Source organism: Brevundimonas sp. BAL450 (genome assembly GCF_015767455.1).
Classification (GTDB): domain Bacteria; phylum Pseudomonadota; class Alphaproteobacteria; order Caulobacterales; family Caulobacteraceae; genus Brevundimonas; species Brevundimonas abyssalis.
This window is the reverse complement of record NZ_JADWOW010000045.1, coordinates 1-54,577: the sequence shown is the minus strand read 5'-3', so window position 1 is coordinate 54,577 and position 54,577 is coordinate 1. Positions and strand designations below refer to the sequence as shown.

Genomic DNA, 54,577 nt, shown 5'->3' with positions numbered 1-54,577 from the left:
CCCACAACGCCCACACCCTGGCGGCCGTGAACCGCATGGCGCGGGAACGGGAGGTGCGTATCGAGTTCCAGCGCCTGCACGGCATGGGCGAGGCGCTCTACGACGCCGCCCGCCACACCTGGAACGAGGGCGCCGAGCCGGTGGTGCGCGCCTACGCCCCCGTCGGCGGCCATGAAGAACTGCTGCCCTATCTGGTGCGCCGTCTGCTGGAGAACGGCGCCAACTCCTCCTTCGTCCACGCTCTGCTGGACGAACGGGTTCCCGCCGGCGACGTGGCCGCCGACCCCATCTCCGCCGTCGAGGCCCAGCCCGACCGTCACCCCAAGCTCCCGGTGCCCAGAGACATGTACGGAAATCGTCTGAACTCCCTCGGCCGCGATTATTCCCAGGCGGAAGACCGCGAAATCCACGCCCAGGCGCTGGAGGCGCTGGACCGTGAGAAGCTGAACGCGGGCCCCTTCATCGGCGGCGCCCTGAAGGCCGGCGAAAGCCCCCGGGATGTGACCAGCCCCTGTGACCGCGCGCGCATCCTCGGGCACGCCTCGGAGGCCACCGCCGAGGACGTGGACGAGGCCATCCAGCGCGCGGCCAACGCCCAGGTGGCGTGGGACCGCGCCGGCGGCGCCGCCCGCGCGGTAGTGCTGCGCGCCATGGGCGACGCGCTGGAGGCGGACATGGACCGCCTGATCGCCCTGCTGTGCCGCGAGGCGGGCAAGACCCTGGACGACGGCGTGGCCGAGGTGCGCGAGGCCGCCGACTTCTGCCGCTACTACGCCATGCTGGCCGAACAGCAGTTCGGCGGGCCCGAGGATCTGATCGGTCCGGCTGGAGAGACCAACCGTCTGGTCCTGCACGGTCGCGGCGTGTTCGCCTGCATCAGCCCGTGGAACTTCCCGTTGGCCATCTTCACCGGTCAGGTGGCCGCGGCCCTGGCCGCCGGAAACGCCGTGCTGGCCAAGCCCGCTGAACAGACGCCGCTGGTGGCCTGCGAAGCGGTGCGCCAGTTCCACAAGGCAGGTCTGGACCCCGATCTTCTGGCGCTGGTCCCGGGCCGGGGCGAGACTGTCGGCGCGGCTCTGGTCAATCATCCGGGCATCGACGGCGTGGCCTTCACCGGCGGCACTGAAACCGCCTTCGCCATCAACCGCTCCATCGCCGCCCGCGAAGGGGCGATCATTCCCTTCATCGCCGAAACGGGCGGGCTGAACGGCATGTTCGTGGACACCACGGCCCTGCGCGAACAGGTCATCGACGACGTGATCACCTCGGCCTTCGGTTCGGCCGGTCAGCGCTGCTCGGCCCTGCGCATCCTGTTCATTCCCAAGGCCAACGCCGATGACTTCATCCAGCGTCTGGCCGGGGCGCTGAAGACGCGCGTGATCGGCGACCCCGCTGATCCCTCCACGGACATCGGCCCCGTGATCGACGCAGAATCCCGCGAGATTCTCGAAAAACATGTCCAGCGGCTGGAAAAGGAGGCGAAGGTCGTCGCACGCGCCGACCTGCCCGAGGGCGCCGAGCGGGGCGACCTGTTCGCGCCGGTCATCGCCGAGATCCCCACGCCCGACTTCCTTGAAAAGGAGGTCTTCGGCCCGATCCTGCACATCTACCGCTACGACCCTGACAACCTGGAGGAGGTCGCCCGCAAGCTGGCCGCGCGCGGCTACGGGCTGACCTTGGGCGTGCACAGCCGCATCGACGCCTTCGCCGCCGACGTCATGGCCCTGGTCCCTGCCGGAAACGTCTATGTCAACCGCTCCATCACCGGGGCTGTGGTGGGCGTCCAGCCCTTCGGCGGCGAGGGGCTGTCCGGCACTGGCCCCAAGGCGGGCGGCCCCAACAGTCTGATCCGCTATGCCTCGGAAAAGGCCATCAGCGTCAATATCGCGGCCCAGGGCGGCGACCCGGCCCTGCTCAATCTCTAGACCTGATTCACGGCACATCCGGCTGGCGTTGACTCTGCGTTAGGGCAAGCTGGGGCAGGATACGCGCCAACCGCCGCCGAAAGGCGCGCAGACGGGCGCATCCATGGCTCACGACGCCGCCATTCATGACGAGGCCTTCGCCGACGCCGTGCGGCGTCGGCGCAAGAATTTGCTCATCCGCATGGGGGTGGGCGTCGTCGGCGTGCTGGTCTTCTCGCCTGTGATTGGCCCCCAGATAGCCCTGGCGTGGATCGCGACCTATTTCCTGGTCCAACTGGTGGACGCTCTGGCCTGTTCGCCCATTTCCTCGGGCAAGGCGGAAACCCTGCCGCCGTGGCGCAAACTGATCGCGGGAATCGCCATCGCCGCCAGCACGGCGGTCTATGGCTTTTTCGCTTTGCCGCTGTGGCAACTGGGGGGTCTGGCGGGCGGCATCTGCGCGGTTCTGATCCTGACCGGCGGCATGATGAACGCCCTGGTGGTGTCGGGCCGGTCGACCTTCATGCTGGGCCTGAATCTGACCCCGCTGGTCTTGTATCTGGCGGCCACCCCCCTGCTGATGATGGCCGAAGGCGCCGGACGGGCCGCAGCCACGGCGGCGGCTGTCATTTGCGTGACCATCCTCGCCTTTACCTTGGCCGCCTACGCCAGCAACGCGCGCCTGGCCGAATCCGAACGGCAGGCCCAACGCGATTCGGACCGCCGCCGTCGTGAGGCGGAGAGCGCTGTCGCGGGCAAGTCCGCCTTCGTCGCCACCGTCAGCCACGATCTCAGAACACCCCTGTCGGCTATCCTGACGGGCGCCCATGAACTGGAGGTCCGCGCCCAGGACGCCGCCTCCCGGGAGAACGCGGCCCTGATCGGAGAAGCGGGCCGGATGATGAAGACCCTGCTGGATCATCTGCTGGACCACGCCAAGCTCGAGGCGGGGCGCATGGAGGTGGAGACTGAGACCTTCAACCTGCGCCAGGTGCTGGCCCGCACCCTGCGCCTGTGGCAGCGCGAGGCCGTGGACCAGGGCCTGCGCCTGCGTCTGGAGGGGGCGGCCCATGCGCCGGCCTGGGTCGTGGGTGACGCCACCCGCATCCGTCAGGTGCTGAACAACCTGATCTCCAACGCCCTCAAATTCACCCAGGACGGCGCGGTGACCATCCGCATCCGCGCCTGGGACCAGGACCCGGACGCGACGGCCCTGATCATCGAGGTGATCGACACCGGGCCCGGCATGAACGCCCAACAGCTGTCACGCCTGTTCACGCCCTTCGACCAGACTGAAAGCGGCGTCAGCGCCCGCCATGGCGGCACGGGCCTGGGCCTGAGCATCAGCCGGGAGCTGGCCCAGTTGATGGGCGGCTGGCTGACCGCGCGCAGCACCAAGGGGGAGGGGGCGACGTTCACCCTGGCCCTCACCCTGCCGAGGGCCCCAGCGCCGGACGCGCCGCCCGTGGAGGCCCCCGAATCCCGCGACCGCAGCGCCCACAGCCGTCCATTGTCGAGCGCGCGATCCCTTGAGCCCGCGCCCACGCCGTCCAGACCCGAGCCCCTCCCCGTCACCACCCCGCAGACCGTGGAGCCTCCAGTCACGGCTGGGACGACCGCCGCCGACGAAGCCCCGTGCATTGACGACGAACCTGAAACGGCGGCGGAGGAGTCCGCAGAGCGGCCCCTGCGTGTGCTGGTGGTGGATGACCACGAGATCAATCGCCGCGCCGTCCAGCTGATCCTGACGCCGCTGGGCGTCGAGATCGCTACGGCGGTGGACGGCCTGGCCGCCCTGACCGCCGCGGAGGTCCAGACCTACGACGTGATCTTCATGGACGTCCGCATGCCCGAACTGGATGGCCGAGAGACCACGCGGCGGCTGCGCGCGGGCGACGGCCCGAACCGCGCCACGCCGGTGATCGCCGTGACCGCCGACACGGCCCAGGACGACATCGACGCCTGCATGGCGGCTGGCATGGACTATTTCGTGTCGAAGCCCCTCACCCCGGCGGCTCTGCTGGGCGCCCTCAACCACGTCCTGGCCGAAGCGGCGACGCGCGAAACCGAGGCCGCCTAAAGGCCGAGGAAGGACCGCAGGTGCGCATTCAGCGCGTCTGGGTTCTTCAGGTCGCATTCCCACACCGTGAGCACCCGCCAGCCATCGGCGATCAGCGCCTGTTCTGACGCCCGGTCGCGCTCCCGGTTGCGCCCGATTTTGGCGCGCCAGTAGTCGCCGTTGGCCTTGGGCTCCCGGGCGCCTCGCGCGCAGTCATGGCCATGCCAGAAGCAGCCATGGACGAAGATCACGGCCCGTCGTCCCTTCATCACCACGTCCGGCCGCCCCGGCAGGTCCGCACCCCCAAGACGATACCCGACGCCCAGCGCCTTCAGCGCCCGCCGCACGGTCATCTCCGGACCGGTGTCGCGCCCCTTTATCAGCCGCATCACGGCGCTGCGTTTTTCGGGCGTGAAGACGTCTGTGGTCATGAACTGCGACGCCGGGGCCTTCCTGCGGTCTCTGGATCCCACCAGAGGGCCAGCCATGCCCTTCAAGCAGCGAGCCTCCGTGCGGCGAGCGATAGGGCGCTTAAGAAAGCTGCGTCAGGAGATGCTCGGCTGAGGACACCTTGAACTCGCCGCCCTGCTCCACGTTCAGCTCGGTCACTACGCCGTCCTTGATCAGCATGGAGTAGCGCTGCGACCGGTGGCCCATGCCGAAGCCCGTGGCGTCCAGCTCCAGGCCCAGCTTCTTGGTGAAGTCGCCGTTGCCGTCGGCCACCAGCAGGACGTCTTCGCCGGTCAGGCCCTGCTGCTCGGCCCAGGCGCCCATGACGAAGGGGTCGTTGACCGACACGCCCACGATCCGGTCCACGCCCTTGGCCTTCAGTTCGTCGTGCTTGTCCTTGAAGCCCGGCAGGTGGCGGGCCGAGCAGGTGGGGGTGAAGGCGCCGGGCACCGCGAAAAGGGCCGTGGTTCCCTTGCCGAACAGTTCGCCGGTGGACAGAGGTTTGGGCCCCTCGGGCGTCATGGTGGCGAGGGTGGCGTCGGGCAGGCGGTCGCCGGGCTTGATGGTCATGGATGGCTCCTTCGGGGTTGTCTGCGACAGATAGAGACCCGCGATGGCCATTCCAAGCGCCGCAAAGCAAAAGGGCCGGCGTTTCCGCCGGCCCTTCAGAATGCTCGTTCGTCGCCCGATCAGGCGGCGGCTTGTTCCGCCAGCTTGGCGCGGACCTGACGCTTGATGCGTTGGGCCTTGACCGACAGCTGCTCGTCACGGGCCTTGACGATGAACACGTCCAGGCCGCCCTTGTAGTCCAGGGTGCGCAGCGCAGCGTTGGAGATGCGCAGGGAGAAGGTCTGGCCCAGCGATTCCGAAGCCAGCTTGACCGTCTTCAGCGACGGCAGGAACCGGCGCTTGGTCTTGACATTGGAGTGGCTGACGCTGTGGCCGACCATCGGGCCGATCCCGGTGAGTTCGCAACGACGCGACATCGTCAAAATCCTTGGCAGGCGGGCGGACCAAACGGCCGCGCGGCGCATGAAACAGTTGCGCGCGGGGGCAGGGGCTCCCGCGCGAGAGGGGGCCGTATAGGCGCACAGGCCCCTTTGCGTCAAGGCCTTCGGACTCTTTCGCCCAGTGAGGGAACAGCCATTGTTCAGCCCCCGTTCAAGCGCCATCTGTAGGATCGACTGTCAACATCGCCGCATGAAAGAGCGACCATGAAGACCATGACTCCCAAGCGACGCGTCCTGACGCTCGGCTCCGGCCTCGCCGCCGTGGCCGCCCTGTCGGTCGCGACGGGCCCGCACGCCCAGACTCCCGCGCCCGATCAGCCCCAGCCCGGCTACTGGGAATACACCACCAGCGTCATGGGCGTCCGTGACACTGAACAGAAATGCGTTCGCCCCAGCGAGATCCACCGCTTCTTCAACGGGCTGTCCACGCGCCGCTGGCAGTGCACATATCCGGTGCGCGAAGTCGGCGGAGGCAACTCCCGTTTCGAGGGCACTTGTCAGGACAGACGCGGTCGGACCGTCAATGTGCGCCTGAACGGCCCGTACGCCAGCGAGAGCTTCCGCTTTAACGGCGGCGCTCAGTTGGCCCGCGGCACGCCCTACATCCCCGCCAGCATCACTGCGCGCCGCATCTCGGCCCAGTGCCCTGCGGACGCCGAGTACTTCTGAGCGTGCAGGCCGCTGGAGGTCAGGACTGACCTTCGGCGGCCCCTGCCGCCGATCTGGCCGCCTCGATCCGCCGCAGCAGTTGTATGAACGTCTCGTCCGTCGGGATCAGGTTCACGGCCGCCACGGCTGCGTCGTGGGCCTGATCCAGCCGCTCCAGCAGGAACAGGGCGCGCGCCTTCAGCCAGTGTGCCTGGCCCAGGTCAGGCTGGACAGCGATCGCCCGCTCGGCGACAGCCAACGCGGCCTCCGCACCTGAGGCCCGTTCCTGGGTCAGCAGCTTGCGCCCAAGAAACGTCAGCGCGGCCGCCGGAACGCCATCCATTTCGGACATCCGGCGCAGGACCTTCAGGCCGTCCTCGTTACGGCCCAGCCGATACAGCTGGCGGGCATGGGCGAACAGGTCGTTGGGTCCTGCGTCAGGCAGTTCGGCCAGGCGGCCGGTAACCACTCCGGCGCCGACTTCATCTCTGGCCTTTAAGCGGTGCGACAGACAGCGCGTCAGGAACGACCGATCCGACATCCGCCGGATGATCAGGTCGGGCCGCACATCCAGCCGATAGGATCGCAGCAGCAAGATCTCGATCTCGCTTCGGTCTGCCTCGGTCGCCATGTCATGCAGCCGCAGCATGTGATCGACCATGTCGTGGGCGCGTCTCTCCATGGCCAGCAGGCCGGAGCGTTTTCGATCCTCGTCCTGGCGGCCCGCAATCTCCAGCCCCTGATCCGCCCGCCATGCTTCCACGTGGCTACGCACGCGATGGAACACGGCCTCTTCGTCGCTGGTATTCACCCAGTATTCGTTGAGCAGGAAGCCCAGCTGGCGACGGATGCGTTCTGGCGGGGGGCCTGCTGACACATCGAACGCCGCGTCGAGCTCATCCAGCGTCGAGAGCGGCGTGGTCATGTGCGCATACTCGCTCGCCGCCAGGGTGAAAACCGGCTTGCCGTGCACCAGCGCCTGAACGCCGACGCCCGAGTTGGCCGCCAGGACCGCCGCGCTTGATGCGATCAGATCGTGAATGGAGGCGTCCGACACCGTTACGAACTCCGAGCGGGCGGCCGCTTCCAGCGCCTGGACGATATGGTCTGATCCACACAACGGATGTCGCTTCACCACGACGGGCCGTCGCAGCCGTTCAGCCGTCTGCACCAGGGCCTCCAGCACCTCGAACTGGGCGAAACGGCTCAGTTTGAGCACTTCGTCATTATTGACCTGCAAGGGGTAGAAGACCGCGAACCGTTCCCCGGACGTCGCCGCGCGACGACCGGGCTGGGCGTAACGAGACAGATTCTCGGTTCGAAAGCGGTGCTGGTAGCTGGCGATCACCGCGTCCGCCGCCGCCAGATCGTATTGCGCGCTCCGGGCCTGCAGCGCCGGATCCTGGGCCAGGGCGCACCAGCCGCTATAGCCCCGTGGGTCCAGGTACCAGAGGTCCGGCAGGGCCGCGCCCTTGATGCAATAGGCGCCCGGCCCGGGTTCCCGGGCATGGTAGGCGTAATGCAGACCCTCGGCGGGGTCCGGCCGGTGCAGGGTGTCCGAATAGGGCCGGAACGGCCGCGCGACGATCTCGCAGCCCAGACGCGACAGGGCGGCGAACAGGCTGACATAGGTCGTCCGCACGTCGGCCCGGTCCGGATCATCCGACTTCCAGAAATAATTCGGAATGTCGACAAAGACCTTCACCGCGTCCCCCGTCTCCCCTGCAGGCCGATCCATCGACACCCGGCCTGGCCATCCAAAGTGGACCCGGCGGCCACAAACAGGAACGCCCGACCTTTACGGCCGGGCGTTCTGAAATCAATCAGGAAGCGACGGATCAGGCTGCTTCGGCTGCGGGCGGCGTGATGGCCTTCTTGGCGCTCAGCGACTTGGCCAGCAGGGCCACGGCTTCATCCTTCTCGATGCGGTTGGCGGCCGCCACCTCGCGGGCCATGCGGTCCAGCGCCGATTCATAGAGCTGACGCTCCGAATAGGACTGTTCCGGCTGGCTGTCGGCGCGGTGCAGGTCGCGAACCACCTCGGCGATGGAGATCAGATCGCCCGAGTTGATCTTGGCTTCGTATTCCTGGGCCCGGCGCGACCACATGGTGCGCTTGACGCGGGCGCGGCCCTTGAGGGTCGTCAGCGCCTTGGTCACCACGTCCTCGGCGGCCAGCGAACGCAGGCCGGCGGTCTTGGCCTTGGCGGTGGGGACGCGCAGGGTCATCTTCTCGTGGTCGAAGGTCACCACATAGACCTCCAGCGACATGCCTGCGACCTCCTGGGTCTCCACGGCCGCCACCTTGCCGACGCCGTGCGCCGGATAGACCACGCTGTCGCCCACCTTGAATTCAAGACCGCTCTTGCTCGTCATATCAAATCCTTTCAGCGGCGAAGACGGGGCGCTCGTTCAGGGCATGCAAGGTCATCGACGGCGATGCGGGGTCGCCGACAATCAGCATGCAAAAACTAGAAACGAGAACGGGACACCCAACCTCTGGCCGATCCCGCCTTCCAGGGCGGGATTCTTTAACGAACGCGGGCGGCGCGCTGTAAAGCGGCGACCGCCCGACCCAATGAGCGATAATCTATCACAAAACCGCACAATTTCAAAATGTCCGCGTTGCGCGGTCGGGCATTCGCCGCCGGAGGCGACCGTGGCGGAATTGAGGCGCAAAAAGCCCGCTCAGGAACCCTTGCCGGGGGCCGTGGAGAAATACTTCTCGAACTTGCCCGTCTCGCGCTCGAACTGTTCCTTGTCGGCCGGGGGTTCGCCCTTGACGGTGATGTTGGGCCAGACCTTGGCGTACTCGGCATTGATCTGCAGCCACTTGCCGTCCGGCTCGTCCTCGGTGTCGGGCTTGATGGCGTCCACCGGGCACTCCGGCTCGCACACGCCGCAGTCGATGCACTCGTCCGGGCTGATGACCAGGAAGTTCTCACCCTCGTAGAAGCAGTCCACCGGACAGACCTCCACGCAGTCCATGAACTTGCATCTCACACAGGCGTCGGTGACGATGTAGGTCATCGAGGGTCGCGGGTCCGGGCGCGGTTTCAGGAACGGGTCGCGGAAATGGCCCTCGCGCGCGATCAAGTCAACCGCAGTTCCTCTGGCGCGGAGCGAGAGAGCCCCTATCTGTAACTCTGGCGATTGCCAATCCGGCGCGCCGCATGCTCACAAGGAGGACCCGTTCCATGCCGTCATTCAGACCCGCCGCCTTCGCCGCCATCCTCGCCGCCGCCGCGACTGCGGGCGCCGTCACCGCCCAGGATCCGTTCGTCACCGACCCGGCCCAGGTGCGCGCCGGCGTCTATGATCTGGACGCGAGCCACGGCAAGATCACCTGGTCGGTCAGCCACCTGGGCTTCTCCACCTATGTGGGCCAGTTCGTGAACGTCTCGGGCGAACTGACCCTGGACCCCGCCAATCCGGTCAACAGCGCCCTCAGCGCCACCATCCCGCTGGCCGATGTGGCCTCCAATGACGACGCCCTGGACGGCCACCTGCGCACGGCTGACTTCTTCGACGTTGAAAACCATCCGACGGCGACCTTCGTCGCCACCTCCATCGTGGTGGATGACGACGATGCGGACGAGGCCACCGTCACCGGCGACCTGACCCTTCGCGGCGTCACACGCCCGGTGGTCATGGAGGTTGAGTTCAACCAGGCGGGCGTGAACCCCGTGAACCAGCGCTACACCGTCGGCTTCGACGGCGAGGCCACCATTCAGCGTTCGGAATTCGGCATCGCCTACGGCCTGCCCCTGCTGGGCGACGAGGTCGAGCTGCACATCGAAGGCGAGTTCATCCTTCGGGACTAGGGGTGGAGTACAGGGCGCGGGCCTCCTCGGGCGGTCCGCGCCGCACGCCCAGGGCGGTGATGCGCACCGCAGTCACGCGGCCGCCGATGGCGAAAACCAGTTCGTCGCCGATCCGCACCGTGCGGCCGGGCCGGTCCACGCGCTGCTGAACGCCCCCACGGGTGACGCGCACCCGGCCCGCCTCCACAAAAGCCGCCGCAAGCGCCCGGGTCCGCATGAACCGCGCCCGGTGCAGCCACACGTCCAACCGGCAGGCCTCGTCGCTCATTCAGGGCGGCCCGCGCCCTTGCGACGCCGCCGCCGCCGGACGGGCGCCAGCGCGGGTGCGTTCAGAACCGCGAGGGCCGCAAAGGGCGAATCCTTGACCGGCCCGGTCTTCGCGGGCTTGCGGTCCGGCGCGCGCCTCAGGGCGTTCAGGATCGCGCGGCCCTGATCCGCGCTCCAGCCCAGTTCGGTCAGGGCTGCGTCGGACAGGACGGGCCGCCCCCTGTCAGCTTTTTCGGCCCTCGCCAGCTCCGCCATGCGCTCCAGCGCCTCCACCGGGACCAGCCACGGCCCGACGGCGCGCAGGCCGAATGCTGACAGCGCGCGGGGCCCGGGCAGGGGATCCGGGGCGGCGACGAGCGCGCCCGGTATGGGGCGGAACGGCTGGTCCGCCACATGGGCCTGCATCAAGCCTTGGGCGCGTGGCTTCAACAGGGCCGGCATCCACACCGAATGGGCGCCCACGCGCACGGCCATGGCCTTCAGGGTCCGCCGCTCCACCTGGCTCAAGGCCGCCAGATCGGCCTGCACCATGTGCCTGTCGATCAGGCCTCCGGCCTCGATCAGGCGGAAGGCCAGTCCCTGCGGCAGGCCTTTCAGGCTGCCGCTGGCCGTCAGGTCGCGTAGCCGCTTCAACGGCCGCAGGGCCCGACCCGCCTCGGCCGCCAGCCAGGCCTCGATGCGCCGCACCCCGCGCTCGCGGGCGGGCGCGGGGCCGAGGTCGCCGAGCAGGCTCACGCGCGGATTGAACGGATCTCCGCCCGTGATGCGCGCCGCGATCTCACCGCGCCACAGCACCGCCCCGTCGGGCAAAACCGAAAAGACCGTGTCCTCGTCCGCGGCCAGCCGCCCCAGCCGCCGCGCGATCTCAGGGCCGACCGCGTGCCGCGCCGCAGCGCGCAGGGCGCGGTCCTCAAGGCCGGTGGCGCCCCGCTCCGGCGCAAAGGCCACCCCGGTCAGACGGCCCACGGCCTGGCCCTCGACCACGACCTGTCCGTCCCCCTCGATCTCGGTGGCCATGTCCTCGCGCACGTTCAGCGCCCGCATCAGGGCGGTGGTCCGCCGGTCCACGAAGCGGGCGGTCAGCCGCTCGTGCAGCACATCGGACAGCCGTTCCTCGAGCACCCGCGCCCGCTCGCGCCAGTGCTTGGGATTGTGCAGCCAGTCGGGACGATTGGCGATGTAGGTCAGGGTCCGCACCGCCGCCAGACGCGCCGACAGTTGGTCGATCTGGCCGTCGTCCCGGTCCGCTTGGTCGAAGCGCGCGGCGAACCAGTCCTCCGTCAGGCGTCCGCCCTTTCCAGTCAGCGCCTTGAACACCGTCAGTGACAGCCGCGCGTGCTCGTCCAGGGTGGTCTTCTGGAAGTCGGGCAGCTGGCACGCCTCCCACAGGCGCATCACCGCCCCGCGCGATCCCGCCACCCGGGTGATCGCTTCGTCCTGCATCAGCCGGCGCAGCACGGTCTCGTCCAGCGACTCGCCGGACAGGGTCAGGCCGTCGCGCCCGGGCGCCACCGTCAGCGAGCGCAACAGGTCCGGCAGGGTGTCGAAGTCCAGCCGGGCGTTGCGCCACTCCGCAGCCAGCACGGGGTCGAAATGGTGCTCCACCACCTGTTCGACGATGTCCTCGTCGATCTCGTCGCACTCGCCCGTGACTCCGAAGGTGCCGTCGCGCAGGTGCCGCCCCGCGCGCCCGGCGATCTGGCCGATCTCGTGGGCGTGCAGCCAGCGGGTGCGCCGCCCGTCGAATTTCCTCAGGCCCGCGAAGGCCACATGGTCCACGTCCATGTTCAGGCCCATGCCGATGGCGTCGGTGGCCACCAGAAAGTCCACCTCGCCCGACTGGAACAGTTCGACCTGGGCGTTGCGGGTGCGGGGGCTCAGGGCGCCCATGACCACCGCCGCCCCGCCCCTCTGACGGCGGATCAGCTCGGCGATGGCGTAGACCTGATCCGCCGAGAAGGCGACGATGGCCGAGCGCGGCGGCAGGCGGGTCAGCTTTTTGGACCCGGCATAGCTCAGGGTCGACAGCCGGTCGCGCGACACGATCTCCGCGTCCGGGACCAGCCGCCGCACCAGCGGCGCCATGGTCCCCGCGCCCAGGAACATGGTCTCCAGCTGGCCGCGCGCATGCAGAAGTCGCTGGGTGAACAGGTGGCCGCGCTCGGGATCGGCGCACAGCTGGATCTCGTCCACGGCCAGGAACTCGACCGTCTTCTCCAGCGGCATGGCCTCGACCGTGCACACCCACCAGTGAGGCCGGGGCGGGATGATCTTCTCCTCGCCGGTGACCAGCGCCACCGACCGGGCCCCCATGCGCGCGACGATGCGGTCGTAGATCTCGCGCGCCAGCAACCGCAGCGGCAGGCCGATCATCCCCGAGGCGTGGCCAAGCATCCGCTCGACCGCCAGATGGGTCTTGCCGGTGTTGGTGGGGCCCAGCACCGCGGTGACGCGGGACGGGGCCAGGCCGGTGGGGCGGTCGTTCATGACGGCTCCAAGGTGGCGACGTCCGGGCCAGGACTCAAGCGCGGCGGCGCGCAGGTAAACGGCGCGCGGGGATTCAGGGAACAGGGGCGAAACGAATCAGGACCGAATCACCGACTTCCCCCGATTCAGGATTTGTTCCCTACAAGATATTGTATCTTAATGGGGTTTAACCACTAGAGAGTTCTGGGGCGGCGCGGCGTTGTGGCGCGGCCCAGGGTCCTGTCAGAAGCCGGGCAGAGGCCTATATTAATCACATGGCCCAAACACCTCCGTCTTCAGAAGCTGTTCTTGACGAATGGCCCGCGCTGTCGCCGCTCAGGACGGGCATCGCCTGCCGCTGTCCGCGTTGCGGCGAGGGGGCGCTGTTCCAGGGCTATCTGAACCTGCGGCCGTCTTGCTCCAACTGCGGTCTGGACTACGGCTTCGCCGACCCGGCCGACGGCCCCGCCTTCTTCGTCATGTCGGGCGTCGGCATCGCGGTCACCCTGCTGTTCCTGTGGATGGAGATCGCTTTCCGGCCGCCCATGTGGCTGCACGTGGTCTTCACCCTGCCGTTGTTCGTGGTCGGCTGTCTGGCCACGCTCAGGCCGGTGAAGGCCTGGCTGATCAATGAGCAGTTCGTCCGCAAGGCGTCCGAAGCCCGATTCTCGTTTCTGGGACGGTCAGGCGGCCCGAAAGCGGAATAGGCGCTTGTGCAGCGGGGCCTGGGCCTCGTAACGCGCCAACTCTTCCTCCATCCACGGGAAATAGGTCCGCACGATCCGCGCCGCCTCGCGGTCGGTGGCGATTTCCACCATCTCCGAAATGGGCGGCGGCGACGGCTTCACGCCCAGCTTGTTGGAGGCGGAATTGGAGTTCTCCAGCTTGTCGATGTCGCGCCGGAAACCTTCAGGGCTCAGGCCCAGGGGAGCGAGCAGGTTGGGTTCGACCCAGCCCAGCAAGTCAGGAGCCCGGACCATCTCATCCAGGTTGAAGAGATGAACCCGGCCGGGGGCTTCCTTGATCATGCGTTCGTAGGTTTTGACTGACCTGATCCACGCCTCCAGGAACGCGCCTACGGTCTTGAACTTGTTCCAGGGCATGATCCGATAGGATCGCCAGACGTGGAACGGGTTCCGCAGGCAGTACACGTAATGCGGCTCGAGCGCCGGGTCGTTGAAGATCGCCTCGTACCGGGCGAAGTGTCTCTCATGTCGCGGCGTCTTGTGGCCGAACCACCGCGCCCGAGGACGAACCATGGGTCTCGATGGCGTGCTGTCTCGAAAGGCCGATCGCGCCAGGCCATACATCCGGTTCGGCTCCGGCGCCTGCTTCTGCGTCGCGACACTCACCAGCCACGCCATCATCTTGGAGCCGACGGCGCCGCCGATCTCGCCCTGCAGTTCAACATCCCTCGAGTTGTTCAGGATGTTCGCGCACATGCGGGTGCCGGAACGACCCATGCCGAACACAATCAGAGGCTTGGCCAGAGCGGCGGGTTTCTGAACGCTTGCGTCCGTAATGCGAGACCCATCCTTCTGCACGCTTTTCACGCTTTCAAACTCCGTTCGCTTTTCAGCCGCCATGGTTGTCGCTAGGAACGCCCTCTAAGGCCCCGTAGCTCAGCTGCATAGAGCAAGGCTTTCCTAAAGCCGAGGTCGGAGGTTGGAGTCCTCCCGGGGTCGCCATGGTCTTTCTCTCAGACCACATGAAGGCCGTTCATGTCGATACGCGCCCTGAGCCTTGTGCGGAACAGGCGTCAGACCCCGAGGGCGTTCTTCAGGGTCTCCAGCATCCGCCTGGCGTCGACCGGCTTGGGCACCCAGCCGTCCATGCCGGCGGCCAGATAGCCGTCGGTTTCGTGGGCCAGGGTGCTGGCGGTCACGGCGATGATGGGGGTGCGCGGCCGATCTTCAGCCTGTTCCCGTTCGCGGATACCCGCCGTGGCTTCCATGCCGTCCATCCTGGGCATGTGAATATCCATGAGGATGGCGTCCCAGTCGCCTGACGCCCAGGCCTCGACCGCCGCCTCGCCATCCTCCACCGCCTCGCTCTGGATGGCGAACTGGCTGAGCAGGGTCGTCAGGACAAGGCGATTGGCGGGGTTGTCCTCGGCGATCAGGACCCGCACCGGCCGGTCCGGCGCCGGATTGCCGGCCTCCTCGCGGGGCGCGGGCTCGCTGGCAGGCAAGGCGATCTCGAGGGCGAAGGTGGAGCCCTCGCCAGGCGTGCTTTCCACCGTCACGGTCCCGCCCATGAGGGCGGCCAGATCGCGGCAGATGGCCAGGCCCAGCCCGGCGCCGCCGTGGCGGCGGGTGCTGGAGCCGTCGCCCTGAACGAAGCGGTCGAACAGGCGGGCGCGATCCTGGGGGGCGATGCCGGGGCCGGTGTCGGTGACGCTGAGGCGCAGGACGTCGTCCGCGCGGTCGATGCGGCCTTCGATCCGTCCGGTCTCGGTGAACTTCAGGGCGTTGGAGAACAGGTTCCCCATGACCTGACGAAGACGCACGGCGTCGCCCATGAACCAGCCCTCGGCCCCGGGCGCCACCGTCATGGCGAAAGCCAGCCCCTTGTCCGCTGCGAGGGGCGCATAGAGCGCCGCAAGGTCGTCGGCCAGGGTCTTCATGTTGAACGGCGCGGGCTCCAGCGACAGCCGTCCGGCCTCGATTCGGGAGATGTCCAGGATGTCGTTGATGATGCGCAGCAGGGCGGCGCCGGATTCGTTGATGGTGCCGAGCCTCTGGCGCTGGGCGGGCGACAGCTCGTCGTGGGCCATGATCTGGGCCATGCCCAGCACGCCGTTCAGGGGCGTGCGCAGTTCATGGGTCATGGTGGCCAGGAACTCGGACTTGGCGCGGTTGGCGGCCTGGGCCTCGATCATCAGGGCTTCGGTGTGGCGGCAATGCTCCTCGGCTTCGGCTTCGAGGCGCGCCTTGATCACGGCGGCGCGGCGGAAGGTGTCGACCGCCCGGGCCATGTCGCCGATCTCGTCGCGGCGGCCCACGCCGGGCGCGACAAAGTCGGTCTCTCCCTTGGCGAGGCGCCGCATGAGTCCCGTCAGGGCCGAGACGGGCGAGCCCATGTCCCGCACCAGAACGGCGCCCATCAGCGCCGCGATCAGCGTTGCGATGATGATGCCGATGACCAGCGCGAGCTCCATGACCAGAAGCGCCTGGCCGCTGGCGCCGCTGTGTTCTGTCAGGGCGAGTCGGGCGTCGTCGCGAATGGCGTCCAGGGCGTCTTCGGCCGGCGTGATCAGGCGATCTGCCAGCCCGGCCTCGCCCACCATGGCGGCGGCCTCGGCCCGGCGGGCGGGGTCGGCGGCCAGGGCCACGGCGGGGGCGAAGGCCTCGACTTCCCAGCGGGCATGGGCCGCATTCATCATCGCGACCCGTTCCGCCATGACGGGATCATCGGCCGCCAGGCGAGCCAGTTCGGCGGCGTGCTCCATGTAGCTGGGGCGGTGCAGGGTCTCGATACGGCGCAGATAGTAGGACTCGCCCGTCAGCATGTAGCCGCGCAGCGAGTTTTCCTGCCGAGCCAGGTCGAAGCGCGCGGCGGCGGATGTGCTCAGGGTTTCAAGGGCGACGGCGACGGCGGCCTCGGACCGCTTGACCGTCTGCATGTGTGCGAACAGCACCCCGCCCATCACGACGATGGCGGCCAGGACGACGGAGAAGACCACGACCATCTTCAGGGGGATGCGCAGATGCCACAGGCCCGCGCCCCGGCTCAGGGCGGCTGTCAGCCCGTGTGCGTCTCCATGCCCCGGCATAGCCCCCCTCGGACCAGCTGATCTTGTTCAGATAGATTAAACGCCACCGACGGTTGCGGCCGCGTTAATGTCCGGGACGTCGGGGTCAGACCGCCAGGTCGAGCGCCACGGGGGCATGGTCGCTGGGCCGCTCCCAGGCGCGGACGTCCTCGTGGATGCGGGCCGAGCCGGGTACGACAGCGGGGGTCAGGCCGGGCGAGGTCCACAGGTGATCCAGCCGCAGGCCGCGGTTGGACTGGCGGAAGTCAGCGGCGCGGTAGCTCCACCAGCTGGCCAGCTTCTGGTCTTCGGGATGGGCGTCGCGGACCACGTCGGCGAAGCCCAGGGACGCCTGCAAGGCGCGCATGGCCTCCACCTCGATCGGGGTGTGGCTGACGATCTTCGACATGTAGCGGTGGTTCCACACGTCGTTCTCGCCCGGGGCGATGTTCAGGTCCCCGGCCACCAGCAGGGGCGCCCTGGGATCGCGGGCGGCGAACTGGCGGGTCAGACGGGCGTAGAAGTCCAGCTTGTGATCGAATTTGGGGTTCAGGACCCGGTCCGGGATGTCGCCGCCGGCCGGGATGTAGAAGTTCTGGATCTCCACGCCCTGGATGACGCCGGAGACGCAGCGGGCGTGGCCTTCGCGGCAGGCGGCCAGGTCGGGGGCTTCGGCGATCGGGTGGCGGGAGGCGATGGCCACCCCGTGCCAGCCCTTCTGGCCCGCGACCTTCAGGTGCGGCAGGCCCATGTCCCTGAAGGCGGCCTCCGGAAACTGGTCCGGGAGGCATTTGATCTCCTGCAGGCACAGCACATCCGGGGCCTGTTCGGCCACGAAGCGGGCGACCTGTTCGGCGCGCAGGCGGACGGAGTTGACGTTCCAGGTGACGATGCGAAGGGACATGGGCTCACCTAGAGCATGGGGCGGGCCTGCGTCCATGAGGGCTCAAAAATACGCCCGGCCTTTTCAGACCGGGCGCAAATCAGTTTTGTCTCTCTCACGCCGCCACCGGGAGGGGATGGTGTCCGGGACGGTCAGGACAGCCGCCGCCGTCCTGTGTCTCAAAAACCACTCCTCAGGAAAAAAGTCAACCGTAAAGCGAACCCGCTTCGGCGTGACCCGGAAAGCACGGACCGCCTCAGCCGGCCAGGTTCTAGTTGCGGCCCGGGCGGCGACGGGTGGGGTCGCGCAGGGTGAACAGGTTGTTGGGCAGGCTGTTGACGGCCTCGAAGGACGACAGCTGGGTGCGGGTGCGCTGGCCCTGGGGATCGATCACCGTCCATTCCATCAGGCGGACAGGGCTGCCGGCGAAGGCCAGGATCACCTGACCCTCGTTGGGACGGCGGGCGTCGCGGGCGACCACGGCGAAGGCCCCGGAGTCCATGCGGGTGACGCGGTCGATGCGCACGCCCTCCTCGATGCGGACGTCGCGGCCCAGAAACACCGACAGGGGGGTGGCGGACAGGGGGGCCTGGCGGAACACCTCGAGGCGCGGGTCGTAGCGCATCAGATTGTTGCCGTCGGCCACCACCAGCAGGCCCTCAGGATTACTGTACTCGAAGCGCATCTTGCCGGGGCGCTGGATGAAATAGCGGCCCTCGGCGCGACGGCCGCCGGGGCCGGTCTCGACGAAATTGCCCCGCGCGGCGCGCACGCCCTGGAACCAGGACGACACGCGCCCGACCGTCTCGCGGTCGGCGGCGGTCAGGGTGCTCTGTGCGAAGGCGGGCAGTCCGGCCATGACGGCGGCGCCCAGGGTGAGCGAGCCGGTGGCGAAGGCGCGGCGTGAAAGATTCATAGTCAGACTCCCGTTCGGGATTGTTGAGATGATCCTTGTGACGCGGCGGCGCGGCAAGGGTGTGACGCCAGCCTGACCATATTCCGGCGCTCCGATGAAGCGTCGTTCAGCGAAACGGTCAGGATCGGTTCATCCGGCGGATAACAGCGCATGAGACGGCGGGGCGTTCCCGCCGCGCCGCGCGGCGGATTTCGGACTCCGGGCTCAAAAAACAGGGTGCGAATTGTCCGAATAGTCCGAAATCGGCTCCGGGGTCGGTGGCTGGAGCGGCCATTGTAAGGGACGCTGGAAGGTGGGGGACGAAATATTTCTTCGCCATCGCGGCAAACACCCGGCCGCCCCCTCCACCATGCCCTGTCGGGCGCGGTCCCCCTCCCCATGAATGGGGAGGAGACGCGTGGCACGCGCGCTCAAGCAGCAAGCGTCCGCGACGCGAGCGGTAGCGCCCAATAATGCGCTCAAGCAGCGAGGCCCCGCGAGTCGAACGGTAGCGCCCAATAATGCGCTCAAGCAGCGAGGCCCCGCGGGCCGAACGTTAGCGCCCAATAATGCGCTCAAGCAGCGAGGCCCCGCGAGTCGAACGGTAGCGCCCAAAGACGCGCTCAAGCAGCGAGCGTCCGCGACGCGAGCGTTAGCGCCCTAGGATGGCGGCGGGCCGGCCAGGACGTCGCGCTTGCCGGCGTGGTTGGCGGGGCTGACGACGCCTTCCTGCTCCATGCGCTCGATCAGGGTGGCGGCGCGGTTGTAGCCGATCTGCAGGCGGCGCTGCACGTAGCTGGTCGAGGCCTTGCGGTCGCGGGTGACCACAGCCACGGCGCGGTCGTAGAGGTCGTCGCCGGAGCCGCCGTTTCCGCCGAAATCGCCCGAGCCCTCGTCCTCGTCGCCGCCCTCGGTGATCAGGTCCAGATATTCAGGCTCGGCCTGTTCGCGCAGGTGCTGGGCCACCTGCTCCACTTCCTGATCGGTCACGAAGGGGCCGTGCAGGCGGGTGATGCGGCCGCCGCCGGCCATGTAGAGCATGTCGCCCTGGCCCAGCAGCTGTTCGCCGCCTTGCTCGCCGAGGATGGTGCGGCTGTCGATCTTGGAGGTGACCTGGAAGCTGATGCGGGTGGGGAAATTGGCCTTGATGGTGCCGGTGATCACATCCACCGACGGGCGCTGGGTGGCCATGATCAGATGGATGCCGGCGGCGCGGGCCATCTGGGCCAGGCGCTGGACCGCGCCCTCCACGTCCTTGCCCGCCACCAGCATCAGGTCGGCCATCTCGTCCATGACCACCACCAGATAGGGCATGTGTTCGGGACGGATCTTCTCGGATTCATAGACGGGGCGGCCCTGATCGTCGAAGCCGGTCTGGACCGTGCGTTCGAAATGCTCGCCCTTGGCCAGGGCCTCGCGGGCCCGTTCGTTGTAGCTGGCGATGTTGCGAACGCCGAGCTTGGACATGCGGCGATAGCGGTCCTCCATCTCGCGCACGGTCCACTTCAGGGCCACGACCGCCTTCTTGGGATCGGTGACCACCGGGGTCAGCAGGTGCGGGATGCCGTCATAGACGCTGAGCTCCAGCATCTTGGGGTCGATCATGATGAAGCGGCACTGTTCGGGCGACAGGCGGTACAGGATCGACAGGATCATGGCGTTGACCCCCACCGACTTGCCCGAGCCGGTGGTGCCCGCGATCAGCAGGTGGGGCATGCGCGCCAGGTCGGCCACATAGGGCTCGCCGCCGATGGTCTCGCCCAGCGCCAGCGGCAGCAGATGCCCCGGCTTGGCGTATTCGGCAGAGGCCAGCAGGTCGCGCAGATAGACGGTCTCGCGCTTGGCGTTGGGCAGTTCGATGCCGATGGCGTTGCGGCCCTGAACCACGCTGACGCGGCAGGCGCGGGCGGACATGGAGCGGGCGATGTCGTCGGACAGGCCCACCACGCGGGCGTGCTTCACGCCCGGCGCGGGCGCCAGTTCATAGAGGGTGACCACCGGGCCGGGGCGGATCTGGTCGATGACGCCCTTGACCCCGAACTCGGCCAGCACGCTCTCCAGCATCTGGGCGTTCTGTTTCAGGGACTCCTCGTCCACGGCGGCGACGCGGGTCTTGGGTTTGGACAGGAAGCCCAGCGGCGGCAGCTCGAAACCCTCGGTGCGGGCGAATTCGAAGGCGCCCTGCATCTCGTTCTGCTCTCGGCCCGAGGGACGCGGCGCCTTGACGCCCGCCACCTTGGGCGCGGGCGGGGCGGGCCTGGGTTCTTCCCACGGGGGCGAGGGCTCGGCGGGGTCGTCGTCGATCTCGGGCTCGGGCGCGACCGCGCGCGGGCGCACATTGGCGGCTGCCTTGGGCGCCGCGCGGGCCTTGCGGACCCCCTTCGGCGCGGGGCGAGCGACGCGGACCTCGGTCAGGTCGCGCCAGCGCAGACCCAGGGTCCAGGCCAGAAGCGTCACGGCCGCGATGGCCAGCAGGACGCCCGCGAAGGGGGCGGCGAAGGGGATGCCCGCGAAGCCGAACAGGCTGGACGGCGCCCACAGCAGGGCGTCGCCCCACAGGCCGCCGAGGCCTGCCGCCAGCGGCCAGATGGCGGGAATGATCAGGGCCGACAGGGCGCCGGCCAGCAGCAGCACGCCGAGCACGGCGGCCAGGGCCTTGAGCGGGGTCGGGCGCAGGCGCGTCTGCACCACCTCGCCCAGGGCCGCAGACAGGCCGAAGGCCAGCATCAGCAGGACGGCGGGCCAGGCGGCGATGCCCAGCGACTGATAGAGCAGGTCCGCGAACACCGCCCCGTTGGCGCCCATCCAGTTGGTGGGGGCGGCAGAGGCCGCCGCGTTCAGGCTGGGATCGGCCGGATTCCACGACACCAGCGAGGCCAGCAGCAGGGTCGCCACGATGGCCAGGAAGCCGCCCCGGAAACGCACGGCGATGGGCGCGCCCCACAGGATGCGGGCGCCGTCATAAACGCGGGTTCCGATGGCGAGGGCCGCGGACATGGGCGGGCTCCGGTGGGACTGAAGACAACTGCGCCGATCATCGGCCCTTCAGGGTTAAGCCCGCGTTTACCAGCCCCTGCGACGGCGCCGCCTCTGGACGCGGCCGCGGGGGGGCGCGACAAGGGCTGCATGAGCCAGGACGACCTTACCGATCTCGACGTCATCGTGGCCGGCGCCGGCATGGCGGGGGCGACCTTCGCCCTGGCCGCCGCGAAGGCCGGGCTGAAGCCGGTGCTGGTGGACCCGTTTCCCTTCGACGAGCAGCTGGCGCCCACCTTCGACGGGCGCTCGACGGCCGTGGCCTGGTCCAGCTTCCGGATGCTGAAGGCGCTGGGGGTGGGCGCTGCGCTGGAGCCGCACGCCTGCCGCATGGACCGCATCCTGGTGACCGACGGAACACGACCCGGCGCGGCCTCGCACCGGGCGCTGCCCGCCTTTCTGCGCTTTGACGCCGACGAGATCGGCGAGCGCACGGGCGGGGAGCCGCTGGGCTACATGATCGAGAACCGCCACATCCGCACGGCCCTGGCCGGGGCGGTGCGGGCGGCCGGGGTGCCGGTGCTGGCGCCCGCCGCCGTGGAGGCGGTGCGGCTGGAGGAATTCGCCGCCCACGCGGTGCTGAAGGACGGCCGGACCCTGAGCGCGCCCCTGATCGTCGGCGCCGAGGGGCGCAGGTCGGTGGTGCGCGAGGCGGCCGGGATCGGGACCACCGGCTGGACCTATGGCCAGAGCGGGGTGGTGGCCACCGTCCGCATGGAGCGCGACCATGGCAATGTGGCCCACGAATATTTCCTGCCCTCGGGTCCGTTCGCCATCCTGCCCCTGACCGACAGCCGCGCCAGTCTGGTGTGGACCGAGACGACGCGACGGGGCGAGGCCCTGCGCGACGCCTCGGACGAGGCGTTCCTGAGCCATCTGAACCGGCGCTTCGGCGAATTCCTGGGCGAGGTCACGGTGGAGGGGCCGCGCTTCGTCTATCCCCTGTCGCTGTCGCTGGCCGAGCGGATCGTCGCGCCGCGCGTGGCCCTGATCGGCGATGCGGCCCACGGGGTGCACCCGGTGGCGGGGCAGGGGCTGAACATGGGGCTGAAGGACGTGGCCGCCCTGGTCGAGGTGATGGTCGAGGCGGCCCGGCTGGGCGAGGACATCGGGTCGCTGGGGGTGCTGGAGCGCTACGCCCGCTGGCGCCGGTTCGACAATGCGGCCCTGGCGGCCGGGTTCGACGGCTTCGTGCGGCTGTTTTCCAACGACGATCCGCTGACCCGCGTCGTGCGCGGCGTGGGCATGGCGGCGGTCAACCGCATCGCGCCCCTGCGCCGGGCCTTCATGACCGAGGCCGGCGGCGGGGCCGGGGATCTGCCCCGACTGCTGCGGGGCGAGGCGGTGTAAAAACTGACCCGCTGCAACACCCAAAGCGCGGGGTCCCGGCTTTCGCCGGGATGAGCGGATTGGATTAGTCCAGCGCGCGGGCTTCCTCGACCAGCATGATCGGGACGCCATCGCGGACAGGGAAGGCCAGTTTGGCGCCCTTGCTGATCAGTTCACTGGCGGCGCGGTCCCAGGTCAGGCGCCCGCGCGTGACGGGACACACCAGCACCTCCAGCAAGCGGGGGTCGACGGTGGTCGGGGTGTTGAAATGCTCTGACATTCTTTGTGCCCTAACGCTCGGCGCGCGGCGCCTCGCTGCTTGAGGGCGTGGGGGCCCTCGGCTGACGGCGGTTATTGCATGGTGGTGGGTTCGTCGTCACCGGGTTCGGCGGCGTCGATGCGCAGAAGGGCGGTGAGGGTGCCGAGACGGTCGTACAGGGTCAGGGCCTCGATCAGGGCCTGCTTCTCGGCCGGTTCGAACGGCAGGGCCATGGACAGGCTGTTGACCAGGGCCTCGGGCGGGGCGTCGCGCGCGGCGTCCCAGTCGATGTCCAGCCCGCGCGGGTTCAGATAACCCTGAAGCGCGGCGAGCAGGTCGCTGCGGTCGAAGGCGTCGTCCTCGTCCGGCGCCTTCAGGTCCAGAGCGAAGGGCTCGAAGTCCACGCGGGTCTGGCGATAGGGGGATTGGGCCGGCAGTTCGGCCAGAATCCGGAACCGGGCGACCCCGGTCAGGGTGACCAGATAGCGGCCGTCCGAGGTCTCGGCGAAGCTGGTGATGCGCCCGGCGCAGCCGACGGGGGACAGGGCCGGCAGGGCCTCGGGGCCGCCCGAGGGCTGGATCATGCCCACGATGCGGTCGCCGGCCATGGCGTCGTCGATCATGTTCAGATAGCGCGGCTCGAAGATGTTCAGGGGCAGCTGGCCGCGCGGCAGGACGATGGCGCCCGCCAGCGGAAAGACGGGGATCACCTGGGGCAGGTCCGAGGCCCTGATGTAGCTGTGGGCCATCGGATCAGGCGAACAGGATGGAGGACAGGCGCCGCCGGCCGTCGCGGGCGATCTCGGCGTTGGGGCCGGCGGCCTCGAAGATGGTCAGCAGTTGCTTGCGCGCCGCCTGCTCGTTCCAGTCCCGGTCGGCGGCGACGATCTTGAGCAGGTGATCCACCGCCGGCTCGAGCTGTCCGGCTGCGGCCAGGGCCAGGGCGAGATCGAAGCGGGCCTGATGGTCGCCGGGATCGGCGGCCACCTTCGCTTCCTGCTCGGACGTCAGGGCGACGGGGGCGCCGGCGCTCAGGGACAGCTGGGCCCGCACGCTGTTGACCAGCGGCTCCTTCGACGGATCGGGGGCCATGGCGATGGTCTGGCGGGCCTGATCGGCGTCGCCGTCAGCCAGATAGACCCGGGCCATGCCGGCGATGGCCTTTTCGTTCTTCGGATCCAGCTGCAGCGCCTGGGCGAAGGCCTGGGCAGCGCCGCCCAGATCGTTCAGCGACAGCGATTCCTCGCCCATGGCCAGGATCTGATCCAGGTCAGAGGGGCCGGAGGATTCGCCGGTAAGGCGCTCGATGAAGGCGGTGATCTGGCTTTCGGGGATGGCGCCCTGGAAGCCGTCGACCGGCTGGCCGTCCTTGAAGGCGTAGACCGTGGGGATGGACTGGACGCGCAGCTGGCCGGCGAAGGCGGGGTTGGCGTCCACGTCGATCTTGACCAGCTTCACCTTGCCCTTGGCGGCGCGTACGGCCTTTTCGATGGCGGGCGTCAGGGTCCGGCACGGTCCGCACCAGGGCGCCCAGAAATCGACGATGACCGGCTGGACCTTCGACGCCTCGACCACATCGGTCATGAATTCGGCGTCCGAGCCGTCCTTGACGGGGTCGGGGGTGTTGGCGGCGAGAGGGTCGGCGAAGGTCATAAGTCTCGTTTCCGGCAAGTGTGGTCGGGCAGTCTAACGCGTTGAAGCCCAGATGGTCGCGCCCGGCGTGAAGTGCAATCAGGCAGACGCGCTGAAATCCACGATCAGGGGGTCATGTTCGACCAGGGTCAGGAAGCGGCGGAAGTCGGCCTGGGCCATGGCGGTGGTGGCGGTGTTGGTCAGGGGGTGGAAATTGACGAGGTCCGCCTCGGCCAGGCGATGGTCGAGGACGAAGGTCACGCGGCGGTCGGTGTCATTGATCAGGCCGAAGGCGGTGACCGAGCCGGGCCGCACGCCGAGGGTCTGCATCAGCAGCGTCTCATTGCCGAAGGACAGGCGGTCCGCGCCGATCAGGCGGTGGGCGGCCTTCAGGTCGATGACCGTGTCCTGACGGGCCGAGATCAGCCACAGGCGCTGCTTCTTGTCCTTGAGGAACAGGTTCTTGGTGTGGGCGCCGGGCATGACCGCCTTGATCTCCAGCCCCTCCTCGACCCGGAAGACCGGCGGATGGTCGTGGGTCGTCGCAGCCAGCCCCTGTTCAGCGAACCAGGCCTCGAGGCGGTCGTGGTCGAAGGCGGGCGGGGCGGGATCGGTCATGGGGCCATTGGAAGCTTGAGGCGTCGGGTGCGGCGGGGATAGGGTCGCGCAACGTTCAGATTAGACCGCTGGAGCCCCGCCTTGGAACTGGAATGCTACCCCATGACGCCGCGCCCGCCCGAGATCGTGCCGGGGCGCGCGTCGCGGGACTGGATGGACGCCTTCGCCTCGCGCCACCCATATCGGTGCCTGCCGCTGAGCATGGCCAACACCACCGGGTGGGAGATCCTGTGCCCCATGGGCTTCACCGCCGAGTGGAACGGCGGGCCGTCGCAGGCCGACATCACCCTCACGCCGGACCGGCCGCATCCCGACTTCGCCCATTTCGTGCAGTCGCACTTCTCGCGCGGGGTGGTGACCATGCACCCCAACTATCTGTTCCGCACGCCGCCGGGCTGGGCGGTGGTGGCCTCGGGCGCGCCCAATCACGTCAAGGACGGCATCCAGGCCCTGACCGGCCTGATCGAGACCGACTGGCTGCCGTTCCCCTTCACCATGAACTGGATATTCACGCGGCCCGGACGGGTGAAATTCGCCAAGGGCGAGCCGTTCTGCTTCATCACCATCGTCGAGCACAAGAAGATGGAGCAGTTCCAGCCGGTCATGAAGACCCTGGACGCCAACCCCGCCATGAAGGGCCAGTTCGACGCCTGGAACCGGGAGCGCACCAGCTTCAACAACCGCCTCGCCTCGGGCGACCCGGACGCGGCCAAGGAGGCCTGGCAGCGGTTCTATTTCAAGGGCGAGTATGCGGACGAAACGACACCGCCGCCTGCTGACCATGTCAACAAGCGGCGGATGAAGTCGCTCAGATTGTTCTGAGACCGAGACCGGTCAGTTCATGGACGGCCGCACGACGCGCGGCCCGATGTTCTGCATGACCTCGCGGGCGTCGAAGGCGTTGGGGTCGTTCGGCTTGGCGCCGCGGCCCATCAAGATCTCCGTGCTGGCCTCGAAACGGGTGACCTCGCGCACGTCGAGATCGCGTCCCCACGGGTCACCCCAGGGGCCCCAGAAGCCGCCGCGATAGAAGCGCCACGACGGACCCCAGTAGGGGCCGTAGCGCGAGCTGTAGAACGGATCGGGCGTGCCCACATAGCGGGTGTCGCGATCGGTGGCGCGGTCCACGGTCTGGAACCAGTCATAGCCGCTCTGGGCCGTCAGCTCGGCGGCGCGGTACAGCAGGTACATCTCGACCGTATCGCGCGACGTCACCGAATTGCCCGCGAAACCGACCCGGAAGCGGTTCTGTTCGATCTGCATTTCGGAATAGCCGCCGCGCGCCTGCGGACTGGCGGCCTGATAGGGGGTCGCGGTGGCGCAGGCCGTAAGGGCCAGGGCGGCGACCGAAGCCAGGATAACGCGTTTCATGAAACTCTCTCCTCTTGGGCCGATTATGTCCGCCGCTCACTGAACGGTGGATGAACAGCTCCGTTCCGCCTGACCAGAAGTCCTTATAATCTCACAAGAATAAGAACCGAGGCCAGGAGCAGCAGGCCGCCGACGGCGATGCCGAACTTACGCTGAAATCTGGGGTCGGTCATGCGCGCTTTCAAGGCCGCCCCGCCCATTCCGTATGCCGTCATGGTGATCACGTCCATGCCGATGGTGGCGCAGGCGAACAGGGCCAGCTGGGGCGCGGCGGACCGGTTCACGTCCAGGAACGGCGGCAGGACGGCGGTGAAGAACAGGATGGCCTTGGGATTGGCGATCTGGACAGTGAAGCCGTCGACGAAGGCGCTGCGGCCTTTCCGGACCGGGATCTCCGACGGCTCGGCGGCGGTGCGGAAGGCGCCCCGGATCGCCTGGGCGCCAAGCCATGCCACATACAGCGCCCCGCCCACCGCCAGCACCCGGAACGCCTCGGGAAACGCCTTGACCAGGGCCCCCAGGCCCAGGGCGGCGGCGGAGAACCAGACCAGGGTGGCCGCATTCATGCCCGCCACGGCCATCAGCACCGCCGCGCGGCCTTTCTGCATGCCGGTGGCCACAGCGAAGATATTGGCTGGGCCGGGCGTCATGGCCATGACCGCCATGACCGCCAGAAAGGTCAGGTAAAGATGCGGATCGACGGGCAGGGCGCTCATGGGCGCCGTTTGCGCGGGCCCGGATCAGCCGTCAAGCGTGATCAGGGATGGTCGTGGCCGGCATCGGCGGGCGCTTCGGCGGTCGCGGCGCCGTGGGCCGCCGCGATCTCGGCGAAGGCTTCGGCCAGGGCGGCCTGAACATCGACGGACGCCATGGCGCCGGCGATGTCGGCCTGGGACAGGGCGGCCTCGATCATGGCGCCGAGGTTCATGGTCTGCATCATGGTTCCGGCCGTGTTCAGCCCCATCTCGGCGGCCGACGCCGTGAAGGCCATGAGGTCCGGCCCGTATTCGGTCCAGAGCGCGGCCATGCGGGTTTCGCGCTCGGCCTCTGTCAGGGTCTGATCCTCGTCCAGCGCCTCGACCTTGGCGCCGAAGGCGGCCATGCGGGATTCCATGCCGCCCAGATCCTGCTCGAAGGCGCTGGGCTCATAGCCGGGGATCACGCCCGCCATGGAGCGGGTTTCGCCGTCCTGGGCCAAGGCGGGGGCGGCGATGATCGTGGCGGCTGCGGCGATGGCGATGAGGCGCATGGCGGTCTCCCTGTCCGACCGCCCCACAATTCGCGCGAAACCGCCTTCGGGCAAGTGACAACGCGTTAAGGTCGGCGGGCCCTACTCCGCCTCGGGCGTATCCGTCGCCGGAGCCGTCGCCGCGTCCGCCGCGGCGGCGAGCTGGGCCTCCGCCCCTGCCCGGATCTGGTCGGGGATGGCGAGGATCACCGGGATGGCGGTGTCGCGCGCGGTGGTCAGTTCGGCGCGTGCCTGTTCATCGCTGGAAGCGGCGATCTGCGCGTTGAAAAACGTCTCGAAATCGCGGGCGAAACCGTCGAACTCGGGCTGATAGCGGGCGAGAATCTCATTCACCGACGCCATGGTGACGTCGCGGTCGCCGCCGCCCGCCTGCCCGGCGGCTTCCAGTTCGCGGGTCATCTGGTCCACCTGCTGCTCGAACCGCTCCGCACGCGCCTCGAAGGCGGCCTCGTCCATGGGCGCGGCGGCGGGGGTCTCGGGCGCGGTTTGCGGGGCCGCGTCCTGGGCCTGAGCGGCGCCGGTCAGGGCGAAGGCGGCCGTGGCGGCCAGAACAGTGCGGATCAGCATGGCGACAACTCCGTGAGCGAGGGCGGCGGCCAGAATGCCCTACCGACCGCCCTGCTCCAAGACCGCTCAGCCCCGGTCGCGGTTATCGCGCTTGGCCAGCACCCGCAGCCGCAGGGCGTTCAGCTTGATGAACCCGGCCGCGTCCTTCTGGTCGTAGGCCACGGCGCCGTCCTCGAAGGTGACCAGCTCCTGATCGTACAGGCTGTTGGGGCTCTCGCGGCCGATGACGGTGGCGTTGCCCTTGTACAGCTTGACCCGCACCGTGCCGGACACCTTGGTCTGGCTGTGGTCGATGGCGGCCTGCAGCATCTCGCGCTCGGGCGAGAACCAGAAGCCGTTGTAGATCAGGTGGGCGTATTTGACCGCCAGTTCGTCCTTCAGGTGCATGGCGCCGCCGTCCAGGGTGATGGACTCGATGCCCCGGTGGGCGGCCAGCAGGATGGCGCCGCCCGGCGTCTCATAGACCCCGCGCGACTTCATGCCGACGAAGCGGTTCTCCACCAGATCCAGCCGTCCGATGCCGTTGTCATGACCATACTGGTTCAGGGCGGTCAGCAGGGTCGCCGGGCTCATGGCCTCGCCGTTGATGGAGACCGCGTCGCCCTTCTCGAAGCCGATGGTGATGACGGTGGGGGTGTCCGGCGCGTCCTCGGGCGACAGGGTGCGCTGGTGCACGAACTCGGGCGCCTCCACGGCCGGATCCTCCAGCACCTTGCCCTCGGAGGAGGAGTGCAGAAGGTTGGCGTCGACGCTGAAGGGGGCCTCGCCGCGTTTGTCCTTGGCGATGGGGATCTGATGCTTCTCGGCGAACTCCAGCAGGGCCTCGCGGGACTTGAATTCCCACTCGCGCCAGGGCGCGATGACGCGGATGTCGGGCTCCAGGGCGTAGTAGCCCAGCTCGAAGCGGACCTGGTCGTTGCCCTTGCCGGTGGCGCCGTGACAGACGGCGTCGGCGCCCATCTGGCGGGCGATCTCGATCTGGCGCTTGGCGATCAGCGGCCGGGCGATGGAGGTGCCCAGCAGGTACTGGCCCTCATAGACCGTGTTGGCCCGGAACATGGGGAAGACGTAGTCCCGCACGAACTCCTCGCGCAGGTCGTCGATGAAGATGTTCTCGGGCTTGATGCCCATCTTCAGCGCCTTCTCGCGCGCCGGGGCCAGCTCCTCGCCCTGGCCCAGATCGGCGGTGAAGGTGATGACCTCCGCGCCGTATTCGGTCTGCAGCCACTTCAGGATGATGGAGGTGTCCAGGCCGCCGGAATAGGCGAGGACGACTTTCTTGGGCGCGTGATTAGCGGACATGACGGGAGTTCCAGGCAGTCGGGGAGATGGCCGCGCTTAAAGAACCAATGGTCCCGTCATGCAAGGCCCGTCAGTCCTGAACGCTGAAGCGGTATTCGTGATGCTGGCGATAGGTTTCCCCCGGACGCAGGGCGGTGGAGGGGAACTCCGGCCGGTTGGGGCTGTCCTGATAGTGCTGGGGCTCGAGGCAGAAGCCCGTGCGCGGCTGATAGACGACCCCGCCCTTGGCCGGCCAGTCGCGGATGGCGTTGGCGGTGTACAGCTGAACCCCCGGCGCGGTGGTGTGCAGTTCCATGACCCGGCCGCTGGACGGATCGCGCGACCACGACGCCAGCCGGAAATCGCCCGGCGCGCCCCGCACCACGAAATTGTGGTCGTAGCCGTTTCCGATGCGAATCTGTTCTTCATCGGCGTCGATGTGGCGGCCGATGGGTTTGGCCTCACGGAAGTCGAAGGGCGTGCCCGCCACGGGCCGGATCTCGCCGGTCACCACCTTGTTCGCATCGAAGGGGGTGAAGGCGTCGGCGGCCATCATCAGCTCGTGGTCAAGGATCGGGCGCCCCCCGTCGCCGGTCAGGTTGAAATAGCCGTGATGGGTCAGGTTGATGACCGTGGGACGGGTGGTCGTGGCGGTCATGTCGATGCGCAGGGCGCCGCCCGGCGTCAGGCGATAGATCACCTCGGTGGTCAGCTCGCCGGGAAAGCCCTGATCGCCGTCAGGGCTGACAAGGGTCAGGCGCACGCCCGGGCCCAGATCGTCATGGATCGCCTGGCCCCGCCATAGCCTTTTGGCGAACCCGTCCGGACCGCCGTGGGAGGAATGGGCGCCGCCGCCGGTGTCCAGCTGGATCGTCCGGCCGTCCAGCTCGAACCGCCCGCCCGCGATGCGCCCGGCGTAGCGGCCGACGATGGTGCCGAAATTGCGGTTGCGGTCGATGTAGTCCTCGAGGGTGTCCAGCCCCAGCACCACGTCGCCCATGACGCCGTCCCGGTCGGGTGCGGTCAGGGAGACGACGATGGCTCCGTATTCGATGATCCGGGCGGTCATGCCGTTCGCGCCGGTGAGGTCGAAGGCCTTGACCGGCCGTCCGTCGGGCAGCACGCCCCAGGGGCTTTCCACCACGGAGCCCGTGCGTCGGCGCTGGGCGGCCGCGCAGCTCGCAACGGACATGACACCGGTTACCCCGATCATCGCCCCGAAGGCGCGTCTGTTCATGACCATGGCCGTGCGTCTCCTCTGGAACGCGGTCCAGCCTATGGGGTCGGACGGGGAAGGTCGAGCCTCAGTCCACGGCCTCGCGGCAGCCGGCCACGAAGGCGTCCCGGTCAGCGGGCGATATGGCGGGGAAGGGGCCCAGGTTCTGGGCGCCGTAGTTGAAGGCGATCTCGCCGCCCGCCGCCAGACGATCCAGCAGGTCGGCCGGAATGTCGCCCGAGGCCTCCACGCCCTTTGCGCGATCGGCCTGCAGATCGGCGGCCAGGGCGTAGGCTTCGCCGCCCACGCCGACGGTGAAGCGATCCTCGCTCATGATGGGCTGGAACCGGTCGGTTTCCGCGCGCAGGGCGGCCGGGTCGCGCATGCAGGCGACGGCGGCGATCAGATCGTTGTCCCCCTCAAGCCTCAGGGCCACGCCCTCGCCCGACGCGATCAGCGACCAGCCAGCGCTGGCGAGCGCCTGCTCGGGCGGGGGCGCGGGTGTTTCCGCGCCGTTCACGGACGGCTGGGACGGGCGCGGCTCGCTGTCGCCGCAGGCCGCCAGCAGCAGGGCGCCCATCATGGAGGCGGAGATCCAGAGGCGGGTCATGGCGAGTCCTTTTGGTTGCTGAGACTGCAACGGTCCGGCGCGCCTACAGTTTCGTGCGCAGGGACCAGAGTTCGGGGAAGCAGCGTTTTTCCAGGGTCTTGGCCAGGTAGGCGACGCCCTCGGTGCCGCCGGTGCCGCGGCGCCGACCGATGATGCGCTCGACGGTGATGACGTGCTTGTGCCGCCAGGTGATCAGGGCGTCGTCCAGATCCACCAGCTTCTCGGCCAGCTGATACAGCTCCCACCAGCGCGTGGTGTCGCGGTAGACCTCCAGCCAGGCCGCCTCCACCTCGGGGTGGGGCTCATAGGGTTGGCTGACGTCCCGGTTCAGCACGGCGTCGGGGATCGACAACCCGGCCCTGGCCAGCTGCGCCAGGGCGTCGTCGTAGAGGCTGGGCGACTCGATGGCCTGCTTCAGCGCCGCGTGGGCGTGCGGCCGGTCCTCGTGGAAGCGCAGGAAACTTGCGTCCTTCAGCCCCAGCATGGCCTCGATGCGGCGGAACTGGTCGCTCTGGAAGCCCGAGGACGTGCCCAGGGAATCGCGGAAGCGCAGATAGTCCGCCGGGGTCATGGTGGCCAGGATGTCCCAGGTCTGGGTCAGGACGCTCTGGATGCGCGAGACGCGGGCCATGCTCTTGTAGGCCGGGGTCAGGTCGCCGGCCCGGACCAGGGTCTGGGCGTAGCCGATCTCGTGCAGGATCTGCTTGAGCCACAGCTCCTTGGCCTGGTGGATGATGACGAACAGCATCTCGTCGTGCTGATCGGTCAGCGGATTCTGCGCGCCCAGCACCTGATCGAGGGTCAGATAGCGGGCGTAGGTCATGTCGGCGGGTTGGGTCATGCGCCTCTATCCCCCGGCTGGAGCCGCGCCTCAAGCGCGCTTGCCCCGACCGGACCCGGCCCATACGGTGAACACACAAGAAAAATCAGGCTTTCAGGGAAACGCCATGCGCCGTCTTCTGCTCACCACCGCCGTCGTGACCGCCTTCGCCGCCGCCTCGCCGGTCATGGCGCAACAGGCCCAGCCCGCCGCCGCCGAGGCGCCTGCACAGTCCGAGGACCAGCGCATCCTGGCCTTCTTCGAGGCGGCCTTCCAGGAGCAGATTGCGGACAGCCCCCAGACCCTGACGTCCCTGGGCATCAAGCGCGACTATGACCGGCTGAACGACTACACCGACGCGGCGGCGGTGCGCCGCATGGAGATGTCCGAGCGGCATCTGGCGCGCCTGCAGGCCGAGTTCGACTACGACGCCCTGAACCACCAGAACCAGCTGAGCTGGCGGCTGTTCGAGCATGGGGTGGAGCAGCAGCGCGCCGCATTCCCCTTCCGCCACCACGGCTTCACCTTCGCGGCCAACGGCAATCCCACCGGCTCGCTGCCGGTGTTCATGATCAACAGCCACCGGGTGGATTCGGTCGAGGACGCCCGCGCCTACATCGCCCGTCTGGCCGAGGCCGAGCGGGTCATGAACGAGATCTCCGCCGACGTGCTGAACGCGGCCGAGATGGGGATCGTCTCGCCCGCCTTCGTGTTCGAACCCACCATCGGCGACGCCCGCAACGTCATCTCCGGCGCGCCTTTCGATGACGGCGAGGACAACCCGGTGTGGGCCGATTTCCAGCGCAAGGTGGCGGCATTGGACGCGTCGGACGAGGACAAGGCTCGGCTGCTGGCCGACGCCCGCGCCGCCCTGACCGGCCCGTGGCTGCGGGGCTATGAGCAGATCATCGGCACGCTGCAGACGCTGCAGGCCCAGGCCGACAGCAATGAGGGCGTGTGGCGCCTGCCGGACGGCGAGGCCTATTACGCCCAGCGGGTGGCGGCCTCCACCACCACCGACCTGACGCCGCAGCAGATCCACCAGATCGGTCTCGACGAGGTGGCCCGCATCCAGGGCGAGATGGAGGTGATCAAGGACGCCGTGGGCTTCGAGGGCTCGCTCCAGGAATTCTTCGCCTTCATCAAGACCGACCCGCGGTTCCAGTTTCCCAACACCGCCGAGGGCCGCGAGGCCTATCTGGCCGAGGCGCGCCAGCACGTGGCCAACGCCATGGAGGTCGCCCCGCGTTTCTTTCACACCCTGCCCGAGGCCGAGCTGGAGGTGCGCGCCGTGGAGGAATGGCGTCAGGCGACGGCCTCGGTGGCCTTCTACAACCGCCCCGCGCCCGACGGATCACGGCCGGGCATCTACTATGTCAATCTGGCCGACATGACCCAGGTGCTGCGCCCCCAGATCGAGGGCATCAGCTATCACGAGGGCGCGCCGGGCCATCACTTCCAGATCGCGGCGGCCATGGAGCTCGAGGGCGTGCCCAGCTTCCGCCGCTTCGGCGGTTACGGCGTCTATTCGGAGGGTTGGGGCCTGTACTCCGAATGGCTGGGCGGGGAGATGGGGTTCTATCAGGATCCCTATTCGGACTTCGGCCGGCTGTCGCTGGAGCTGTGGCGGGCGGTGCGTCTGGTGACCGACACCGGCATCCACGCCCTGCGCTGGAGCCGCGAGGACGCCATCGCCTACTTCCAGCAGAACTCGCTGCTGTCGGAGCTGGACATCGTCAAGGAGGTGGAGCGCTACGTCACCAATCCGGGTCAGGCGGTCAGCTACAAGATCGGCCAGATCAGGATCATGGAGCTGCGCCAGAGGGCCGAGGCGGCGCTTGGAGACGAGTTCGACGTGCGCGATTTCCACGCGGTGGTTCTCGGCGACGGCGCGGTGCCGCTGAACGTGCTGGAAGCCAATGTGGACGCCTGGATCGCGGGCGGCGGCGGACGGCCCTGATCGACGGGGAGGGGCGGCGGGCGGCCGGCACGGCGTTTCCGGTCGGTCGCAACCATTTCGCCCCGGCGGCGGTTGTTCAGGTTCACCATCCACACTCACGGAGGACGCCATGAGCACCCCGAACGATCACGACATCAAGGTCCTGAACGGCCTCATCGAAACCACGCTCGACAGCGCGGACGGCTATCGCGAGGCGGCCAAGGAAACCGAGAACACCGGCTTCCGCGCCCTGTTCGAACAGCGCAGCTTCGAGCGCCAGAAGGTGGCCGGCGACCTTCAGGGCACGGTGCGTCAGCTGGGCGGAGAGCCCGAGGACGACGGCACGGTCCTGGCCAAGGCCCACCGCGCCTTCCTGGACGTCAAGCACGCCATCCTCAAGGATGAGCAGGCGGTGGTGAACTCGGTCGAGAACGGCGAGGACCACATCAAGGCCAGGTACGAAAAGGCCATCGAGGACACCGACCTGTCGGCCACCACCCGTGAGACCATCACCCGCGCCTACGGCTCGGTGCGTGAAGGCCACGACCAGATGCGCGATATCAAGCACGCCATGCAGGCGAAGAACTGATCACCGTCTGAAACGAGAAAGGCCCCGGTCCGCGAGGACCGGGGCCTTCTTCATGCCGCGAGGGCAGGAAGGATCAGGAGTCGTCGCCGGGCTTCTCGGCGGTTCCGGTTTCCGGAACGGCGACGACCTTCTCCTTGCGGACGGTCTGGCGCTCGGCGATCCGGGCCGACTTGCCGCGACGATCGCGCAGGTAATAGAGCTTGGCGCGCCGCACGACGCCGCGACGCTTCACTTCGATGGATTCGATGTTGGGCGAGAGGATCGGGAACTTGCGCTCCACGCCTTCGCCGAAGGAGATCTTGCGCACGGTGAAGGTCTCGTTGACGCCGGTTCCGGCGCGGGCGATGCACACGCCCTCGAAAGCCTGGACGCGCTCGCGCTCGCCTTCCTTGATCCGCACATTGACGCGCAGGGTGTCGCCGGGGCGGAAATCGGGGATCTCGCGACCTTCGAGGACGCGGGCTTTTTCTTCGGCAGCGAGCTGCTGAACGATATTCATGTCTCTTCTCCTCGGGCTTTTGCGCCCTTTAGCTGTGATTTGGCGAGATGCCGCTCCCAGAGGTCCGGTCGCCGCTCCCGCGTGGTGATTTCCCTCTGCTCCTGACGCCATCTGGCGACCTTGGCGTGGTCGCCCGACAACAGGACCTCGGGGATGTCGAGCCCCTCGAACGTCCGCGGTCGCGTGTACTGCGGATGTTCCAGAAGCCCGTCCTCGAAGCTCTCCGAACTCAGGCTTTCGGCCTGGCCCAGCACTCCGGGGATCAGTCTTACGCACGCCTCGATCACGACCATCGCCGCCGCCTCGCCACCGGCGAGAACCGCGTCTCCGACCGAGACCTCCTCGAACCCCCGGGCGTCGAGCACCCGCTGGTCCACCCCCTCGAACCGGCCGCACAGGACGGTGATCCCGTCCGCTGCAGCCCAGTCCTTCACACGCGCCTGGGTCAGGGGCCGGCCCCGCGCGCTCATGTACAAAAGCGGCCGCCGCGGCCCTGTCACGCTGTCGAGCGCCCTGGCCACCACGTCCGCCTTGAGAACCTGTCCGGGGCCGCCACCCGCAGGGGTGTCGTCCAGGAAGCCGCGCTTATCTGTCGAAAAGTCGCGAATGTCCACTGTTTCGAGCGACCACAGATTTCGCTCGCGCCAGGCCGTGCCGATCAGCGACACGCCGAGCGGCCCCGGGAAAGCCTCGGGAAACATGGTCAGGACCGTGGCGGTGAACATGGCGCGGGCCGCCCGAAGGCGTCAGCCTTCCTCGTCGGCGGCCAGACCCATCATGTGGAAACCGGCGTCCACATGGATGATCTCGCCGGTGGTCGACAGGCCCAGGTCCGAGCACAGCCACAGCGCACAACCGGCCACGCCCTCCATGGAGGTGTCCTCCTTCATGGCGCTCATGGCGCGGCCCTGGGCGATCATGCCCCGCCCGCCGGAGATGCCGGCCAGCGACAGGGTGCGCATGGCGCCGGCGGAGATGGCGTTGACGCGGATGCCCTTGGGCCCAAGGTCGCGGGCGATGTAGCGGGTCGCGGCCTCCAGCGCGGCCTTGGCCACACCCATGGTGTTGTAGTTCGGGATGGCGCGCTCGGAGCCCAGATAGGTCATGGTGACCATGGAGCCCCCGTTGGGCATCAGCTTCGACGCCCGCCTGGCCACGTCCACGAAGCTGAAGGCCGAGATGTTCATGGCCAGCAGGAAGCTGTCGCGGGTGGTGTTGTCCACGAACGAGCCCTTGAGCTCATCCTTGTTGGCGAAGGCCACCGAGTGGACCACGAAATCGATGGTCCCGAATTCCTTCTCCAGCTCGGCGAACGCCGCGTCCATGGAGGCGTCGTCAGTGACGTCGGCCTGGATCAGCAGTTTCGCCCCGACGCTTTCGGCCAGCGGGCGCACCCGGCGCTCCAGCCCCTCGCCCAGATAGGTGAAGGCCAGCTCGGCGCCCTGGGCGGCTAGCTGCGAGGCGATGCCCCACGCGATGGAGTTGGAATTGGCCACCCCCATGATCAGGCCCTTCTTGCCCTTCATGAGGTCGCCTGTGGGCATGTTCCAGCCGCTCTCGCTCGCCATGGTCAGTCTCCGTTCTTCGAAGCCGGAGGGTTAGCAGGGGCGGCGTCGGCGGGGAAGTCCGGGGCGGCGCAGGCGTCGCTCCGACGCGCCAGCCGGGCGAGCAGAGGGGTCGCGGTGACGCCGTGGACGATGATCGACAGCAGGATGATGAAGCCGACCACGGCCCACAGCCGTTCGCTGTTGCCGAAGTCGCCGTGATTGATGCCGTAGGCGATGTAGTAGACCGAGCCGACCCCCCGGATTCCAAGGAAGGCCAGCAGCAGCCGCTCCCGCCACGGCGGAGGCGAGCCGATCATGGCGATCAGGCCGGCGACGGGGCGCACCACGAAGACGACAGCGAGACCGATCAGGGCGTCGGTCCAGGTCAGGCTGGCCAGCAGGCCGTTGGCCAGGGCGCCGCCGAACAGCACCAGCAGCAGCATCATCAGCAGACGTTCGATCTGGTCGGAGAAGTCGTGCATCTCCTGATGGAAGTCGTGCTCCCGCTCGGTGCCCCGGATGGCCATCGCGCAGACGAAAACGGCGAGGAAGCCGTAGCCGTGAACCACCTCGGCGACTGCATAGGCGATAAGGGTGGCGGCGAGGGCGATCAGCCCGTCGGTCAGCTTCGACAGTCCGCCGCGACGGCTGCGAAACAGCAGATATCCGAGCAGTTTTCCCACGAGCCAGCCGGCGCCGAGGCCGGCCAGCAGCTTCCAGCCGACCTTGATGGAGAACCAGTCGGTCAGGCCGGCCTGGGTGGCCAGACCACCCGCAGCGGCGAGGATGGCCAGGTGCACGAAGGGAAAGGCGAGGGCGTCGTTCAGCCCCGCCTCTGAGGTCAGGCCGAAGCGCACCTCGTCTTCATCGCCGGAGCCGGGCGGGCCGCACTGGACATCGGAGGCCAAGACCGGGTCGGTCGGCGCCATGCTGGCGCCAAAGAGCAGCGCCATGGCCATGCTGAAGCCCAGCCCGGACCATCCCAGCCAGGCGGTCGCGGCGATCGTCAGCGGCATGGCGACGGCGAGCAGCCGCCAGGTCGTCGACCAGCTGCGCCAACCCGGTATGCGATCGATCTTCAGCCCCGCCCCCATCAGGCTGATGATGACGACCAGCTCCGTCAGCCGTTCTGTGGCTGTGTCCCAGGTCCGGGGGTCAGGATCAAAGGCCAGCAGTCCCGTTGAGAACACCGCGACGCCCAGCGCGACGCAGAGGATCGCCAGCGTCAGCGGCAGGCGCTTGAGCCCCACCGGCGCCCAGGACACCAGCAGGACCACGGCGCCGAGGCCGAGCAGGAACAGGATATAGGGATCGAAAATCAGCAGAGGCTCCAGCACAGGCGTCGAATCTGGCAGGCATGACCGGCGCCCGGGCAGACCACATGCAGCAACGCTCCGGACCCGGTTCGGATGCTCGCCCGTCCGTCACATCGACGATCCGCTCCCGAAGGTTCAGACCTTGGACAGGATGATGCAGCCGTTGGTGCCGCCGAAGCCGAACGAGTTGGACATGACCGTCGTCAGCTCCCCGTCCTTGCGTTCGCGCAGGATGGGCAGATCGGCGAAGTCCGGGTCCAGGGTCTCGATGTGCGCGCTCTCGGCGGCGAAGCCGTCCTGCATCATCAGGAGGCAATAGATCGCCTCCTGCGCGCCCGCCGCCCCCAGGCTGTGGCCGGTCAGGGACTTGGTGGACGAGATCATCGGCGCCTTGTCGGCCCCGAAGACATTCCGGATGGCGTCGGTCTCGCGCGCATCGCCCACCGGGGTCGAGGTGCCGTGCGGGTTCAGATAGTCGACCTTGCGGTTTCCGGCCATTTCGAGCGCGATCTTCATGCAGCGCTCGGCGCCCTCGCCGGAGGGGGCGACCATGTCGAAGCCGTCGGAGTTGGCCCCGTAGCCGACGATCTCGGCATAGATCTTCGCACCGCGCGCCTTGGCCCGCTCATACTCCTCGACCACCACGATGCCCGCGCCGCCCGCGATGACGAAGCCGTCGCGGTCCTTGTCATAGGCGCGGCTGGCCACCGAGGGGGTGTCGTTGAAGTTGGAGGACATGGCGCCCATGGCGTCGAACAGGTTCGACAGGGTCCAGTCGATCTCCTCGCAGCCGCCGGCGAAGACCACGTCCTGCTTGCCCCAGGCGATCTGTTCGGCGGCCGCGCCGATGCAGTGCACCGACGTCGCGCAGGCCGAACTGATCGAATAATTGATGCCCTTGATCTGGAACCAGGTGGCCAGAACGGCCGACGGTCCCGACGACATGGCCTTGGGCACCGCGAACGGGCCGATGCGCTTGGGGCCGCGCGTCTTTGTGGTCTCCGCCGCCTCGACGATGGTGCGGGTGGACGGGCCGCCGTCGCCGACGATCAGGCCGATGCGCTCGTGGCGGATCTCCTCGGCTGTCATGCCGCAGTCGGCCAGGGCCTGTTCAAAGGCGATGTGGGCCCAGGCGGTGCCGGGGGCCAGGAAACGGGCGGCGCGGCGATCCACCAGGCCGGTCCAGTCCTCGATCTTGGGCGGGGCGTGGACCTGGGAGCGGAATCCCAGCTCGGCGTACTCAGGCGCGGCGACGACGCCAGAACGAGCCTCGCGCAGGGATTTGGTCACCTCCGCGGCGTCCTTGCCGATGGAGGAGACGATCCCCAGACCCGTGATCACCACACGCCGCATATTGTTCCTCGCCCTAGTCGCCGGTTTCCGGTCGTTGAAAGTTAATCCGTAACTCAGCCGGCGGTTTCCGGCGTGGCCGGGGTCTGGGCGCCGAACAGGCCCACACGCATGTCGCTGGCCGTATAGATAGGCACGCCGTCCGCTTCCAGCACGCCGTCCGCGATGCCCATGACCAGACGCCGGTTGATGACGCGCTTCAGGTGCACCTTGTAGACGACGCGCTTGATGTCAGGCGTCACCTGGCCGGTGAATTTCACCTCGCCGACGCCCAGCGCCCGGCCCCGGCCCGGCGCGCCGGTCCAGCCCAGGAAAAAGCCCACCAGCTGCCACATGGCGTCCAGGCCCAGGCAGCCGGGCATGACGGGATCGCCGATGAAGTGGCACTGGAAGAACCAGAGGTCCGGGTGGATGTCGAGTTCGGCCTCGATGTAGCCCTTGCCGTGATCGCCGCCGTCCATGCTGATGGTCTTGATGCGGTCGAACATCAGCATGGGCGGGGCCGGCAGCTGGGCGTTGCCCGGCCCGAACAGCTCGCCCCGGCCGCTGGCCAGAAGGCCGTCGTGGTCGAAGGACGAGGGATAGGGGGATTGGGTCACGGGGCGGCTCCGTCAGGATTGTCGCGCCGTGCGGGCGACAGGGCTTGTGATCGGGCGGTTACACGACGCAGGGGCGGGGCTCAACCTTCCGTCGGTCGAAGATCAGCGCCCGACGGCGCGTCCCGCGGGGGTCGAGGCCGGACATTGCGCCTGCGTCTGAACCCCGAACAGGGCCTCCTGCGGCGCCCAGCCGTGCAGGCGGCCGGACTGCAGCCGGCACCAGCCGTCCTCGCATCGATCCAGGGTGATCACGGCCCGCGCCGCCAGCCGCGCGCGGACGCCGGCCTCAGCATCGGGCCGACGGCGCAGGTCCAGCGGCGCATCGGTGCGGTTGAAGGCGGTGCGGCGGCCCGAGGTGATGGTGCGGTGGACCCAGGCCACATTGCCCTCGGGGTCGCAGACCTTGCGCCAGTCCCGGGTCTCGGCGACCACCTGAACCGGCAGGCCCGCGGCGCGGTACTCCCACAGGATGCGGTGATCGAGGCCGGGGCCGCGGCGCGCGCGGGCGGGCGAGGACTTGATGGACACCCAGCGGGGCACGTCGAAGCCCGACGGCGTGGGCCGCCCGTCCGGCATCTGGGCCCCGGCGCCGAGGCCCAGCGCCATGCCGGCGGCCAGCAGAACCGTGCGCAGGCTTTTGATCCTTCCCGACGCTTTGCTAGACACGTCCCGATCCCTCGGCCATTCCTCGGCGTCCGGCGCGATGCGCCGTCGTCACAGCCTGAAAGCGTCTATGTCCGCCAGCAATCTTAAGGTCGTGCTAACCAGACGGCTGCCCGACGCCGTCGAGACCCGCATGCGCGAGCTGTTCGACGCCGAACTGAACCTGACCGACGCCCCCATGGACCGGGCCGCGCTGGAGTCGGCCATGCAGCGCGCGGACGTTCTGGCCCCCACCATCACCGACCGAATCGACGCCGAGCTGATCGCCGGCGCGGGCGAGCAGCTGAAGATGATCGCCAATTTCGGCGCGGGGGTGGATCATATCGATGTGGAGGCGGCGGTGGCGCGGGGCATCATCGTCACCAACACGCCCGGCGTCCTGACCGAGGACACCGCCGACCTGGCCATGACCCTGATCCTGGCGGTGTCGCGCCGGGTCGTGGAGGGCGCGCAGGTGATGGCCGAGGGCCGCTTCACCGGCTGGACCCCCACCTGGATGAACGGCCGCAAGCTGTGGGGCAAGCGGCTGGGCATCGTCGGCATGGGCCGCATCGGCCAGGCCCTGGCCCGCCGCGCCAGGGCGTTCGGGCTTCAGGTCCACTATCACAACAGAAAGCCGGTCAGCGCCGCCATCGAGGCGGAGCTGGGCGCAACCTACTGGGATGACCTGGACCAGATGCTGGGGCGCATGGACCTGATCTCCCTGAACTGCCCGGCGACGAAGGAGACCCACCACCTGATGTCGGCCGAGCGGCTGGCGAAGCTGCAGCCCCATGTGATCCTGGTGAACACCGCGCGCGGTGAGCTGATCGATGAGGCGGCGCTGGCCGACGCGGTGCGCGAGAAAGCCATCGCCGGGGTGGGCCTGGACGTGTTCGAGCACGAGCCGAAGGTGCATCCCGGTCTGGTTGGCCATGCCAATGTGGTGCTGCTGCCCCACCTCGGCTCCGCCACCCTGGAGACGCGCCGGGAAATGGGCGAGCGGGTGATCCAGAACATCATGACCTACGCCAACGGGCACCGCCCGCCGGACCGGGTCATTCCCGCGATGCTCTAGGCGTAACGCGGGCTCATGCCCTGAGAAAGAACAGGGTTTCGACCGGGGCGTTGAGCGCGCGGGCCAGCTTCAGCGCCAGGGTGGTGGAGGGCGTGAAGACCTCGTTCTCGACGGTGTTGATGGTTTTTCGGGAAACCCCGACCAGGGCGGCGAGCTCCGCCTGGGTCAGGCCGGCGTCGCTGCGAAGAGCCTTGAGCCTGTTGCCGAGTTCGCTTTCAGCCATCGTCACCCTGACGTTCGAAGATCGCGAAGCTCAGAACATGGGCCAGGACGCCCGACAGAAGCACGCCCGTGAGGACCGGTGCGAGGGGCATGTCGATGAAGACGCTGAGGGGCAGCGTATAGCCGGCCGCCGCCGCGATCGCCACGTAGCCCACCGCCATGGCCCTGACGCTGTTGCGGGTGGAGAGTTCGTCGTTGAGCTCCTGGTTCATGGATCGGTCCCGCAACGCCCGGAGTTGCAGGACGGTCAGACCTATGCTGCCTGGTGCGGCCAGCAGCAACCCCACCGCCAGGATGATCAGCACGGTCGTCGTGTGATTTGCGCCGAGGGCGCCGGTCTGCAGCAGGATCGCGCTGGGCATGAGCATGGCCAGACCAAGGGCGAGGCTGAACATCAACCGCCGTCTTGTGCGGGCGGGGTTTTTCAGGGGCGGCATGTCGGGTCTCCTTCTGGCAGGATTCTGATCAGGGTGATGGCAGTCAATTCATATGGCCCGGCAGGGGCAGGCCGAGGAAGATCAAGGTCAGGCCGTAGGTGTCCATCAGGCCGTGGGCGATGATCGGCGCCCACAGATTCCGCCCTGAGGCGTAGTAGGTGATCGCGAGGATCACTCCCACAAAGGCGGTGATCAAGACGCCCGTGGGGCCTTGTATGGCGTGCAGAAGGCCGAACATGAGAGCCTGGGCGAGGACAGCGGCGGCAATCGCGATGCGGCTCCCGCCGAACAGAGTCGTCAGCCGGTCCATCACGAAGCCGCGGGCGAACAGTTCCTCGCCAACCGCTGCGCTCCCCCACACCACCAGAACCATCCAGACCAGATAGGCGGCTGCATTGCCTTCAATGGAAAGGCGAATATAGGTCAGGTCCAGGGGCGGCCAGTCGGTCGTGGCCTGGATCGCCATGCCCAGCGCCAGGGCGCCGAGATTCGCCGCGACCGCCGCGATCACCGCCAGCACAAGCGTCCGCGTCCAACCGACGGGCCGAGCCAGGCCCAGTTGACGGTAGGAAGAGCGACGCAGTCTGAGGAGGAGCGCTCCGACGAGCACCGCCCCCCACATCGCAAGAGCCAGCAGGGGGGTCTGAAGCCACTCGACTGCATTGTTCGCGACCAGGACGCCCAGGACTGCTGAAGCGATGAACAGACCCGCAAAGGCGGCGACGATCTCGGCGGCTGACTGCGCCGCGCCGACCAAACCGGCTCCCTTTGAAGCATTTGCTGTCATGACGCACCTCCCGTGTCACCTGTGAGTTACATCATGGTCTGATGCAGGCGTAACGTCAAGGTTACATTTTGCGTTCGATCACTGCGGCCTCGCGCAACAGCCAGGTCAGACCGCTGCCAAGGCTGGGACACCCTGGAGACGCGTCGGAGATGGGCGAGCGGGTGATCCAGAACATCATGACCTGCGCCAACGGGCGCCGCCCGCCGGACCGGGTCATTCCCGCGATGCTGTGACGTCGAGCCACTTTCGGGTTGACCGGAGCGGTCCCCCCGGCTGAACTTCAGGTTGTCGGCGCGTGGCCGGCGCGTAGTGCCGGGGGGCTTCATGACAATCAGGATCAACGCACCGAGCGGCCCGTTCAGGGACGCCGGGATCGAAAGCCTGCGCGCCGGGCTCACCCGTCGGGGTCTGCTGGGGTGCGGCGCCGGAGCGGCGGGCGCGGTCCTGCTGGGCGCGGCAGGCGACGCCCGCTCGCAGGACGCCGTCCAGCCCCATGCCCTGGCTGAGTTCTTCCAGGGCAACCAGGTGGCGGCCGCGGCCCTGTCACCCTCCGGCGAACGGGTCGCCGTGTTGCTGAACATCGGCGAGGGCGGCGCCCGGCGCATGGTCGTGGATCTGATCGAGGCGTCCGACCCCTCCGGTCCGCGCCGTCGGGTTCCCGTCGGCGATTTTGACGTGGAGACCTTGGTCTGGGCCAACGAACGGCGGGTGATGTTGCGTCTGGTGATCCCGGTGACGGGGGGCGGCAATACGCCCGTGGGCCGCGGCATCGCCAACAGGACCTATGAGATCCTGAGCCGGCGCATGGTCTCCATGGACCTGGAGACGGGCGAACACACCCTCATGTTCGGCAATGAGCGCGTGCGCCTGCGCGAAAGCCTGAATCTGGGCTATGTGGTCGACTATCTGGCGGACGATCCCGGCCATGTGCTGATGGCTGCGCGGGAGTACAGCGGGCTGGTGGCCCTGCATCGGGTCAATGTGGACACCGGCCGCGCCGAACTGGTCGAGCGGGGCAGCCAGCTGACCCTGGACTGGTCCACAATCAACGGCGTGCCCGTCATGCGCCGGGACATCAGCACCCGCGGCTCCTTCATCAACATCTTCGTGCGGCCGAACGGGCAGGGGCGCTGGCGCCGGGCCTGGCGCCAGCCCACGGCACAGTTGGCCCTGGCGGACTTCCTCTGGATCGGCGCGTCCGAACGGCCCGGACACGCCCTGGTGGCGGCCCGACTGGAGAATGAGGACGTGCTGTCGGTGCGCGATCTGGATCTGGAGACGCTGGAATACGGTCCGCCGCGCGCGTCCCGGCCCGGGCTGGACGTGACCGCCACCCTTCGGGATGTGCGCGGTCGCTACATGGCCGCGGCCTATTATTCGCCCCGGCTGGAGTACGACTTCGTCGATGCGTCGCTGGGCGCTCATCACCGGGCCATGAACGGCTTCTTCGGCGACGAGTGCAACGTGGCCCTCAGCGACGTGGATGCGGCCCACAACCGCTTCATCATCCGGGCCAGCGGCCCCCGCGACGCCGGAAGCTGGTATCTCTATGACAAGGCAGCCCGCCATTTCGAATATCTGGGCGCCCGGACCCTGCTCGACACCCGCCGCCTGTCTCCGGCCCAGGCCGTCCAGGTCAGCACGAGGGACGGAGCGACCATTGAAGCCTATGTGACGGCTCCGCCCGGGGGAAGGCCCGGTCCGGTCATCGCCCTGGTCCACGGCGGTCCGGAGTCCCGCGACGTGCTGGGCTGGGACCGTCAGGCTCAGGTCCTGGCCGCCCAGGGATGGTGGGTGGTGCAGCCCCAGTTCCGCGGTTCAGGCGGCTTCGGCCTGGCGTTCGCCAGCCAGGGCTGGAAGCGCTGGGGTGACCGCATGCAGGAGGACGTGGAGGACTCCCTGGCCCATGTCATCCGCGAGCGGGGGCTGGATGAAAGCCGGGTGGCGATCATGGGGACCAGCTATGGCGGCTATGCTGCGCTGATGGGCGCGGTGCGGCGGCCGGACCTGTACAAGGCCGCCATTTCCATCTGCGGGCTGGGCGATCTGGCCGACTCCCTGGCCTATGACCGGCGTGACGACGAAAGTGCGGACGGCTTTGTCTATAATTACTGGGTCAACCGCATCGGCGATCCGCGCACGGACGCCGCCGCCATCGCCGCCGCCTCGCCGCGGCTGCGGGCCGCGGAGATCGACTGCCCGGTCCTGCTGGTCCACGGGGTCAACGACCGTATCGTCCAGGTTCACCAGTCGCGGCAAATGCACGAAGCCCTGCGGGCGGCCGGCAAGCGGTCGGATTATGTGGAGGTCTCAGGGGCGGGGCACGCCGACTGGGAGGATGACGTGGAGCAATCGCTGATGGAGCGCTATGTGGCGCTGTTCTCGGAAGTGTTCGCCTGACCTGAACAGACGGGGCACTCCGGATCGGCGCCCACCGCCACGGTGCGCGCCGACCCTTTCAGCCCGTCGAAGATCATCAGCCGCCCGGCCAGCGGTTGGCCCGCCCCGGTGATCAGCTTGATGGCCTCCAGCGCGGCGATGGAGCCGATCACCCCGGCCAGCGCCCCGATGACGCCGACGCGGGCGCAGGTCTCGGCGTCGGGCGGAACCTCGGTGACCAGACAGCGGTAGCAGGGCCGCCCGGCGAACACCCCCACCTGCCCGTCCCACCGGCCCAGCGCCCCGCTGACCAGCGGCCGCCCCGCCGCGACGCAGGCGGCGTTGACCGTCAGGCGGGTCTCGAAATCGTCGGTTCCGTCGATGACCACGTCATGGGCGGCGACCAGATCGCGGGCGTTGTCCGCCGTGATCCGTTGCTCCAGCGCCTGCACCCGCACGTGGGGATTGAGGGCGGTCAGCCGGGAGGCGCCCGCATCCACCTTGGACCGTCCGATGTCGGATGTGGCGAACAGCACCTGCCGCTGGAGGTTGGACAGGGCCACCGCGTCGTGGTCGATCAGGGTGATGGCCCCCACGCCCGCCGCCGCCAGATACAGCGCCGCCGGCGCTCCCACGCCGCCCGCGCCGACGATCAGCACCGACGCGCGCGACAGGGCCTGCTGCCCCGGCCCGCCGACCTCGGCCAGCACCAGATGGCGCGCGTATCGTTCGACCTCGTCGGGGGAAAAGCTCACGCGGGTGATGTAGCGCGCCGAACGGCGGAAATCACCTGCGCGGGTCAGGCCTGGGCGCCGGCCTGCGCCACCGCGGCCACCAGCAGGGCGAAGGCCGAGCCCGCCGTCAGGGCGTCCAGCGGCTGGCGCGACACCAGCGGCGTGATGCGCGGGGTCACCAGGATCTGTCCCATGCTCCACTCCGGGAACGCGCGTTCCCGGATGGTTTCAAAGCCCAGCATGCGGATGCCGGTGTGGCGCGGGTCTTTCTGGAGGCGGGTCATCAGCCGGTCGATGTCGGTGCGCGCGCCCTCCAGGGCCTGCAGGAACCAGCCGTCATGGGACAGAAGCACGCCCGTCAGCCTGTCGCGCCGATTGTTCCGCTCCGACACCCCCAGGATCTCGGCCACCGACAGCAGGTTCGCCCCCGCATTGCCCACGGCCTGACTGATATAGATGGCTCGGCAAAGCTGAGTCATCGGTACTCCTGACGCACTGAAACTGGAACTGTGTCGCAATCGCTAGGTGAATATCCTTAACAGAATCCTCGGCGGCTTGATCGCGGCAGAGCAAACCGCCATTTCCTGTGGCATGAGCATGAACACCACGCCCCAGGGCGCCTTTCCCGACTGGCACGGCACCACCATCATCGCGGTGCGCAAGAACGGCCGCACGGTCATCGCCGGCGACGGCCAGGTCTCCATGGGGCCGACCATCGTCAAGGGCGCCGCGCGCAAGGTGCGCGTGCTGGCGGGCGGCAAGGTGCTGGCGGGCTTCGCCGGCGCCACGGCCGACGCCTTCACCCTGATCGAGCGGCTGGAGGCCAAGCTGGAGCAGTATCCCGACCAGCTGGCCCGCGCCTGCGTGGACCTGGCCAAGGACTGGCGCACCGACCGCTATCTGCGGCGGCTGGAGGCCATGCTGCTGGTGGCCGACGCCTCGTCCATCTTCACCGTCACCGGCGTGGGCGATGTGCTGGAGCCGGAGCACGGCGTGGCGGCGGTGGGCTCGGGCGGCAATTTCGCCCTCGCCGCCGCCCGCGCCCTCAGCGACCACACCGACATGGACGCCGAACAGATCGCCCGCAAGGCCATGGCCATCGCCGCGGACATCTGCGTCTACACCAACGGCAATCTGACGGTTGAGACGCTCGACTAGAAGACGGTCACGTGCCCGGCTGGATGTACGGAATGCGGGCGAAGAATTCCCGCTCGTCGCCGCGCGGATCGTTCGCCATGCGGCTGGTCACATCGAACAGCATGGTCTCGCGGTGCTCCAGCCCATAGGGCGTCCATGCGGGCAGGCCCGCATGGTTCGGATTGCCGTTTCGCGCCAGCGCGATGAAGGCGTCGGCCATCGCGTTCGACACATCCTGCGCGCCCGGCCCGTTCACCCGGGATTCCGGGATCGTCACATTGTCGAACGCCAGGGCGATGTCGGCGGTGTGGAACGCCCCCGCGCGGCCGTTGGGCAGGGTCCCCGGATAATCCAGCTGATAGACCCAGGCCGGACTGCCCTGTTTCGCGCGCTCCTCGGCCTCGATGACGGCGGCGCGCCAGGACCGGCCCGCCGTGGTGGCGCCGATCAGCACCTGATCCGGGGTCCAGTCCGGCTTCATGCGGCGATAGCCTTCGATCACCATCTCCGGGGCGATGTCGATGCGCATGACGTCGGGTGTCAGCCGCGCCGGCAGGGTCTCCCACGTCAGGCCCGCATTGGCGGGGTCATTGCCCATGAAGGCCAGGGTCTCCTCGCGCGTGTTGCCGATGATCATGGGGATGTGCGCCGACCGGGCCGGGGCGTCCGGGTAGAACGGGTGGCGCGTCAGGCTGCGTCCATCCAGCAGCGGCGCGAAATTGATCCCGCCATAACCCTGCACCGGATCGCGCGCGGCCGAAGCCGCAAGCATCTGGTCCACCGGCAGGGTCTTGAGCGCATGAGCCGTCGCGGGCGTCAGGCCGGCGGCCTCGATCATGGCCAGGCCCCGGGCGGTTCCGTTCATGGGGCCGCATGCTGTCACCTGCTGGCCGCTCATGGTGGCCACGGCGTGGAACAGGCCGTCGGCGGCGGGCATGGCCATCAGGGTGGCGATCTTGGCCCCGCCGCCCGACTGGCCGAACAGCATGACCCGCGCCGGATCGCCGCCGAAGGCGGCGATGTTGTCGCGCACCCACTGCAGCGCCAGCACCAGATCCAGCTGGCCCAGATTGCCCGAGTCCTCGAACCCCTCGCCCGCCACCCGGGCGAAGGCGCCGTAGCCCAAGATGTTCAGCCTGTGGTTCACCGTCACGACAACAACGTCGCCGCGCCGCGCCAGCCGGGTTCCGTCATACAGCGGGTGGGATCCCGATCCGGTCGAATAGCCGCCGCCGTGGATGTAGAGCATCACCGGCCGCCGGGCGCCGTCGGTGGCCGGGGTCCAGACGTTCAGGAACAGGCAGTCCTCCGACTGGTTCGGCTCGTCGCCCCGCTGGGGACAGGCCGCGCCATAGTCGAACGCCTCCGCGGGGCGGGTCCACGGCCGGGGCGCCCGGGGCGGCAGGAAGCGCCGGTAACCGGTGTCATCACCGTAACGCAAACCCTTGAACACCGAGATGTCGCTGTCCCTCCGGCCGATCACGGGGCCGTTGGTGGTGCGCACGGCGGGCAGGGCGCCCTGGGCGTGAACGCCGGAGGGAAAGGCCGCCATTGCGGCGGCGGCGACACCTGCTCCGGTCAGGCTGCGTCGGGTCAGGGTCATGGGCGTTCCTCGGTCACTTTACGGGCGGCTCTGGCGTCGGCCGCGCTTCGGTCCCACTGTTCGCCCCATGGCCGCATCCGTCAACGCCTCCGCGATCAATGTCGCCCTCGTGGGCTACGGCTACGCCGGCCGGGTCTTCCACGCGCCCCTGATCCGGGCCACCCCGGGCCTGGCCCTGCACACGGTGGTCTCCAGCCGCCCGGAAGATGTCCACGCCGAGCTGCCGGATGTGCGCGTGGTCGGCGATGTGGAGGCGATGCTGGCCGACCCCGCCATCGGCCTGATGGTCATCGCCACGCCCAACGCCCTGCACGCCCCCCTGGCCCGCCGCGCGATCGAGGCCGGCCTCGCGGTGGTGGTGGACAAGCCCTTCACCGTGACCGTCGCCGAGGCCCGCGCCCTGCAGACCCTGAGCGAGGACAAGGGCGGCTTCCTCACCGTGTTCCACAACCGCGCCTGGGACGCGGACTTCCTGACGATCCAGCAGTTGATCCGCGACCGGCGTCTGGGGCGCATCACCCGCTTCGAAAGTCACTTCAGCCGCTTCCGCCCGCAGGTGCGCGACCGCTGGCGCGAGCGGCCGGGGCCGGGCGCGGGAATCTGGTACGATCTGGGCCCGCATCTGGCGGATCAGGCCCTGCGCGTCATGGGCCGCCCGGTGGCCCTGAGCGCCGACATCGCCACGGTGCGCTCCGGCGGCGGCGCCGACGACTGGTTCCATGTGGTGATGCGGTTCGCCGACGACAGCCGCGCCATCCTGCACGCTGACATGATGTCCACCACCAACCTGCGCTTCGTGGTGGAGAGCGAGACCGGCGGCTTCGTCAAACATGGCCTCGACCCGCAGGAGGACGCGCTCAAGGCCGGCGCGCTTCCCGGCGGGCCCGGCTGGGGGGTCGACCCCCGCCCTGGCGTCCTGACCACCGTCGACGCCGACGGCCGCCGCACCGAAGAGATTGTCCAGGGCCCGCCCGGCGACTATCTGGCGCTGTATCGCGACGTGCGCGATGTCTGGTCCGATTTCTCGCCCTCTATTCCTGACCACCAGCGTCCCGTCCCCCTGAACCGGGCCGTGGAGGTGATGGAGCTGATCGAGGCGGGTCTGGTCAGCGCACGGGAGCGCCGCGAGGTGGTTCTGGAGGAGTAAGCCTCATGTCCGACGCCGTCGTCTCCGAGGTCGTCATCGTCCCGTTCGAGCCCCGTCATACGGCGGCCTGGACGGCGCTGAACGAAGCCTGGATCAGCCGCCTGTTCGTGGTGGAGCCCAAGGACCGGCTGGTGCTGGACGATCCCCAGGGCCAGATTCTGGACAGAGGCGGCCACATCCTCATGGCCGAGATCGACGGGCGGCCCGTGGGCTGCTGCGCCCTGATCGCCATGGCCGACGACGGCTATGAACTGGCCAAGATGGCGGTGGACGAGACCCTGCGCGGGCACGGCATCGGCAAGCGCCTGATGACCGCCGCCATCGCCCTGGCCCGCGAGCTCAAGGCGCCGCGTCTGTACATCGAGACCAACTCGTCCCTGACCAACGCCATCGGTCTGTACGCGGCCCACGGCTTCCGCCACATGGAGGCCCAGCCCACCGCCTACGCCCGCTGCAACGTGTGGATGGAGCTGACGCTTCAGGGCTGAGCGATGTCCTCGTGGGGGCGTAGTCCACCCTCCAGCAGCGCCGCCCAGACCCCCTCGGCGTCGTCGGCGTAGCGGAACAGCTCCAGATCCTTGGGCGAAATGGTGCCGTGCTCGATCAGGGTCTCGAAGCCGATCACCGCGCGCCAGTAGGCCTCGTCGAACAGGACGATGGGGATGGGCGGGGCCTTGCCGGTCTGGCGCAGGGTCAGAAGCTCGAACAGCTCGTCAAGCGTCCCGAACCCGCCGGGAAACACCACCAGCGCATTGGCCCGCATGGCCAGGTGCATCTTCCGCATGGCGAAATAGTGGAAGCGGAAGGTCAGGTCCGGCGTGGTCCAGCGGTTGGGCTCCTGCTCGTGGGGCAGGGTGATGTTGAAGCCGATGGACGGGGCGCCGGCTTCGATGGCCCCGCGATTGGCCGCCTCCATGATTCCGGGTCCGCCGCCGGTGGCGATGACGTTGTCGCGGATCCCGCCGTTCTGGCACAGGGCGCCGCCACGTTCCGAGGCGATGCGGCCGAACAGGCGCGCCTGGTCGTACCAGTGGCCGTGGCGGCCGCCGCCGTTCTCGCCGAACCGGGCGCTGCCGAACACCACGATGGTGGAGCGCACGCCCCAGGCGCGCAGATGCTCCTCGGCCTTGGCGTACTCCAGCTGGAACCGCACCCCGCGCATGGAGTCCCCCAGCATGAAGTCCTGGTCCAGGGCCGCCAGCCGGTAGGCGGGGGCGTCCATCTGCTCGGTGTTGGGACGGTCGGGGGCGGCGGGAGCGTCGTGATCGGTCATGGCGAGAGCCTAGCAGCCGCCGGTCGCGAAGCTAGTCTCCGCTCTCCACGCGCCAGGAGAAGCGGCGCACGGCGACCTCGCCCGGCGTAGCGGGGACCGAGGCCGAGCGGGTCGCGCCGAAGCGGGCTTCCTCGAACAGGGCCAGCAGGGGCGTGGAGACATCGCCCGAGCGGGTGGTCTCCGTGGGCCCCAGGGCGACGGTGTCGCCCACCCCAGGCTGAGCCAGACGGGCGAAGCCGGCCGGGGCGCCGCCGCGCGGATCCGCCAGCACAGCGATGACGGCCATCTCCTCGCGCGGAATGCGGACCGGCTGGGCGGGGTCCAGCTGGACCGCCGTCATGCGGGCGCGGCCGGGTTCGAAGCGCACGGCGGGTCGCCCGTCCATCCACGGCAAGGCCCAGATGGTTCCGTCCGGCGACAGGGACAGGGGCGTGACGTCCAGGCTGGTCTGGCCGGTGTTGACGATGCGGGCGAAGATGACGTCGCAGGGGCGCAGCACCGGCGGCTGGGCCTGATCCAGGCCCAGGGCGCTGAACGGCGCCGCGTCGGCCGGGGGGCGGTCCGTCAGGCCCCGGTGGCCGGGATGATAGGGCGGGCAACGTCCCGGGCGGGTGTCTGTGGGCCGCCACAGATAGAGCTCGGCGGTCAGGCCGGCGACGGCGCCCGTGGCGGACTCGTCCAGCGCCGCCAGCAGGGTCCGCACCCGCCAGGCCCGCGCGGCCCGCAGCACCGCGTCCGCGATGGCCTGCCGTCGCCAGGCCCGTCCCTCCGCCATGCGAAGCCGGTAGAAGCTGGACATGTCGAGCTCGCCCATGACCGCGTCGGCGGCGTGCGGGTCGGGGCTTTCGGACAGGATGATGACCCGGTCCTGCTCATGCAGATAGAGCTGCGCCTCCTGATCGGTGGCCACCGCCTCGACGCCGATATCCCCGGCGACGTCGGCCAGTATGGCGTCGAGCGGATGGCGCTGCGGATGGGAGGGCACGGCCGCCACGCGATAGGTCAGGGGCGCGCCGCGCTCCACCATGCGGACGGACCAGAGCCGCTCATCGGTGTAGGGGCGGCCTTCCGGTGTTCTGATGTCCGCCCAGTCGCCCGCCGAAGCCTCGGGACCATCGGCGGGGGTCAGGCGGGCGCGGGCGGGCTCCACCTCCGACACCCGGCCGTACAGCACCACGCGCTCCCGTCCGGCGCGGGTCTCGGACAGGGCCACCAGGCTGTTCTCGGTCAGGCCGTGCAGGGCGCCCGCGTTCAGGCGAAGGCCGCCCATGCCGGCGCGGCCGTCGATGACGCGCAGGGCCGGCTTGCCCACGGTCCAGGGCGGGGTCTCGGCCGCGCCGCGCCCCAGGATGGGTCGATCCAGATCGCCCTCGAACTGGGCCGGGGCGTCCAGCCGCACGGCCCGGTCGCGCACGTCATGCTCGATCAGGCTGGCCTGCACCCGCGCGGCCACGTCGGCCCAGGTGGCGGCGGTGGGGTCCGACAGGGCGGCGGCCATGTAGACGCTGAGCAGGCCGTGGGGCGCGCGGGCGGACAGGTCGGCCCAGATGGGCGCCAGGCCCTGCATGGCCCGGTCGCCCGCGGGGGCGGCGAAGAAGGCCGCATAGGACCCGATGCGGCGGCCGCCGTCCGAAGGGCGTGCTTCCACATCCATGCGGGGGTCCGGCCGTCCGGCGCGCGTGAAGTCCGCCCGCCCCCGGGTGGCGTCGCCGGCGTGGCAGAAGTCCCCCACGAAGACCACGTCCACGCCCAGGCCGCGCAGCCGGTCGATGTAGCGGCCGATCTCGTTGTCGATCAGCACGCCGGCGAGGGGGTCCAGCCGCGCGCGGTCGTAGGTCTCGCCGATGATCCCGTAGCCTTGCGGCAGGAAGACCTCGTCCAGGCCGCTGAGCTCCGAGCCGCGAATGGCTTCGCGCTGACGCCAGCCGTGACCGGCCAGATGGATCACCGCCTGATCACCGGGCCGGGCCTGATCGATCAGGCGGTCCAGGGCCGCGCGGATGGCGGACAGGGTCGGGGCGGCGGTGATCGGCACGGGGTGGCGCGATTGATGGCGGGCGTCCTCCGGCCGGGTGGTCAGGACGGCGATGTCGGCCGGGTCGGCGCCGCGCTCGATCAGCACGTCGGCCATCAGCAGGGCGTCGTTGCGCGGGCCCGACAGGTCGCCCAGCCCCAGCGGATCGTCGCCATAGTCCGAGACCCCGACCAGCACCGCCAGGATGCGGGGCGGAGACGGCTCCGGCGTCTCCGCCGCGGCCGACAGTCCCTGCGCCGCGCCGAGGACCAGCAGGATCAGGACCAGCCGACGCCCGAAACGCCAGGAGAGGTGTCCGTTGCGCCCGCCCATGCGATCAGCCCGGCTCGCCCACCAGGGTGAAGGGCGCCCAGTAGGCCGGGTGCGCCCAGCGGGGGTTGTCGCGCACCGCCCGCATGCCTTCGCGCAGGGCCCGGGCCCGCTCGCCGATGTCGGCGTCGTCCAGGGCGGCGAAGGTGCGGGTCATCAGCTCGGTGGTGGCGGCGTCCGACACCTCCCAGTGGGACACCACCAGCGACCGCGCCCCGGCGTAGAAGAAGGCGCGTGCCAGGCCCGACAGGCCCTCGCCTCCAGGCTGGCCGTCGGAGGCGGCGGTGTTGCAGGCGGACAGCACCACGAAGTCGGCGCTGAGGCGCAGTTCGGCCGCTTCCGAGGCGCTGAGATAGCCGTCGTCCTCGGCGGTGCCGATGGACGGCGGAGTCAGCACCAGCCCCGGCTCGGCCTGATCGGACCCGGCCAGCAGGCCGTGGGTGGAGAACACCACGAAGCGGGCGCGCGACAGGGCCTCGCGGTCCGTCTGGCGCACGGCGGTCTCGGTGGCCGCCTCGCCCATGCGCACCAGGCTGCGGGGATAGCGGGACTGCAGCGCCTCCAGCTCGGCGCGCGAGCCGGGCAGGGCCGGCAGGGCGCGCAGGCGCTCAACGTCGGCCAGCGGGCCGTCGCCCATCAGATCGCCCGCGGGCGGCGCGCCTCGCGCGGCGCCGACGGCGTGACCCGCCAGAACAGGGGCGCCGAAGGCGACCAGCTCGATGCGCTCTCCCGCCGCCGCCTGAGGGGCGGGAGAGCGCATCGAGCTGGTCGCCTTCGGCGCCCCTGTTCTGGCGGGTCACGCCGTCGG

The 54,577-nt window shown here is 68.9% G+C and carries 56 protein-coding genes and 1 tRNA gene (1 of these 57 cut by a window edge); 16 read left to right on the top strand and 41 right to left on the bottom strand.

Going from position 1 to position 54,577, the window contains the following annotated elements:
- Nucleotides 1-1,925, top strand: partial view of a bifunctional proline dehydrogenase/L-glutamate gamma-semialdehyde dehydrogenase PutA gene (gene putA, locus IWC96_RS06220; RefSeq protein ID WP_021697103.1) — the 3' portion only. It extends 1,183 nt beyond the left edge of the window; 1,925 of the gene's 3,108 nt are visible here — the last part of the coding sequence; its start codon lies off the left edge, out of view; it ends in the stop codon at nt 1,923-1,925.
- Nucleotides 1,926-2,028: 103 nt separating this feature from the next.
- Complete coding sequence (locus IWC96_RS06215) at nt 2,029-3,984, top strand: ATP-binding protein (RefSeq protein WP_021697104.1); 1,956 nt, start codon at nt 2,029-2,031, stop codon at nt 3,982-3,984.
- Here the strand turns inward: IWC96_RS06215 and IWC96_RS06210 are convergent.
- The 3 genes from IWC96_RS06210 to rpmB form a co-directional block, all read right to left on the bottom strand.
- Nucleotides 3,981-4,394: a very short patch repair endonuclease gene (locus IWC96_RS06210; protein WP_045318959.1), complete on the bottom strand. Its 414-nt coding sequence runs from the start codon at nt 4,392-4,394 to the stop codon at nt 3,981-3,983. The two genes, IWC96_RS06215 and IWC96_RS06210, sit on opposite strands and share 4 nt — an antisense overlap.
- A 100-nt stretch (nt 4,395-4,494) precedes the next feature.
- Nucleotides 4,495-4,983 carry a peroxiredoxin gene (locus IWC96_RS06205; RefSeq protein ID WP_045318963.1) on the bottom strand — a complete coding sequence of 163 codons (489 nt, stop codon included), beginning with the start codon at nt 4,981-4,983 and terminating at the stop codon, nt 4,495-4,497.
- A gap of 119 nt (nt 4,984-5,102) precedes the next feature.
- The gene (gene rpmB / locus IWC96_RS06200) at nt 5,103-5,399 is read right to left on the bottom strand and encodes a 50S ribosomal protein L28 (protein WP_045318960.1); all 297 of its coding nucleotides are present in this window, start codon (nt 5,397-5,399) and stop codon (nt 5,103-5,105) included.
- A 228-nt stretch (nt 5,400-5,627) separates the two neighbouring features.
- Between rpmB and IWC96_RS06195 the strand changes: the two genes are divergently transcribed.
- The gene (locus tag IWC96_RS06195; RefSeq protein ID WP_021697108.1) at nt 5,628-6,092 is read left to right on the top strand and encodes a DUF3617 family protein; all 465 of its coding nucleotides are present in this window, start codon (nt 5,628-5,630) and stop codon (nt 6,090-6,092) included.
- A 19-nt stretch (nt 6,093-6,111) separates the two neighbouring features.
- Here the strand turns inward: IWC96_RS06195 and IWC96_RS06190 are convergent, their stop codons facing one another.
- The 3 genes from IWC96_RS06190 to fdxA form a co-directional block, all read right to left on the bottom strand.
- Nucleotides 6,112-7,809, bottom strand: a complete 1,698-nt coding sequence (locus IWC96_RS06190) for a hypothetical protein (RefSeq protein WP_045318961.1) — start codon at nt 7,807-7,809, stop codon at nt 6,112-6,114.
- A 100-nt stretch (nt 7,810-7,909) separates the two neighbouring features.
- Complete coding sequence (locus IWC96_RS06185) at nt 7,910-8,446, bottom strand: CarD family transcriptional regulator (protein ID WP_021697110.1); 537 nt, start codon at nt 8,444-8,446, stop codon at nt 7,910-7,912.
- 312 nt (nt 8,447-8,758) lie between these two features.
- Entirely contained in the window at nt 8,759-9,100 is a 342-nt protein-coding gene (gene fdxA / locus IWC96_RS06180; protein ID WP_045318964.1) for a ferredoxin FdxA, read from the bottom strand.
- Nucleotides 9,101-9,267: 167 nt separating this feature from the next.
- On the opposite strand from fdxA, the gene IWC96_RS06175 reads away from it, so the two are divergent.
- Nucleotides 9,268-9,894: a YceI family protein gene (locus IWC96_RS06175; protein WP_021697112.1), complete on the top strand. Its 627-nt coding sequence runs from the start codon at nt 9,268-9,270 to the stop codon at nt 9,892-9,894.
- Here IWC96_RS06175 and IWC96_RS06170 read toward each other — a convergent pair.
- Both IWC96_RS06170 and IWC96_RS06165 read right to left on the bottom strand, forming a co-directional pair.
- Complete coding sequence (locus IWC96_RS06170; RefSeq protein WP_045318962.1) at nt 9,878-10,162, bottom strand: S4 domain-containing protein; 285 nt, start codon at nt 10,160-10,162, stop codon at nt 9,878-9,880. The two genes, IWC96_RS06175 and IWC96_RS06170, sit on opposite strands and share 17 nt — an antisense overlap.
- Nucleotides 10,159-12,648 (bottom strand): helicase-related protein, encoded by a 2,490-nt coding sequence (locus IWC96_RS06165; protein WP_196838587.1) that lies wholly within the window; start codon nt 12,646-12,648, stop codon nt 10,159-10,161. Before IWC96_RS06165 ends, IWC96_RS06170 begins: the two co-directional genes overlap by 4 nt.
- A 254-nt stretch (nt 12,649-12,902) precedes the next feature.
- On the opposite strand from IWC96_RS06165, the gene IWC96_RS06160 reads away from it, so the two are divergent.
- The gene (locus IWC96_RS06160) at nt 12,903-13,334 is read left to right on the top strand and encodes a DUF983 domain-containing protein (RefSeq protein WP_021697115.1); all 432 of its coding nucleotides are present in this window, start codon (nt 12,903-12,905) and stop codon (nt 13,332-13,334) included.
- On the opposite strand, the gene IWC96_RS06155 is transcribed toward IWC96_RS06160, so the two are convergent.
- Nucleotides 13,311-14,213, bottom strand: coding sequence for a sulfotransferase (locus IWC96_RS06155; protein WP_081703440.1), 903 nt, complete (start codon nt 14,211-14,213; stop codon nt 13,311-13,313). The genes IWC96_RS06160 and IWC96_RS06155 overlap by 24 nt on opposite strands.
- 25 nt (nt 14,214-14,238) lie before the next feature.
- Here IWC96_RS06155 and IWC96_RS06150 point away from each other — a divergent pair.
- Nucleotides 14,239-14,315 (top strand) — tRNA-Arg (locus IWC96_RS06150).
- A 71-nt stretch (nt 14,316-14,386) separates the two neighbouring features.
- On the opposite strand, the gene IWC96_RS06145 is transcribed toward IWC96_RS06150, so the two are convergent.
- The 4 genes from IWC96_RS06145 to IWC96_RS06130 form a co-directional block, all read right to left on the bottom strand.
- Complete coding sequence (locus IWC96_RS06145; RefSeq protein WP_021697117.1) at nt 14,387-16,402, bottom strand: ATP-binding protein; 2,016 nt, start codon at nt 16,400-16,402, stop codon at nt 14,387-14,389.
- Between the two features lie 85 nt (nt 16,403-16,487).
- Nucleotides 16,488-17,285 carry an exodeoxyribonuclease III gene (locus IWC96_RS06140; protein WP_196838586.1) on the bottom strand — a complete coding sequence of 266 codons (798 nt, stop codon included), beginning with the start codon at nt 17,283-17,285 and terminating at the stop codon, nt 16,488-16,490.
- Between the two features lie 250 nt (nt 17,286-17,535).
- Complete coding sequence (locus IWC96_RS06135; protein WP_021697119.1) at nt 17,536-18,180, bottom strand: outer-membrane lipoprotein carrier protein LolA; 645 nt, start codon at nt 18,178-18,180, stop codon at nt 17,536-17,538.
- A gap of 639 nt (nt 18,181-18,819) precedes the next feature.
- On the bottom strand, nt 18,820-21,156 hold the full coding sequence (locus IWC96_RS06130) for a DNA translocase FtsK 4TM domain-containing protein (RefSeq protein WP_196838585.1): 2,337 nt from the start codon (nt 21,154-21,156) through the stop codon (nt 18,820-18,822).
- Nucleotides 21,157-21,285: 129 nt separating this feature from the next.
- Here IWC96_RS06130 and IWC96_RS06125 point away from each other — a divergent pair, with 129 nt between their 5' ends.
- Nucleotides 21,286-22,545, top strand: a complete 1,260-nt coding sequence (locus IWC96_RS06125; RefSeq protein ID WP_021697121.1) for a UbiH/UbiF/VisC/COQ6 family ubiquinone biosynthesis hydroxylase — start codon at nt 21,286-21,288, stop codon at nt 22,543-22,545.
- Nucleotides 22,546-22,609: 64 nt separating this feature from the next.
- Here the strand turns inward: IWC96_RS06125 and IWC96_RS06120 are convergent, their stop codons facing one another.
- The 4 genes from IWC96_RS06120 to IWC96_RS06105 form a co-directional block, all read right to left on the bottom strand.
- Nucleotides 22,610-22,804: a Trm112 family protein gene (locus tag IWC96_RS06120; protein ID WP_021697122.1), complete on the bottom strand. Its 195-nt coding sequence runs from the start codon at nt 22,802-22,804 to the stop codon at nt 22,610-22,612.
- Nucleotides 22,805-22,875: 71 nt separating this feature from the next.
- Complete coding sequence (locus tag IWC96_RS06115; RefSeq protein WP_196838584.1) at nt 22,876-23,532, bottom strand: LON peptidase substrate-binding domain-containing protein; 657 nt, start codon at nt 23,530-23,532, stop codon at nt 22,876-22,878.
- Nucleotides 23,533-23,536: 4 nt separating this feature from the next.
- On the bottom strand, nt 23,537-24,436 hold the full coding sequence (trxA, locus tag IWC96_RS06110; protein WP_021697334.1) for a thioredoxin: 900 nt from the start codon (nt 24,434-24,436) through the stop codon (nt 23,537-23,539).
- Between the two features lie 78 nt (nt 24,437-24,514).
- Nucleotides 24,515-25,033 (bottom strand): prolyl-tRNA synthetase associated domain-containing protein, encoded by a 519-nt coding sequence (locus IWC96_RS06105; RefSeq protein WP_021697333.1) that lies wholly within the window; start codon nt 25,031-25,033, stop codon nt 24,515-24,517.
- Nucleotides 25,034-25,114: 81 nt separating this feature from the next.
- Between IWC96_RS06105 and IWC96_RS06100 the strand changes: the two genes are divergently transcribed.
- Nucleotides 25,115-25,855, top strand: coding sequence for a DUF6065 family protein (locus tag IWC96_RS06100; RefSeq protein ID WP_021697332.1), 741 nt, complete (start codon nt 25,115-25,117; stop codon nt 25,853-25,855).
- Nucleotides 25,856-25,867: 12 nt separating this feature from the next.
- Here the strand turns inward: IWC96_RS06100 and IWC96_RS06095 are convergent, their stop codons facing one another.
- From IWC96_RS06095 to IWC96_RS06060, 8 genes are all read right to left on the bottom strand, one after another.
- Complete coding sequence (locus IWC96_RS06095; protein WP_021697331.1) at nt 25,868-26,404, bottom strand: hypothetical protein; 537 nt, start codon at nt 26,402-26,404, stop codon at nt 25,868-25,870.
- 83 nt (nt 26,405-26,487) lie between these two features.
- Entirely contained in the window at nt 26,488-27,120 is a 633-nt protein-coding gene (locus IWC96_RS06090) for a LysE family translocator (RefSeq protein WP_021697330.1), read from the bottom strand.
- 41 nt (nt 27,121-27,161) lie between these two features.
- The gene (locus IWC96_RS06085) at nt 27,162-27,653 is read right to left on the bottom strand and encodes a hypothetical protein (protein WP_021697329.1); all 492 of its coding nucleotides are present in this window, start codon (nt 27,651-27,653) and stop codon (nt 27,162-27,164) included.
- Between the two features lie 81 nt (nt 27,654-27,734).
- Nucleotides 27,735-28,220 (bottom strand): hypothetical protein, encoded by a 486-nt coding sequence (locus IWC96_RS06080; RefSeq protein WP_021697328.1) that lies wholly within the window; start codon nt 28,218-28,220, stop codon nt 27,735-27,737.
- 66 nt (nt 28,221-28,286) lie between these two features.
- Entirely contained in the window at nt 28,287-29,522 is a 1,236-nt protein-coding gene (locus IWC96_RS06075; protein ID WP_021697327.1) for an argininosuccinate synthase, read from the bottom strand.
- Nucleotides 29,523-29,592: 70 nt separating this feature from the next.
- A complete protein-coding gene (locus IWC96_RS06070; protein ID WP_081703454.1) occupies nt 29,593-30,738 on the bottom strand; it encodes an aldose epimerase family protein in 1,146 nt (381 codons plus the stop codon).
- Nucleotides 30,739-30,805: 67 nt separating this feature from the next.
- Nucleotides 30,806-31,327, bottom strand: coding sequence for a hypothetical protein (locus IWC96_RS06065; protein WP_196838582.1), 522 nt, complete (start codon nt 31,325-31,327; stop codon nt 30,806-30,808).
- A 43-nt stretch (nt 31,328-31,370) separates the two neighbouring features.
- The gene (locus IWC96_RS06060; protein ID WP_021697325.1) at nt 31,371-32,168 is read right to left on the bottom strand and encodes a tryptophan 2,3-dioxygenase; all 798 of its coding nucleotides are present in this window, start codon (nt 32,166-32,168) and stop codon (nt 31,371-31,373) included.
- A gap of 106 nt (nt 32,169-32,274) precedes the next feature.
- Here IWC96_RS06060 and IWC96_RS06055 point away from each other — a divergent pair, with 106 nt between their 5' ends.
- Nucleotides 32,275-34,107 (top strand): DUF885 family protein, encoded by a 1,833-nt coding sequence (locus tag IWC96_RS06055; RefSeq protein WP_045319016.1) that lies wholly within the window; start codon nt 32,275-32,277, stop codon nt 34,105-34,107.
- 109 nt (nt 34,108-34,216) lie between these two features.
- A complete protein-coding gene (locus tag IWC96_RS06050; RefSeq protein ID WP_021697323.1) occupies nt 34,217-34,675 on the top strand; it encodes a PA2169 family four-helix-bundle protein in 459 nt (152 codons plus the stop codon).
- A gap of 73 nt (nt 34,676-34,748) precedes the next feature.
- Here the strand turns inward: IWC96_RS06050 and rplS are convergent, their stop codons facing one another.
- The 7 genes from rplS to IWC96_RS06015 form a co-directional block, all read right to left on the bottom strand.
- The gene (gene rplS, locus IWC96_RS06045) at nt 34,749-35,174 is read right to left on the bottom strand and encodes a 50S ribosomal protein L19 (protein WP_021697322.1); all 426 of its coding nucleotides are present in this window, start codon (nt 35,172-35,174) and stop codon (nt 34,749-34,751) included.
- Nucleotides 35,171-35,899: a tRNA (guanosine(37)-N1)-methyltransferase TrmD gene (gene trmD, locus IWC96_RS06040; RefSeq protein ID WP_021697321.1), complete on the bottom strand. Its 729-nt coding sequence runs from the start codon at nt 35,897-35,899 to the stop codon at nt 35,171-35,173. The genes rplS and trmD overlap by 4 nt, the downstream gene beginning before the upstream one ends.
- A gap of 21 nt (nt 35,900-35,920) precedes the next feature.
- Nucleotides 35,921-36,718, bottom strand: coding sequence for an enoyl-ACP reductase (locus IWC96_RS06035; protein WP_196838594.1), 798 nt, complete (start codon nt 36,716-36,718; stop codon nt 35,921-35,923).
- Nucleotides 36,719-36,744: 26 nt separating this feature from the next.
- Nucleotides 36,745-38,058: a sodium:proton antiporter gene (locus IWC96_RS06030; RefSeq protein ID WP_021697319.1), complete on the bottom strand. Its 1,314-nt coding sequence runs from the start codon at nt 38,056-38,058 to the stop codon at nt 36,745-36,747.
- 114 nt (nt 38,059-38,172) lie between these two features.
- Complete coding sequence (fabB, locus tag IWC96_RS06025) at nt 38,173-39,390, bottom strand: beta-ketoacyl-ACP synthase I (RefSeq protein ID WP_021697318.1); 1,218 nt, start codon at nt 39,388-39,390, stop codon at nt 38,173-38,175.
- 53 nt (nt 39,391-39,443) lie between these two features.
- The gene (gene fabA, locus IWC96_RS06020) at nt 39,444-39,986 is read right to left on the bottom strand and encodes a 3-hydroxyacyl-[acyl-carrier-protein] dehydratase FabA (protein WP_021697317.1); all 543 of its coding nucleotides are present in this window, start codon (nt 39,984-39,986) and stop codon (nt 39,444-39,446) included.
- Nucleotides 39,987-40,088: 102 nt separating this feature from the next.
- Entirely contained in the window at nt 40,089-40,652 is a 564-nt protein-coding gene (locus IWC96_RS06015) for an SH3 domain-containing protein (protein ID WP_021697316.1), read from the bottom strand.
- Between the two features lie 67 nt (nt 40,653-40,719).
- Between IWC96_RS06015 and IWC96_RS06010 the strand changes: the two genes are divergently transcribed.
- Nucleotides 40,720-41,706, top strand: a complete 987-nt coding sequence (locus IWC96_RS06010) for a D-glycerate dehydrogenase (protein WP_196838581.1) — start codon at nt 40,720-40,722, stop codon at nt 41,704-41,706.
- A 13-nt stretch (nt 41,707-41,719) separates the two neighbouring features.
- On the opposite strand, the gene IWC96_RS06005 is transcribed toward IWC96_RS06010, so the two are convergent.
- Genes IWC96_RS06005 through IWC96_RS05995 form a run of 3 tightly spaced genes read right to left on the bottom strand, consistent with a single transcriptional unit; the run spans nt 41,720 to nt 43,122 of the window.
- Nucleotides 41,720-41,929 (bottom strand): helix-turn-helix transcriptional regulator, encoded by a 210-nt coding sequence (locus IWC96_RS06005; RefSeq protein WP_045319014.1) that lies wholly within the window; start codon nt 41,927-41,929, stop codon nt 41,720-41,722.
- On the bottom strand, nt 41,922-42,365 hold the full coding sequence (locus IWC96_RS06000; protein ID WP_021697313.1) for a hypothetical protein: 444 nt from the start codon (nt 42,363-42,365) through the stop codon (nt 41,922-41,924). The genes IWC96_RS06005 and IWC96_RS06000 overlap by 8 nt, the downstream gene beginning before the upstream one ends.
- A gap of 43 nt (nt 42,366-42,408) precedes the next feature.
- On the bottom strand, nt 42,409-43,122 hold the full coding sequence (locus tag IWC96_RS05995; RefSeq protein ID WP_052516763.1) for a CPBP family intramembrane glutamic endopeptidase: 714 nt from the start codon (nt 43,120-43,122) through the stop codon (nt 42,409-42,411).
- A gap of 98 nt (nt 43,123-43,220) precedes the next feature.
- On the opposite strand from IWC96_RS05995, the gene IWC96_RS05990 reads away from it, so the two are divergent.
- Together IWC96_RS05990 and IWC96_RS05985 are read left to right on the top strand one after the other, a co-directional pair.
- Nucleotides 43,221-43,385 (top strand): hypothetical protein, encoded by a 165-nt coding sequence (locus IWC96_RS05990; protein WP_158332126.1) that lies wholly within the window; start codon nt 43,221-43,223, stop codon nt 43,383-43,385.
- Nucleotides 43,386-43,476: 91 nt separating this feature from the next.
- On the top strand, nt 43,477-45,552 hold the full coding sequence (locus IWC96_RS05985; RefSeq protein WP_021697310.1) for a S9 family peptidase: 2,076 nt from the start codon (nt 43,477-43,479) through the stop codon (nt 45,550-45,552).
- Here the strand turns inward: IWC96_RS05985 and IWC96_RS05980 are convergent.
- The gene (locus tag IWC96_RS05980) at nt 45,519-46,286 is read right to left on the bottom strand and encodes a molybdopterin-synthase adenylyltransferase MoeB (RefSeq protein WP_021697309.1); all 768 of its coding nucleotides are present in this window, start codon (nt 46,284-46,286) and stop codon (nt 45,519-45,521) included. The two genes, IWC96_RS05985 and IWC96_RS05980, sit on opposite strands and share 34 nt — an antisense overlap.
- Nucleotides 46,287-46,330: 44 nt before the next feature.
- Nucleotides 46,331-46,744, bottom strand: coding sequence for a BLUF domain-containing protein (locus IWC96_RS05975; RefSeq protein WP_196838580.1), 414 nt, complete (start codon nt 46,742-46,744; stop codon nt 46,331-46,333).
- Between the two features lie 118 nt (nt 46,745-46,862).
- On the opposite strand from IWC96_RS05975, the gene hslV reads away from it, so the two are divergent.
- Nucleotides 46,863-47,423 carry an ATP-dependent protease subunit HslV gene (gene hslV / locus IWC96_RS05970; protein WP_045319020.1) on the top strand — a complete coding sequence of 187 codons (561 nt, stop codon included), beginning with the start codon at nt 46,863-46,865 and terminating at the stop codon, nt 47,421-47,423.
- Between the two features lie 7 nt (nt 47,424-47,430).
- Here hslV and IWC96_RS05965 read toward each other — a convergent pair whose 3' ends face one another.
- Entirely contained in the window at nt 47,431-49,005 is a 1,575-nt protein-coding gene (locus IWC96_RS05965; protein WP_196838579.1) for a carboxylesterase/lipase family protein, read from the bottom strand.
- Nucleotides 49,006-49,072: 67 nt separating this feature from the next.
- Between IWC96_RS05965 and IWC96_RS05960 the strand changes: the two genes are divergently transcribed.
- A complete protein-coding gene (locus IWC96_RS05960; protein ID WP_021697304.1) occupies nt 49,073-50,152 on the top strand; it encodes an oxidoreductase in 1,080 nt (359 codons plus the stop codon).
- Between the two features lie 5 nt (nt 50,153-50,157).
- Nucleotides 50,158-50,640: a GNAT family N-acetyltransferase gene (locus IWC96_RS05955; RefSeq protein ID WP_021697303.1), complete on the top strand. Its 483-nt coding sequence runs from the start codon at nt 50,158-50,160 to the stop codon at nt 50,638-50,640.
- On the opposite strand, the gene IWC96_RS05950 is transcribed toward IWC96_RS05955, so the two are convergent.
- From IWC96_RS05950 to IWC96_RS05940, 3 genes are read right to left on the bottom strand one after another with little or no spacing between them, the layout of a single operon-like run.
- Complete coding sequence (locus IWC96_RS05950; protein ID WP_021697302.1) at nt 50,631-51,425, bottom strand: TIGR00730 family Rossman fold protein; 795 nt, start codon at nt 51,423-51,425, stop codon at nt 50,631-50,633. The two genes, IWC96_RS05955 and IWC96_RS05950, sit on opposite strands and share 10 nt — an antisense overlap.
- Nucleotides 51,426-51,456: 31 nt before the next feature.
- Nucleotides 51,457-53,772, bottom strand: a complete 2,316-nt coding sequence (locus IWC96_RS05945) for a caspase family protein (protein WP_021697301.1) — start codon at nt 53,770-53,772, stop codon at nt 51,457-51,459.
- Nucleotides 53,773-53,776: 4 nt separating this feature from the next.
- Nucleotides 53,777-54,529 carry a CHAT domain-containing protein gene (locus IWC96_RS05940; RefSeq protein ID WP_196838578.1) on the bottom strand — a complete coding sequence of 251 codons (753 nt, stop codon included), beginning with the start codon at nt 54,527-54,529 and terminating at the stop codon, nt 53,777-53,779.
- Nucleotides 54,530-54,577: the final 48 nt, after the last annotated feature.

Coding starts and splice junctions, on each gene's coding strand:
- IWC96_RS06215 (WP_021697104.1), top strand. CDS start 2,029: ATGGCTCACGACGCCGCCATTCATGACGAGGCCTTCGCCGACGCCGTG.
- IWC96_RS06210 (WP_045318959.1), bottom strand. CDS start 4,394: ATGACCACAGACGTCTTCACGCCCGAAAAACGCAGCGCCGTGATGCGG.
- IWC96_RS06205 (WP_045318963.1), bottom strand. CDS start 4,983: ATGACCATCAAGCCCGGCGACCGCCTGCCCGACGCCACCCTCGCCACC.
- rpmB (WP_045318960.1), bottom strand. CDS start 5,399: ATGTCGCGTCGTTGCGAACTCACCGGGATCGGCCCGATGGTCGGCCAC.
- IWC96_RS06195 (WP_021697108.1), top strand. CDS start 5,628: ATGAAGACCATGACTCCCAAGCGACGCGTCCTGACGCTCGGCTCCGGC.
- IWC96_RS06190 (WP_045318961.1), bottom strand. CDS start 7,809: ATGGATCGGCCTGCAGGGGAGACGGGGGACGCGGTGAAGGTCTTTGTC.
- IWC96_RS06185 (WP_021697110.1), bottom strand. CDS start 8,446: ATGACGAGCAAGAGCGGTCTTGAATTCAAGGTGGGCGACAGCGTGGTC.
- fdxA (WP_045318964.1), bottom strand. CDS start 9,100: ATGACCTACATCGTCACCGACGCCTGTGTGAGATGCAAGTTCATGGAC.
- IWC96_RS06175 (WP_021697112.1), top strand. CDS start 9,268: ATGCCGTCATTCAGACCCGCCGCCTTCGCCGCCATCCTCGCCGCCGCC.
- IWC96_RS06170 (WP_045318962.1), bottom strand. CDS start 10,162: ATGAGCGACGAGGCCTGCCGGTTGGACGTGTGGCTGCACCGGGCGCGG.
- IWC96_RS06165 (WP_196838587.1), bottom strand. CDS start 12,648: ATGAACGACCGCCCCACCGGCCTGGCCCCGTCCCGCGTCACCGCGGTG.
- IWC96_RS06160 (WP_021697115.1), top strand. CDS start 12,903: ATGGCCCAAACACCTCCGTCTTCAGAAGCTGTTCTTGACGAATGGCCC.
- IWC96_RS06155 (WP_081703440.1), bottom strand. CDS start 14,213: ATGGCGGCTGAAAAGCGAACGGAGTTTGAAAGCGTGAAAAGCGTGCAG.
- IWC96_RS06145 (WP_021697117.1), bottom strand. CDS start 16,402: ATGCCGGGGCATGGAGACGCACACGGGCTGACAGCCGCCCTGAGCCGG.
- IWC96_RS06140 (WP_196838586.1), bottom strand. CDS start 17,285: ATGTCCCTTCGCATCGTCACCTGGAACGTCAACTCCGTCCGCCTGCGC.
- IWC96_RS06135 (WP_021697119.1), bottom strand. CDS start 18,180: ATGAATCTTTCACGCCGCGCCTTCGCCACCGGCTCGCTCACCCTGGGC.
- IWC96_RS06130 (WP_196838585.1), bottom strand. CDS start 21,156: ATGTCCGCGGCCCTCGCCATCGGAACCCGCGTTTATGACGGCGCCCGC.
- IWC96_RS06125 (WP_021697121.1), top strand. CDS start 21,286: ATGAGCCAGGACGACCTTACCGATCTCGACGTCATCGTGGCCGGCGCC.
- IWC96_RS06120 (WP_021697122.1), bottom strand. CDS start 22,804: ATGTCAGAGCATTTCAACACCCCGACCACCGTCGACCCCCGCTTGCTG.
- IWC96_RS06115 (WP_196838584.1), bottom strand. CDS start 23,532: ATGGCCCACAGCTACATCAGGGCCTCGGACCTGCCCCAGGTGATCCCC.
- trxA (WP_021697334.1), bottom strand. CDS start 24,436: ATGACCTTCGCCGACCCTCTCGCCGCCAACACCCCCGACCCCGTCAAG.
- IWC96_RS06105 (WP_021697333.1), bottom strand. CDS start 25,033: ATGACCGATCCCGCCCCGCCCGCCTTCGACCACGACCGCCTCGAGGCC.
- IWC96_RS06095 (WP_021697331.1), bottom strand. CDS start 26,404: ATGAAACGCGTTATCCTGGCTTCGGTCGCCGCCCTGGCCCTTACGGCC.
- IWC96_RS06090 (WP_021697330.1), bottom strand. CDS start 27,120: ATGAGCGCCCTGCCCGTCGATCCGCATCTTTACCTGACCTTTCTGGCG.
- IWC96_RS06085 (WP_021697329.1), bottom strand. CDS start 27,653: ATGCGCCTCATCGCCATCGCCGCAGCCGCCACGATCATCGCCGCCCCC.
- IWC96_RS06080 (WP_021697328.1), bottom strand. CDS start 28,220: ATGCTGATCCGCACTGTTCTGGCCGCCACGGCCGCCTTCGCCCTGACC.
- IWC96_RS06075 (WP_021697327.1), bottom strand. CDS start 29,522: ATGTCCGCTAATCACGCGCCCAAGAAAGTCGTCCTCGCCTATTCCGGC.
- IWC96_RS06070 (WP_081703454.1), bottom strand. CDS start 30,738: ATGAACAGACGCGCCTTCGGGGCGATGATCGGGGTAACCGGTGTCATG.
- IWC96_RS06065 (WP_196838582.1), bottom strand. CDS start 31,327: ATGACCCGCCTCTGGATCTCCGCCTCCATGATGGGCGCCCTGCTGCTG.
- IWC96_RS06060 (WP_021697325.1), bottom strand. CDS start 32,168: ATGACCCAACCCGCCGACATGACCTACGCCCGCTATCTGACCCTCGAT.
- IWC96_RS06055 (WP_045319016.1), top strand. CDS start 32,275: ATGCGCCGTCTTCTGCTCACCACCGCCGTCGTGACCGCCTTCGCCGCC.
- IWC96_RS06050 (WP_021697323.1), top strand. CDS start 34,217: ATGAGCACCCCGAACGATCACGACATCAAGGTCCTGAACGGCCTCATC.
- rplS (WP_021697322.1), bottom strand. CDS start 35,174: ATGAATATCGTTCAGCAGCTCGCTGCCGAAGAAAAAGCCCGCGTCCTC.
- trmD (WP_021697321.1), bottom strand. CDS start 35,899: ATGTTCACCGCCACGGTCCTGACCATGTTTCCCGAGGCTTTCCCGGGG.
- IWC96_RS06035 (WP_196838594.1), bottom strand. CDS start 36,718: ATGCCCACAGGCGACCTCATGAAGGGCAAGAAGGGCCTGATCATGGGG.
- fabB (WP_021697318.1), bottom strand. CDS start 39,390: ATGCGGCGTGTGGTGATCACGGGTCTGGGGATCGTCTCCTCCATCGGC.
- IWC96_RS06010 (WP_196838581.1), top strand. CDS start 40,720: ATGTCCGCCAGCAATCTTAAGGTCGTGCTAACCAGACGGCTGCCCGAC.
- IWC96_RS06005 (WP_045319014.1), bottom strand. CDS start 41,929: ATGGCTGAAAGCGAACTCGGCAACAGGCTCAAGGCTCTTCGCAGCGAC.
- IWC96_RS06000 (WP_021697313.1), bottom strand. CDS start 42,365: ATGCCGCCCCTGAAAAACCCCGCCCGCACAAGACGGCGGTTGATGTTC.
- IWC96_RS05985 (WP_021697310.1), top strand. CDS start 43,477: ATGACAATCAGGATCAACGCACCGAGCGGCCCGTTCAGGGACGCCGGG.
- IWC96_RS05975 (WP_196838580.1), bottom strand. CDS start 46,744: ATGACTCAGCTTTGCCGAGCCATCTATATCAGTCAGGCCGTGGGCAAT.
- hslV (WP_045319020.1), top strand. CDS start 46,863: ATGAACACCACGCCCCAGGGCGCCTTTCCCGACTGGCACGGCACCACC.
- IWC96_RS05965 (WP_196838579.1), bottom strand. CDS start 49,005: ATGACCCTGACCCGACGCAGCCTGACCGGAGCAGGTGTCGCCGCCGCC.
- IWC96_RS05960 (WP_021697304.1), top strand. CDS start 49,073: ATGGCCGCATCCGTCAACGCCTCCGCGATCAATGTCGCCCTCGTGGGC.
- IWC96_RS05955 (WP_021697303.1), top strand. CDS start 50,158: ATGTCCGACGCCGTCGTCTCCGAGGTCGTCATCGTCCCGTTCGAGCCC.
- IWC96_RS05950 (WP_021697302.1), bottom strand. CDS start 51,425: ATGACCGATCACGACGCTCCCGCCGCCCCCGACCGTCCCAACACCGAG.
- IWC96_RS05945 (WP_021697301.1), bottom strand. CDS start 53,772: ATGGGCGGGCGCAACGGACACCTCTCCTGGCGTTTCGGGCGTCGGCTG.
- IWC96_RS05940 (WP_196838578.1), bottom strand. CDS start 54,529: ATGCGCTCTCCCGCCCCTCAGGCGGCGGCGGGAGAGCGCATCGAGCTG.